Here is a 55,851-nt window from a genome sequence, read left to right as displayed (position 1 = left end):
ATCATCTCCTGTACCTCGCCGAGAGCTTCCGAGGTGACCTTGCCTGCCTCCAGCGTCACGATCTCCGCGAGATCCTCCTTGTGCTCGGTAAGTAGGCTGCCCAGCCGCCGCACCACCGCGCCGCGCGCCGGAGCGGGGACGGTGCGCCAGGTGAGGAACGCTCGATGAGCCGCCTCGACGGCGTCGTCGACCTCTCGGCCGGAGTGCTGCCGGACCGTACGCAGCTGTGTGCCGGTGATCGGCGTGTGTGCGCTCAGATCACCGGCGGGCCACTCGACACCACAGGCAGCGAGGGCTCTCTCGGCGCGATCGGCGAGGCTCGAAGGATCAGGCAGGTTCACGGGGAGTCCTCTGTGTTAGAAGGCGGAAGTGTTTGTAGGCGGGAGTGGTTGTTGGCGGGAGAAAGCAGGGCACGTGATGCCTCTTGTTGTGCGCGGTACAGCTCGAACGGATCTTCGATGGTGCGGTCGATGGCGCCCTCCAATCGATCCTGCCCGTATTCGGCGCCGGGCGCATCGGAAACGAATCCGGTCACGGAATCGAGATTGGACGCGAAGATCCCGGCCGCGGATGCCGGTAGGAAGTCCTCATAGACGATCGGGTCGCGGACGACAACAGTTCCTTCGTTTCGGTACGTGAAGTACGCCAACCCCGCGTCGTCGAGTCCGTCCTCGGTGTGCGGAAATTCGCTGCCCCAGTCGGCGTCCGCGGGCTTTGCGATCAGTCGGTCGTAGATCGCACGCCCGCTGGGGGTCAACGCGATTCCGCGTGCCTCGACCTCGCCGAATCTGACGCGGACAGGTTCTGTGGTGACCGATCCGTCCGGCCGCCGAAAACGTCTGTCTTCGGCGAGTGCGCGAAACGACGTCTGCCGCAGAAGCAGTGGCGGTCCATACCATCTCGGTGGGCCTTGGATGCGGTCGATCATGATGATGCCGCGCTCGGTCATTCGGCGGTACAACTCGTCGATGTCGAGCACTCGCGGGGTGAGGTGGTTGACATGTGTCGAGCCCTGGCCGGCGATGTCTGCGGCGACAGGTGAGATCGCGGCAAGTTCGCGATACCAACCGGCGTCGATGGGATCGGTGCCGAGCCGAAACGCCGAGGTCGCCGCTTCGACGAATTGTGTCGCCTCGGGCTCCGGTAGGCCGCACTCGCGGTTCGCTTGCCGTGCCCACTGCAGAAGTTCTGGAGAGAACAGGGTGCGGCGACGCAGGAACCCGGTGATCCGACGCTCGAGGTCGGTGTCGAAGAACCTGGAATCGGAGCCGGTCAGTACCGAAGTGAAAACACGAAACGGGTTCCGGGCGAGTTCGGCAGGTTCGGTGGGGCGAAACGCCGTCGAGACAACGGGAATGGGGGAGTCGGTGAGCCGGAGGTCGTAGTAGCCGACCGGAAACATACCGAATCCGCCGAAGACGGTGGCTACGTCACGTAGTTCGTCGAGAGTCCCCAGTCTGATGGCGCCGTGACGCTCGGCGCTGACTCTCGCCAGGCTGCCCAGGCGCTCCGCCGAATCCGGATGCTCGGCGGCAAAATCACGGTTCACCTGCATCGTTACATCTACCAAGGTGTTGTAAGCGGGGACCTCGTCCCCATACATCTTGGCGAGGGCCGCTGCGAACCGTGCACGTAGCTCCCAGGTTTCAACCATACGAATGTCCGATTGCGTTAGCCTGCGCAGGTGCGAGAAACAGAAACCAGTGACGCTGCCGGGGTTCCGGTCGACGAAACCGATCGACTTTTGATGCGTGAATTGGTCTTGGACGGCCGTGCCACTCTCGCGAGTCTTGCTGAGAAGGCCGGACTCTCGATCTCTGCAGTCCAGTCGAGAGTGCGTCGATTGGAGTCTCGCAAGGTGATCCGTGGCTACTCGGCGAAGATCGATCCGGAGGCACTCGGTCATAATCTGTCCGCATTTGTCGCCATCACTCCTCTCGATCCTTCCCAGCCCGACGATGCGCCTGCTCGCTTGCGTCATCTACCGGCCGTCGTCTCGTGTCACTCCGTGGCCGGGAGCGAAAGCTACGTCCTCCTGGTCCGGGTGGCGTCACCTCGGGCGTTGGAACGATTGCTGCAGGAGATCCGTACGGCAGCCAACGTCAACACGCGAAGCACCATCATCCTACAAACTTTTTACGACGAATGACGGGGGTTCCGTAACTTTTACGGCTTCCTATCGACACTTTCGTAAAATTGACATAATCTTCGCAGTATGAGTACTGCGATGCGAGACTTCGGTGACAGTGCGCTCTTTCCGGTCTACGAGGTGCTGAAGGCCAGCATTCTCGTCGACGGATTCGATCTGATTCTCGATGTGCAAAGGTCGCAGGGTTCGTATCTCCGCGACCTGCGAGACGGCACCGAGTTTCTGGACATGTTCGGTTTCTTCGGCTCTTCCGCCCTGGGGATGAATCACCCCGCGATCGCCGACGACGAGGAATTCCAGCAGGAATTGGCCGTTGTCGCCTCCAACAAGCCGAGTAATTCCGACATCTACACCGAGCCTATGGCGCGCTTCGTTGCGGCTTTCGCTCGGGTCCTGGGGGATTCGGCGCTCCCACACTTGTTCTTCGTGGACGGTGGGGCACTTGCGGTGGAAAATGCGCTCAAGGTTGCCTTCGACTGGAAGAGTCGGTTGAACGAAAGCCGTGGATTGTCAAGCGATCTGGGGACGAAGGTCCTGCATTTGACCGAGGCCTTCCACGGTCGTAGCGGATACACGATGTCGCTCACCAATACCGAACCGGGCAAGGTCGCGAGATTCCCCAAGTTCGACTGGCCCCGGATCGACTCGCCGTATCTCGCAGACGGTCGCGATGTCGAAGCTGCGGAGAGGCAAGCTCTCGAGCAAGCGCACCGAGCGTTTTCCGACAACCCCGACGATATAGCCTGTTTCATCGCCGAGCCGATCCAAGGCGAAGGCGGTGACCATCACCTCAGGCCGGAATTCCTGCAGGCGATGCAAGAGCTGTGTCGTGAGAATGACGCCCTCTTCATTCTCGACGAGGTGCAAACGGGATGCGGAATCACCGGAACCGCTTGGGCCTATCAGCAATTGGGATTGCATCCGGATGTGGTTGCCTTCGGTAAGAAAACGCAGGTGTGCGGCATCATGGCAGGCGGTCGAGTGGATGAAGTGCGCGACAATGTGTTTCACGTCAGTTCCCGGATCAATTCGACGTGGGGTGGCAACCTCACCGACATGGTGCGCGCCCGGCGGATACTCGAAGTCATCGAGCAGGACCGACTGATCGACCGCGCGCGATTCACGGGTGCGCATCTCCTTGCCCGGTTGACCGAAGTCTGCGGGCGCTACGCGGCGGCGACCGAGCCGCGCGGTCGTGGTCTGATGTGCGCGATTACCTTGGCGGACAGTGACCTTCGTGATCGCGTCGTCCAGCGACTGCGAGAAGACGAGCATGTGATGATACTGCCAACCGGGAAGAGAGGAATCAGATTCCGTCCCGCGCTGACGGTGACCACCGGTGAGTTGGACGACGCGGTCGACGCAGTCGAGCGAGTGCTCGAGCGCGAAGTCTAGGCTCTGGCCTGGAGTTCGCTCCACACTCGATCCGGTGTCATCGGTGTGGAGTGCATACGCACTCCACACGCGTTGGCTATCGCGTTTGCCAACGCCGGTGCTACCGGATTGAAGGGGGCCTCACTCATCGATTTTGCGCCGAAAGGCCCGAGTTTGTCGTACGTGTCGGCAAACAGTACTTCGGTGATCGGCAAATCTCCGATCTGTGGAACGTGGTAATTGCGTAGCTGAGGATTGATCACTCGGCCTTCTTCGATGACGATTTCCTCCGACAGTGCAGCGCCGAGGGCCTGTCCCACACCGCCTTCCACCTGCCCTCGCAGTTGTGCCGGGTTCATGACGGTGCCGGCATCGGCGGCCTGAACCGACTGCAGGATCTTCACCCGGCCGGTATCCGTGTCGACGGCAACGCGAAAACCGTGAACGTTGAACGAGACCGAGCGCGGTGTTCCGTCGTGGCGACCGTCAGCGGCGAGCGGGCCACCTTCGAGTAACGTCGCGAAATCGAGGCAACCGTGGGACGTTTCGACCCCGTCCGGCGAAAGATCGTCGATCTGCGCGCCGCGGCCACTCAATCGCACCGCACGGGTCAGTATTCGCTCGCGAAGGCGCTCGCAGGCGATCAGGAGCGCCTTGCCGGCGACCACCGTTCCCGTCGACCCGAATGCTCCGGTGTCGTATCCGCCGGCATCGGTGTCGGATTGAACAATCGTGATGCGATCGACTGTCGTCCGCAATTCGGTGGCCGCGATCTGTTGGTGAATCGTGGTGGTTCCGTTGCCGAACTCAGCGGTGCCGATGTTCACGACGTACCGACCGTCGGCCTCGAGTGCGACAGTGGTGTCGGAGAAGTGACCACGCGGCGGGATCGTCGCGATCATGGCAATTGCCATGCCCCGACCGATCTGCCAACGCGACCCTGCCGGTGCAGCCTCGCCGCGTCCGCTCGACAGTGCACTGTCGACGAGGTCGATGCACTGGTCCAGTCCGTAGCTGCCGAATTCGAGATCACCGTCCTCGACGTGCCAGTCGACAAAATCGTCTCCGGGTACGACGACGTTTCGCCGCCGAAACTCGAAGGGGTCCATGCCGAGACGATCAGCGAGCTGATCCATGGCCGACTCGACGGCGAAGATGATCTGGCCGAGCCCGTAACCACGGAAGGCGCCGGACGGAACGTTGTTCGTGTAGACCGCTTCGGCGTCGACGCGTTTGGTTGCAGCGCGATAGACCGCCATGGATTCGGCGCAACCGTGGAACATGACTCCGATCGAATGGTTCCCGTACGCCCCGGCGTCGGAAAGGACGTCGATGGCCAGTGCAGTGAGAGTTCCGTCGGCATCGGCGCCGGCGCGAACCGAAACTCGCATCGGGTGCCGTGACGGTGCGATGGTGAACTGATCGCTGCGGCTGAACTCGTAAGCAACGGGCCTACCCGTTCGCAGGACGGCGAGTGCGACCAGATCTTCGGTGAGTAGTTCCTGCTTCCCGCCGAAGCCTCCACCGACCCGCTTGGCGAACACCCGGATTCGGCTGCGATCGAGATCGAAGATGTGCGCCAATTCGTCCCGAACCAGAAACGGCACCTGTGTGCTGCTTCTGATGACGAGACGGCCGTCCTCGTCGAGCCACCCCACTGCGCCGTGAGTTTCCAAGGCCACGTGCTGGACTCGCGCAGTTTTCCACGTACCTTCGACGACTGCAGTGGCATCCGCGAGCGCACGGTCCAGATCGCCGACACCATCGTGAAGCGCGGCAACCACGTTGCGAGGGACTTCTGCGATCCGCGAGCTCTCGTCTTTGTCGCCGTGCAGAAGCGGAGCGCCGGGGGAACGCGCCAGATCTGGTTCGAATACCGCGTCGAGTACCTCGTAGTCGACTTCGATCAGCGAGAGTGCACGTTCCGCCTGCGTCGGGGTTTCGGCGATGACCGCGGCGACGCGCTGGCCGCGGAAACGGACGGTCCTGTCGAACACCCGCGTATCGTCCGGATCGTCGTTGCGGTCCTCGTGCCGGGCGGTCGAGAACAGCACGTCCGGACTGTCCTGAAAGGTGAGGACCGCGGCGACGCCCGGCGCCGCTTCCGCCGCTGCCGTGTCTATCCGGGTTATGTGTGCGTGTGCGTGCGGACTGCCGAGTACTGCGACGTGAAGCAGGCCGATCGGCTTCTCACCCGGGGAGAAGTCCATGGTGTACTGCTCGGTCCCCGTGACGATGCGTGCGGACGCCGGGGCTGCGATGGAACGCCCTTGTGCCCCGCCTGTTTTGGCGGTCTCGGTATTGGATGTACCCGCGAGGGCGTCACGAATGGACCGATAACCGGTGCAACGGCACAGGTTACCTTTCATCGAGCACGCGAGATCGGATTTTTGTTCGACCGACAGCGCTGATGCGGTGACTACCATTCCCGCTGTACAGAAACCACATTGGAATCCACCGGCGTCCACGAATGCCTGTTGAATGGGGTGAAGTTTCTCCGGTGTTCCGAGGCCGGCGGCGGTGACGACGTCGCGGCCGCCGAGGCGGTGGGCGGGAAATATGCACGAATGGGTGGGGTGTCCGTCGACCAGAACCGAGCAGGCGCCGCAGTCTCCGGCATCGCACCCCTTCTTGACGGAGTTCGCTCCGTGCTCGCGGAGGAAGGTTCGCAGGCACTGTCCGGGGCGGGGCTGGTCGTCGCGGGGAACTCCGTCCACCGAGTACTTCATTCCAGTTCACCTCGGATTTCTTCGGCGAGAAGGTCAGTCATCGCCTTCCGCCACGGCGCAGTTCCATGGACATCGGTGAAGTAAGCGTCTTCCGGAATCCTGCTGTGCAACGCATCCGCAAGTGCAGCGGCGTCGGGGAGTTCGTCGAATTTCAGAGCGTACGGACGGCGGGTCGCGGCGGTGATCGCCAGTGTGAAACCGTCGGCACCGCAGCGTCCGGCAACGGCTACGGCCGATCGCCCGAGTGACGTCTGTGCCAGTTTTCGCATCGCGGTACGTGCGGTCAGTGCATGCACGGGAATCCGGATACTGCGGATGATCTCGCCGGGGCCGAGCACGTTGCGAGAATCGTCGATGACGAAATCGACTACGGGGACTGAGTATTCGGTACCGTCCGGACGCCAGATCGTCAGTTCGGCATCGAGAGCGGTGCACAGAGTCGTCATCGCTCCGGCCGGGAAGGAGAGCGCGATGTTGCCGCCGACGGTCGCGTATCGCAACACCTTCCACGATGCGAGCAGTGCGTCAGCGCAGTGTTGGAACAGCGCTGCGGCGGACCATGAGGTGGGAAGACCGGCGCGGCACAGTTCCTCGATGGTGCAGGTGGCCGCGATTTCGAGACCGAGATCGCCGACCACGACAGCTTTCCAGTCGAAGCCCGCAAGGTCGACAAGAGTGGTCAGGTGCGGCTGCGGTTCCGAGTACAGCCAGGTGCCGCCGCCGATGAACCCGATACCGGGTGAGGCACAGGGGAGCTCGGAGCGGGTCCGCGGCACCAGAACTTCGTCGACGCTGTGCAGATCCATCGCTGCCTCAAGCCTTTCCGAGTAGGTCGCGGTGTGCGCGTGCGACATCCGAGGCCACGACGTCCTCGTCGACGGTGGTGACTCGTCCGTCGGCAACTACGATTCGCCCGTTGACGAGTAGTAACTTCAGCGGGGGCGTCGAGCCGAGTACGAGCGCCGCCACCGGATCGGTGATGCCGGCATGCGCGACGGTGTCGAGTTTCCACACCGCCAGGTCGGCAAGTTTTCCGACCTCGATCGATCCGATTTCGCCCTCGCGGCCCAGAACTCGTGCGCCGCCGATCGTTCCCAATTCCAAGGCTTTTCGCACCGTCATCGTCTGCGGTCCGCCCTTGGCGCGAGCAAACAGAAGCGCATGACGAGACTCCTCGATCAGACTGCATGCTTCGTTGCTCGCCGCGCCGTCCACACCGAGCCCCACGGTGACCCCGCCCTTCACCAGATCGGCGGCACGGGCGATACCGGCCCCCAGTCGCGCATTGGAGGTCGGACAGTGTGCCGCGGCAGTTCCGGTTCGCGCCATCGTCTCGATACCGGCGTCGTCGAGATGGACTGCGTGTGCGTACCAGACGTCCGGGCCCACCCAGCCGACGCGTTCCATGTATTCGACCGGCGTGCAACCGAAAAGCTCTCGGCAGAAGCTTTCCTCGTCCAGGGTCTCGGCGAGATGCGTGTGCATTCGCACGCCGTTTTCGCGGGCCAGCGTCGCGGACTCTCGGAGCAGTGACTCCGTCACCGAGAAGGGTGAGCAGGGAGCTACCGCGATCTGCAGCATCGACCCCGCATTCGGATCGTGCCAGCGGTCGATCACCGACTGCGTGCCGGTCAGGATGTCGTCGAGTTTTTCCACGACGTGATCCGGTGGCAGGCCGCCGGAACTCTGACCGAGGTCCATCGACCCACGACACGGGTGGAATCGAAGGCCAACCTGCGCAGCGGCGGTGATCTCGGCTTCGAAAACGTCGCCGGCGTCGCGGGGAACGACGTAGTGGTGGTCGGTGGTGGTCGTACATCCGGTTTTTGCCAACCAGGTGAGGCCGCCGGTGGCCGCCACGTGGACGGCGTCGGCGTCGATACCCGCCCAGACGGGGTACAGCGTGGTCAGCCACTCGAAGAGCGTCGAGTCTGCTGCCAGGCCACGGGTGATCCATTGGTAGAGATGATGATGTGTGTTCACCAGACCGGGCGTGATCAGGCAACCGTTGCCGTCGATCACGTGCGCATTGGGGTACACGGGAGCCTTTCCGGCCCCCACGTCGACAATCTTGTTGCCCGAGATCACGACGTAGCCGTCGGGGTGCTCGGAACGCTCGCTGTCCATCGTGACCACATGGGCATTGGCGACGACGAGAGTGGTCCCGAGGGCCGGGTCGGTCACGACAACCAACCTGAATAGGGTGTCCACGACGGCCCCGCGTCTGGTGCGTCGGATCGGCTGACCGCAGCTTGGATCAGCCCGTACGGACGATCGGCGGCGTGGAACACCTCGTTGTCGTTCTCGACTCCGAAGCGGCCGAGTGCATATTCGAAATGATGCTTGTTGGGTGCCGACAGTCGAACCTCGGCAATGATCGGAAACTCTTCGAGAATTGCCTTGCCGATGTGGAAGAGCGTCTGCTGCAAGGCAAGTGAATGCACCTGCGCGAACTGTTTGACGATTTGTGCCTTGATACCCACGTAGACCGATTCCCAGTCGACGTCGGTGGTGACGAATCGCCACTGGGCGACCAACGTCGTCGCCATGACGCGGTCGTCTGTCGGCTCGAGGATCGTGTACGGATCTTCGAGGAAACCCGAGAACTCACTACCGGTCGATTTGAGGATCACCAGGTCCTTCAAACCGCCGATCACCCACGTCCCGGCATCGGCTGTCCCAGTATCGGAGATTGTGATCGACGCCGTCCGAACTTCCTGACCCTTCCGAATCCAGGTGTAGTCGTGCTCGCTGCCGTCGACAATCGCACGCTCCCAAGCGTATTCCTCGATCTCGATCCGCGCGCCACTGACCGGTTCGATGTCGTCGACGAAATGACGGGCGAGTTCGAGTCCGTACGTCTCGATCGAGATCAGACCCTTTTCCTTGGCGTAGGAATAGGCCGTTTGTTTCTGCGTGTCGGTCGGCAGAACCTTCGACTGATCGCCGGTGAGGTACGCGTCGGCGAAATCTCCACGCAGGCAGGTGGAGACGTTGATGTCGTGGATCTCGTGACGAGGAGTGTCGCGGTAGATTCGGACTACCCTGTTCTCAGCTTTGCCGTACTGGTGACCGGTAAGTTCGATGGATCCGCTCAACCGGTCGGTGCTTGTAACACCGGTCGTGATGTTGCCGGTTGTGATGTTTTCGGTAGTCACGTGTTCAGCTCCCGCGATAGGTGGAATAAGCAAAGGGCGACAGCAACAGTGGGACGTGATAGCCCCGCGCCGTGTCGTCCACCCGGAAGGTCACTGTCACTTCCGGGTAGAAGTTCTCTTGTCCGTTGGTCTCGAAATACGTTCCCGTGTCGAAAGTCAGGGTGTAGTGACCGGTGACCAGACCACCAGGAGCAAGTTCGGGGATGCGGCCGTCGGAGTCGGTCTCGGCACTGGTGATCGTGACGCCGTCTCGATCACGAAGTTCGACGCGAATCCCCGCCGCGGGAATGCCCGTCGTCGCGTCGAGAACGTGCGTGCTCAGGGTCTTGCTCATGCTGCGCCTCCGGCGAGTGAATCGATCAGACGGGCAAGCCTGATTCGATTGATGGCGGCCAATTCGGTTCGAAGCACGGAACGCTCGGTCGCCGGGTCGTTTCGGAGACGGCCTCGAAGGATGTCGAGGAGCTCCGTTCCAGATTTCCCCGACGCGCAGACCAGGTAAACATGGCCGAATGTCTCTTCGTACTCGGCGTTCTTCTGTCGAAGTTCCGCGAGGACGTCTTCTGACGCGGACGAGACTTCCGACTGTTCACGGGTCGAGGCCGCGCTTTCGCTTCGCTCACCGATTCGTGGGTGGCCGGACAGAGCGTCGTCGATCTCGGACTCGGGAAGCTCGGCCAGCACCGCATCTGCTTTGTCGAACAGAGCTTCCAGATCGGTGAACGGGCGAGACGAGGCGATTTCCTGTGCCCACACGGCGGAATGGCAACACTCGAGCAGCGCCGCGACTGCCTGGTGGTCACCGAGCGCATCGAAGGCTCCGAGACCACTGGAATTCGTTGTAGGCATGTCCACAGGATTACTTGAGCATGTTACGGATCTGTAGCGCAGCAATTACGGGAGATGATGTGTCTCGATCTTATTTCTCCGGCCGCCCTTTTCCGGTGACAGATACATTCTTAGGTATGACCGATACTCCGAAGCTGTCTTCCGTCGTACCGTCCCTGGCGAACCTCCGAGACATCGGTGGCCCCGAATCGAGCTTCGGTGGCACCGTCCGCACCGGGAGTGTGTTTCGTTCCACCGATCTGGCATCGCTCAGTGCGGAGGGCGCACAGACCCTCGCCGATCTGGGCATCGTCACGATCTACGACCTGCGCACCGAGTCCGAACGCGAGGCGGCGCCGGATCTGACGCCGGACGGAATCCGAGAACTCGGCCTGGACGTATTGGCGGACAAGCAGTATCGCGCCATTCCGGCTCAAATGCAGCAGATGATCGCCGACCCGGCGTTTGCTGCCGAAGCGTTGGGTAGCGGCCAGGCGCTCGAGTACTTTCAGGGAAGTTACCGCGATTTCGTGACCTTGCCGAGTGCGGTCGCGTCGTACCGGCAACTGTTCGTCGACTTGGCGCAGCCGCCCAGCTCGCCGGCACTCATTCACTGCACCACGGGCAAGGACCGCACGGGCTGGGCCGCAGCCGCGCTACTGCTGTTCCTGGGTGCCTCCGAGGACGCGGTCTTCGCGGACTACCTCGAAACCAACAAGGTTCTGTTGCCGATGTTCGCGCCGCTCCTCGAGCGATTCGAGGCCAAGGGTATCGATCCGACCCTGCTCGAAGGTGTCCTCGGTGTCAGGCGCGAGTACCTGCAGGCGTCGATGGCAGAGCTCGCGCAGGTCCACGGATCGATCGAGGCCTACTTCACCGACGGCCTGAAGATCGACGCGTCGACCCAGGAACAATTGCGGAGCAACCTGCTCAGCTGATCAGGACCTGCTCGGCTCGTCGTCGCGGGCCGTTCGACGCCGCATCACGAGGCTGACGATACCGATCCCGATGGCGATGCCGAGCAGGTCGGCGGTGCCGTCCCAGATCGAACCGGAACGCGAAATGGGCAGCGCTGCTTGAAGAACCTCGGACGTCGCAGCAAAAATCACGAGCCAGACCGCGGTGATCCACGCCGGGATCCGGGCGTGCAACGAGGTGATCGCCAGCACCGCGAACATCAACGTGTGAGTGATCTTGTCGGTGTTCTCCGGGCTCGACGGGACGGTGGAGCCCGGGGAGAAGAGCATGATCAGGGCAATGACCACGGCGATCGCCAGCGGCCAGTATCGGTTGTTCTTCAATTCGTCTGCCCCTCGACGACGACGAGTCCGAGTGCACCTTCGGCGAATCTGGTGACAGCGTCGGCGGCTGTCGTGAGCGCCTCGGTGTGCCCGTCGCGGGCCCAGCCGGTCAGCAGGGCGGTGGAGTCGAGAGGCGTCAGAACGACCTCGGCGAGAAGCTCACCGGTGTTGGGCTGGCACACGGCCCAGGAGTAGACGCTGTTTTCGTGCCACTGAGCGCTCCGCTGACTCACATAATCGGGGTCGGTGATACCGCCGTCGGCAAGGGCAGGGCGGTCGTCCACACGCTCGTCTGCGCGCAGTGCTCGCAGATACCATCCGCCTGCGTTGATCTCGATCGGCTCCATCAGTCGGAGTCCCGCTCGCGGCGACGCTTGGCTTTGCGTTCCCTGTCGGTACCGAACAGCAGTGCACCGGCGAGGGGAATCGCGAGGAACCACAACCAGGTACCGGTAACGAAGAACAGGATCACCGCGAGAATCGGGATGACGGCCATGACGCGACCGGACCAGTCGGGGTTGAATCGTCGCTCCGCCGGTGCGGCGGGAGGCGTCACCATCGACAGGGGAGCGGTGCCTGGAGCTTGATAGTTGCCCGGTAGATCGGCGAACACCGGAACGAGTTCACTGCGAGTTGTTGCGGCACTGACGATTCCGCTTCTCTCGTCGAACTCCGTGACGGTGAGGCGGCCTGCGGCGAAGTGCTCGCTCAGGAGATCGAGTGCCTGCTCGCGTTCTGCAGTGCCGATGCGAATGTCGGGGACGTCAGCCATCGTTACAGCCTACTCAAACGACTGTGCGCCTTTCCGGTAGTGGGGACTACCGGAAAGGCGCACGGGGCCGGAGGCCTTACTTCAGTTCTGCGAGAACCGTTCCCTGCGTGATTGCTGCACCCGGCTCGACGGACAGTCCGGTGACGACACCGGCCTTGTGCGCGTTGACGGGGTTTTCCATCTTCATGGCTTCGAGAACCGCGATCAGGTCGCCTTCGGCGACTTCCTGGCCTTCGGTCACTGCGACCTTGACGACGGTGCCCTGCATCGGAGCGGTGACGGCGTCACCGGATGCTGCGCCGCCGCCGGCGCCGCCGCGCTTGCGTGCCTTCGGCTTCTTGCGGATGGCACCGGATGCTGCGCCGCCGCCGTTGCCGAGCGAGAACTGGCCCGGGAGGGAAACCTCGACGCGACGTCCACCGACCTCGACGACGACGTTCTGACGCGGCAGAGCCTCGTCCTCGTCGTCGACCGGTGCACCGGAACCGGCGTACGGCTCGATGGTGTTTTCCCAGTCGGTTTCGATCCACTTGGTGTAGATGTCGAACTTCTCGCCGTCACCGACGAACGCCGGGTTCTCGACGATGTGGCGGTGGAACGGGAGGACGGTCGCGAGGCCGTCGATCTCGAACTCGGCCAGAGCGCGCGATGCCCGCTGGAGGGCTTCTTCGCGGGTGGCGCCGGTGACGATGAGCTTGGCGAGCATGGAGTCGAACTGTCCGCCGATGACGTCGCCGGCGACGACACCGGAATCGACGCGGACGCCGGGGCCCGTGGGCTCACGGTAGACGGAGACCGGGCCGGGGGCGGGCATGAAGCCGCGGCCGGCGTCTTCACCGTTGATGCGGAACTCGAAGGAGTGTCCACGCGGGGTGGGATCTTCCTTGATGGAGAGTTCTTCGCCGTTGGCGATGAGGAACTGCTGACGCACCAGGTCGATGCCCGCGGTCTCTTCCGTGACGGGGTGCTCGACCTGCAGGCGGGTGTTGACCTCGAGGAAGGAGATGGTGTCGCCCTGAACCAGGTACTCGACCGTTCCGGCGCCGTAGTAGCCGGCTTCCTTGCAGATGGCCTTGGCGGACGCGTGGATGCGTGCGCGCTGGTCGTCCGTCAGGAACGGAGCCGGAGCCTCTTCGACGAGCTTCTGGAAGCGACGCTGCAGTGAGCAGTCGCGGGTACCGGCGACGACGACGTTGCCGTGCTGGTCGGCGATGACCTGAGCCTCGACGTGGCGGGCCTTGTCCAGGTACTGCTCGACGAAGCACTCGCCGCGACCGAAGGCTGCGATGGCCTCACGGGTGGCCGACTCGAACAGCTCGGGGATTTCCTCGATGGTCTGGGCGACCTTCATGCCGCGTCCACCGCCGCCGAAGGCAGCCTTGATCGCAACCGGTACGCCGTATTCCTTGGCGAATGCGACGACCTCGTCTGCGCCCTTGACGGGGTCCTTGGTGCCGGCAGCCATCGGAGCCTTCGCGCGTTCTGCGATGTGGCGTGCCGTGACCTTGTCGCCGAGGTCGCGGATGGACTGCGGTGACGGACCGATCCAGATGAGGTTCGCGTCGATGACGGCCTGGGCGAAGTCGGCGTTCTCGGAGAGGAAGCCGTAGCCGGGGTGGATGGCGTCGGCGCCGGACTTCTTGGCGGCATCGAGGATCTTGTCGAACACGAGGTAGGACTCGGCGGACGTCTGTCCGCCGAGGGCAAATGCCTCGTCTGCGAGCTTCACGAACTGCGCTTCTGCGTCGGGCTCGGCGTAAACGGCAACGCTGCCGTAGCCGGCATCCTTGGCCGCCCGGATGACCCGTACCGCGATTTCACCGCGGTTCGCGACAAGCACCTTCGTAATGTGCGCGCTGGCATGACTGGGCACTGAGCCTCCTGTGGTTCGCATAGTCTGTCTCCGCGGTGTATTCCTCTGGGATTTCACCATCGGGGGATTGGCATCACTTCGGAGTGTATGCATCGCTTCGGCGCTGGCTGTAACCGGATCGCTAAAGCCCACTCCGGCTTAGGAAACGGTTTCGAAAACTACCGATGAGTAGCTGCCGGAGGTGCCGGTGTCCGGTTCGGCGACGATTTCTTCGACGGTCCGGCGCAGTGCGGCCACGTAGGCGTGAACCGCGGCGTTCGCCGTCTCGTTGCCTGGATACCTGACTGCGAGATTGAGGCCTTGGGGTGTGCGGTTGATCCAGATGTAGACGTCGTGCGTGTATGCCTTGCTTCGAAGTGCTCTGGCGTTCCATTCGGGCCACTGTGCGGCCTCGGGTACAAAGCGAACGTCCATGTAGGACACCACGAATCGCGGTCGAATCGGGGTTTCGAGGTGCTCACCGATCCGATCGAACGGGACAGCGGCGGCAGGCTTGACCGAAGCGATCGATTCGGCGGCGCGTGTCGCGAGGTCGCCGAACGAACAGTCCGATCCAACGGCGAACTCGACCGGGCACAGTCCGACGAACCAGCCGAGCGCACCCGCCCACTCCTGAGCGCTGCGGGTGTGAACCGGCGTCACGACCTCGAATTGATCGGATCCCGCGACTTCGCGACCCACGGCCGCAAGTCCGCCGAGTAGTCCGGCGAAATAACCCACGCCGGCGGCTGCACACGTCGAACTGAAGGCCTTGGACTGCTCGGCGTCGAGCAGCCAGGTCGACAGGCCGTTCTGAGAATCGGTTCCGCGTTCACCGATCGGTAGCGGGAACTGGGGTAACCCGTCCGTTCCGAGAGCCTTACGCCAGATCTCCACCGCAGCCTTCTCGGCTTCCATGTCGGCCATCTGCTCGCGTTCGACGGCACCGAAATCGACGTAGCTGCCGACCGGAAACAGATTTGCAGCGCTGCCGGTCGAGGCCTCGCGGTACAGCGCTGCGATCTCGTGAGCGACCAGCACGATCGAGAAACCGTCGATGATCGAGTGGTCCGCCGCGAAGAACACGGTGAACGGACCGTCGCCACCGCGGGGCGTCAACGTCGCGAAGACGTACGACGGCCAACTGTGAGGGGACGCGTAATCGTCGAACAGGCGGTGAAGGTGGTCGAAGTTGTCCTGGCTGGACGCGTCGTAGCCGTGGCTGACGACCCCGATGTCGATTCCGCCGATCGGGACGGTGTGCCGGGTGATCTCGCCACTCGAGGGCTCGAGGACGGTATGCGAGCGCAGAACTTCATGACGGTCGATCCAGCGGCCGAGGGCGACTCGGAACGCATCGACGTCGAGCGGGCCGGAAATCTCGAAAGCTGTTCCCAGCCAAGACTTGTCGCCCGCGCCTGCAGCGGAACGGTTGAGATGTGCCTCGTGAATGTAGGAGACGGGCCGCGGATCCGGAACCCAAGGCCCGGTTGCGCACGGCAACCATTCGACGAGTGCGCCGGCCGGAATCGCATAGTCGGCCAGTTCGGTGAACTCCATGTTTTCAGCCCCGCAAGTGCCGCTTGATGCGCGCGAGCATGGCCGACATTCCGCGCAGACGGAGCGGGCTCACAGCTTCTGCGAGACCGAGCGCCGAATAGAAGTCGTCGGGTACACCGAGGATCTCGTCCGCGCTGTGACCGTCGAGCCCCTGCGCGAGGATCGATGCGAAACCACGCGTCGTGGGAGCCTCGGGGGGCGCGCTGAAGTACAGACGGACGTTGTCGCGATCCGAATCGTCGACCGAGAGGAACAGCGGCGACTGACACTCGGGGACCGGCTCCATCGCGCTCTGCTCGAGCTCCGCCGGCAACGGCGGTAGCTCTCGGCTGAACTCGAGAAGAAGGGTGAGCTTGTCCGAGGCGCCGACGGCTGCGAAGTCGTCGACGATCTCGGCCAGAGCCGAAGGAAGAGCGCTCATGACGCCGATACGGAGGAAGGAACTGCGCCGGGCTCTTCGCCCTGGACGATCGGGACGCGCACTGCATTGCCCCACTCGGTCCAGGAACCGTCGTAGTTACGAACGTTCGGGTAGCCGAGAAGATGGGTCAACACGAACCAGGTGTGGCTGGAACGCTCACCGATGCGGCAGTACGCGACGATGTTGTCGTCGGCCGACAGACCGCCGTAGATCTCGCCGAGTTCGGTGCGGGTGCGGAAGCGGCTGTCCGGTGCCGCCGCCTTCGCCCACGGGATGCTGAGAGCGCTGGGAATGTGTCCACCGCGCAACGCACCCTCTTCGGGGTAGTCGGGCATGTGGGTGCGCTCGCCGGTGTACTCCTGCGGAGATCGCACGTCGATGAGCGGCCCGTCGCCCAAGTGCGCGAGTACGTCGTCCTTGAATGCGCGGATGGGAGCGTCGTTGCGCTTGACGACCGGGTAATCCGTTGACGTGATGTCGGGAACGTCGAATGCGGTGTCACGGTTCTCGGCGATCCACGCATCGCGGCCACCGTCGAGAAGACGGACGTCCTCGTGGCCGAACAGAGTGAAGACCCAGAGTGCGTAGGCGGCCCACCAGTTGCTCTTGTCGCCGTAGATGACGACGGTGTCGTCGCGGCTGATGCCCTTGCGGTTCATCAACTCTGCGAACTTCGCACCGTCGATGTAATCGCGGGTGACCGGATCGTTGAGGTCGAGATGCCAGTCGATCTTCACTGCGCCGGGAATGTGGCCGACGTCGTACAACAACACGTCTTCATCGGATTCGACGACCTTGAGGCCCGGCGTACCGAGATTCGCCGAGAGCCATTCCGTCGAGACCAACCGGTCGGGATGCGCGAACTCGGCAAACGCGGTTGAGGGATCGGGGGCAACGGGCACGGGCGTACTCCTGAAGACGAATCGTTCGGTTCGAACACGGACTTGATCGATTCTATGCGCTGCGCGCAAGGGGAGACGCCCGGAAGCGGGTTCTGCCTGCTCGTACCCGTTGCCGACACTAAATCCTCGGTGTTCCTGCCCCGACGCTCGAATCTCTCAATTGTTCGGTGACACTTCCGATCGGCGTCACGCCCCGGGCGCAGACTTCCCTCAGAATCCGGTCGAGATCGGTGAGGAAATTCACCATGGTTTCGTTTGCCGTGTCGGTGTCCGGGAAGCGCGAACGCAGCGAGAGACCACGGTTCGTTCGCGAAATCCAGAACTGGGCATCGTCGGCGACCGTCACATTGCTGATGTGATGAGCGTTGAGGAGATCATGATCGTCGGTGCCGGGTAGTTTGCGGTAATCGATGTACGACACCATGAAGACGTCGGTGCGCGTGCGTCGAATCTTGTCGCCCAAAGCATCTCGAACCTGGGCCATGGTGACGCCCTCGAGCGTCAACGCAACTCGGAACGACGCGTGCGTATGTGCAAGGGATGCACCGAAATCCGCATCGGGAGTGATCTGGACCGTGATCGGCGCGCTCGTGGTGAGCCAGCCGATGGCGTCGGCCCAGCGTGGATCTTTGCGGATGTGCAGCGGGAATTGCAGTGGAAGCGTCGCCTGTCCGGTGAACGAGTGGACGGAAAGTCCCATCGCAGTGAGGATTCCGGTGAACACGCTACCGCCGGCGGATAGGCAGATCTCGTCGAAAGTCGCGGTCAGTTCCTCGTCGAGCAGCACGCGCACATCGGCGCCCTGAGGCGCGGGCTTTCCTGCCTCGACGCCGAGATCCAAGGGGAAACTCGGCGATGTGCCACCACAAATCTCGTAGAACCTTGCCCACTCTCGGATTCGAGGGTCGTTGTCGACGGGAAGCAGAGCGTCGGCCTCCAGTTCGCAGTACCGCACGAAACTTCCCGGGTCACCCAGTCGGCTCATCACTGCGTCGACGGCCTCGTGGTCGGTCAGTTCGGGTATGGCGATCAGTCCCTCGTAGATCTGTCGCAGTTCCCCGAGAGCGATGACCAACGAGTAGCCGTCGACGAGGGTGTGATCGAAGGCGCTCAGGACCGTGTAGTGCTCTTCGCGTTCGACCGTGGCAAACGTGTAGGCGGGGAAGGTCAGTGGATCGCATACCGTCGTGAATCGCTTCTTGAGGTGCGCTCGGAGGTCTTCGGTCGAATCGAACTTCACAGGTTCCGAAGTCTCGATGTGTGTGCCGTCGGGATCGAGTCCCATTCGGGTGGTGGTGAACTCGCCCACCTCGAATCCTGTGTGCAGAGTGTCATGGCGACTGATGAACAGGCGCAGCGCGAGATCGAGTGCGGGCCGATTCAGTTCTCCGGGAAGGTCGAATGCGGCTGCCATCCACACACTCCGGCCCATGCCGTGTGTTCGCGCAGTCTCGAGATGGAAATGTTGGTTGTACGACGGTGGTACTTCCGACTCGGTGACGGCGCCGTCCGCGGGCTGGAGCGACCATTCGGTGACGATTCCGGGCTCGAGTCCGTATCGATCGATCGAGGTGACATGCATCAGGATGCTCCCTCTGGTGCCGAGAACGAGTAGTCGCCCTGAGCTGCAACAGTTTTGATGATCTTGGAGACGTGCTCGGCGAAGCGGGTGGCCGATTCGTGGGCAATGGGGGTGTCAGGGTGGGACACGGCGATCCAGGTGCCGGTGTGCATCCGGTTGATCCACATCGACGCGATCTGCGTCTCTTTGCCGCCGACGATTCCCGTTGCCTTCGTCTCGGCGTAACTGTATGGATCCGGCATGCGGCGGCCGTCGATGTACGAGACGATCGGCGGTGGGGTGAGCGTCTTCGACAATCCGCCGGGTGCGGAATCCGACTCGGCCAAGCTCGACAGAACCAGATCGATGACTTGCTGCACAGAGACATCGAGGAGTGCCTTGCCGTCGTGGTACCCCTGCTGCCCGAGCTTTGCCAACTCGGTGAAGCGTCGCTTGTCGTCGACGTCGATGCCGACCGGGATCAGGTTGATGTACCAGCCCTGTGCAAACGAGTCGGCCTCGGTTCGTGTGCTGACCGGCGAGAGGGCGATGTACTTGTCGCGTCCGGCCAGTTCGAATTCCGCAATCGCGAGGGCGGTGAATATTCCACCGATGAAGTTGGCGCCGTTGGCTTTACAGACCGCACCGAACCTTTCGCACTCATTGTCGTCGGCCAGGTCGAAGCGTGAACCGATAGCCGGTTTGGGCGCGTCTTCCGCCCCGAGCGGGAGCGGAAATCCGGGGAACGAGCCGCCGCTGCGCATGAGGTAACCGAGCCACTGGTGCACTTCGGGGGACTGCATAGTCAGTTCGGTTGTTCGCTCGCGTTCGACGCGACCGAACTGTGCGTAACTTCCCGCGGGGCCCAGTTCGGGATGTGACCCGGTCGTTTCCGCGGCGTAGAGCTGACGCAATTCCGCGTACATCAGCACCATCGAGTTCATGTCCGAATGGGCGTGGTCGACTGCATGGAACAGGGTGAAGGTCGGATCGGCTTCGAGGTCGGCATGGTGGTGCTCGACGGCGCCGAACACGAAGGCCGGCCACTGAAGGGCACTGGTTTCCGTTGCGAACTTGGTTGCGACGAGTGCGCGGATCGCCTCGGATTCGGAGACGTCGTCGCCGACGCGGTACTCGAGTTCGATGCTCTCGACCGGCACCACGTGTCGACGGACCTCGAACGCGGTGTCCGCAGCGTCGGTGGTTGCTTCGTCGAAGGAGAACCAACTGTGGAGCGTGTCGTGGCGACGGACGTAGCGCTGCAGGGCTCGCGTCATGGCGTCGCGGTCGAGTGTTCCTGCGAAATCGAAGGCGATACCGATCCACGGAGACTGCGGATCGCCCTTCTCTGCGGTGACGCGGGCGCGTCGCAGGTGGCGATCCTGCATCGTGGTCGGGGGTAGTTCTCGGTCGATCTCGGCTTCGGCGGCTCGTTGAGCGGAAGCATGCGTGACGCCCCATTCGATTACCCGTCCAGGAAGCGGGTGCCAATGGGTGATCAAGTTCAGATCCATCGAGTAGAACTCCTGCGTGTGTCGTCGAGAAGCCTGCTCTGAAAATGGGCAGACGACGAACTATCCCATCTGGGGGACTGAATTGTCCGAAATACTACAATCTAAACAAGAACAGGTTCTAGAAGCGTCCTGTTCGATTAGGATCATTCGGTGCTTCCGGACCCTTTAGGTGACGCTGTCGGCGCCGACCACAAGGGCGGACGGCGAGCTGGTTCTCTGACGCCCTGGCTCGGGTTGGCGACGAGTCTGGCGGCGGCGTTCATGCAGTTGCTCGACGCGACGATCGTCAACGTCGCGCTTCCGAGTATCGCCGTCGATCTTCAAGCAGGCGTATCGGCGCAGTTGCTCATGGTCAGCGTGTACATCCTGGCTTTTGCGTGTTCGTTGATCACCGCGGCCAGGTTGGGGGACCTGTTCGGTCGTAGGGTTGTTTTTCTGACCGCCCTGTTCGTATTCGTCGCGGCCTCGTTGCTGTGCGGGCTCGCTCAGAGCGCGACGATGTTGATCGTCTTCCGGGGTTTGCAAGGGTTGGCGGCCGGTTCGATGTCCGCCCAGACGTTTGCCATCATCTCGGGTCTGTTTCCGAAGGCCAGGCATCCGCGAGTGTTCGGGATCTACGGTGCGACCATCGGGCTCGCAACGGTCAGTGGGCCTCTGATCGGCGGGCTGCTGATCGAGTGGAATCTCTTCGACTGGGGCTGGCGCCTGATCTTCTTCGTCAACATTCCGATCGGCATCGCCGCCTTGATTCTCGGGTATTTCCATCTCGTCGATGCTCGCGCTGAGCATGTGCGCTCACTGGACCTCATCGGCGCCGCACTGTCATCGCTGGCGCTGTTCCTGCTGATCCTTCCCCTGGCCGAGGGAAGGGCGCGTGGATGGCCCACAGGTCTTGTTGTCATGCTCGCGATGTCGGTGCCGGTGGCATTGGCGTTTGTGCTCTACGAATCGCGTCTGGCGAAACGAGGCGGCGATCCGGTCCTTCGTCTGGAGCTTTTCCGCGACCGAGCCTTCGCGATCGGCGCGGTTCTTGCGTTCGTATTCTTCGGAACCCTGACTTCGTTGATCTTCACCATCAGTCTCACGCTTCAGTTCGGGTTCGGGTTCTCCGCATTGCGAGCGGGCGTGATGACGCTCCCGTGGGCCGTCGGCATGGGCGTGGCTGCGGTTCTCTCATCCGCGGTGTACCGGATGCTTGGAAACCGCGTTTTGATCTTGGGGATGGTCGTCTTTGCCGGCTCGCTGATCGCGTTGTCGGTCATCCTCGAACACGAAGGAACTGATCCACGCTGGCTCGCGCTCGCCGGTCCTCTCCTCCTCGGGGGCGCAGGGCTCGGACTGTTCGTGGCGCCACTGCAGACCGCGATCCTCGCGACGGTCGAACCCGCGCACGCGGGTTCGGTGTCGGGGCTGCTACCGACCGTTCAGCAGGTTGGCAGCTCGATCGGACTGGCCTTGATCGGAGTGGTGTTCTTCTCGCTCGTCGCGGGGCAAGCTCCGCAAGCAGTGCAGGGGGAGCGGCCCGAGTACGTTGCGAATCTTGAAGCTGCCGGCGTGAATCCCGGCCTGGTCGACATCGCCGAAAAGGCATTTGTCGATTGCGCGACAAGTCAATTGGCATCCGGAACACCGATGGAGGTGGCGCCGGAATGTCGCCGCGAAGGAACTGCCGGCGCCGGGGGCCAATCCGTTCAAGTGGCAGTTGATGCCGCGTACGCATCTACTCGCGCGGCGGCTGGCGAAGCGTTTCTCGAAGCCCAACGCCGCGTGCTCGCGATCATCGCAGCAATTGCGCTCGGCATCGGATTGGCCTCGACTGCCCTGCCGCGGGTCAATTCCCCAGTCTGAAAAAAATACCCTTGACTCGAACGGGTGTTCGAGTATTCTCCTGAGTAGGGGATCGGGGGATTCAATGAGCGTGCTGTTGTCGGATGTGGTGTCCGGTTCTGCAGTGGGGTTGCGCGGACGACTGTGGCGGTTGACGGCTTCTGAGTTGCGTGCTGCTGCGGTGTCGGCGAGTGTGGAGATTCTTCGTCTCGAGGCTGTGCGGGTGGCGGTGGTGGACGAGTTGTCGTTGCGGCCGGATGATCAGGTGATCGCCAGCCGCGGGGTGGGTTGCTGGTTGGCGGCGAACACGATGCTGCAGGTTCGGGACGGGAAGAAGATCGCCGCCCTGGGTGCGGCGCTGCGGCCGTTTCCGGCGGTGGCTGCCCGGTTCGATGTCGGGGACTGCTCGTTCGAGCATGCCGTGTTGATCGTCTCGTTCTGCGAATCACCACCGAAGGGCATGCCGGACGCCGCGTTGCCTCGCTGTATCGATTTGTTGTTGGCTGCCGCGTCCGGGGTGGAGGCGACGACCACGAAGGTCCGGAACGTGATCGCGACTTTGGAGCGAGTGTTCGAATCGGATGAGATTCCGCCCGCCGAGGATGTGGATCGGAACGAGTTGCGGATCGCGTCGACGTTGAATGGTCGGGTGGTGGTGCGCGGTGATTTCGATGCTCTCACCGGGGAAATGTTGTTGTCGGCGTTGTCGAATCTGACGATGCCGACGCCGGCACCGGAWGGAACCCCGGACTCAAGGTCGGCAGCGAAACGCACGGCGGACGGGTTCACGGAACTGATCCGCCGGTATTTGGACTGCGCGAAGACCGGTACGGATGGTGGTCAGCGGCCGCATGTGAACGTGCACATCAATGCTCGTGATTTGGCTGAGCATCGGGGTTGTGCCGCACAGTCTTCGGATTCGGGTGATGACGGCTCACTGGAGCCGGCCGATCTTGATGTCGGGCACATGTCCTGGCTCGGGCCACTCTCGGTCTCGCAGACCAGACTCCTCGGGTGTGACTGTTTCCTGTCGACTGTTCTGCTCGACGACCACGGGGCGCCGTTGGATGCGAAACCCGGAAAGCGATTAGTGTCCGCGGATCAGCGAGTGGCGTTGATCGCGAGGGACAAGGGGTGCGCGTTCCCCGGCTGCACGTGTGTACCGGCCTGGACCGACGCGCACCACATCCGGCACTGGGCCAACGGCGGCCCGACGGTGATGAACAACCTTGTCCTGCTGTGCCGTTCACATCACCGGTTGATGCACCGGAAATCCGGGTTCGTCGGGAAATGGGTGATCCGGAACGGGGTCGACAACAAACCCTGGTTCATCCCACCACCCTCGATCGACCCGCAGCAGCACCCGCGACCGGCGAACACCACCTTCAAAACCTGAGGGGCAAACCTCTTCGGCGACAACAAAAACGACCAGCTTCGCATCGGCATGAACCCGATGCGAGGCTGGTCAGTGGTGCTTGGAGAAAACGTGCGTGGAGAAAACGTGCTTGGAGAAATCGTGTCAGAAGATGCTCTGCGTGCGCCAGAGATCCGAGACGGAAACCCCGACACGCTCGAGAAGTGTTCGTACCAAAGGTAATCCGATACCGATGACACTCGAGGGATCACCCTCGATCCTCTCCACGAACCAGCCGCCGAGACTGTCGAGCGTGAATGCTCCGGCGACTTGGAGCGGTTCGCCCGTTGCCAGGTATGCCTCGAGATCTTCGGTGGACGGTTGCGCGAAATGAACCACTGTTGCGCTGTGATCCGAGGCCATGCGAACGATGCGGCCGTCGGCGACGCGTAGGACACAGTGCCCGGTCAAGAGAGTGGCGCTGCGTCCGGCCATTGCGGCCCATCGCTTTCGGGCGATGTCTACGCTGCCCGGCTTGCCTTGAAGTTGCCCGTCGATCAGGAGCATCGAATCGCACCCGACAACGACTACGTCGGTGAGATTGTCGGCGGCGAGGCCGGGAACGATCTCGGCGGCCTTGGCCTCCGCCAGCACCGTCACGACTTTTTCGGGAGCGGCGTCGGGGCCGAGGTTGTCGGCAATCTTGTCCTCGTCGACGCCGGAGACACGCACAAGCGGCGAAACCCCGGCCGCCCGCAGAACTGCGAGGCGAGCCGGGGACGCTGAAGCTAGAACCAGTTGAGTCACGTCAGCAAGTGATCGTCAGCTGCGACGGATCGCGGGGTTCAGGTACGCGTACGGCGAGAACGGCGCACGCGTGCGGTGGAACTGAGTCGGATCGCCCCAGGTCTCCGCGGGAACATTCGACTCGGGAGCCTGACCGCTGCCGGCAGCCGCGGCAAGCACGCTTACCAGTGCCGCGATCTCGACGTCGGTGGGCGAACCCTTGACGATCTTGATGACCGACGCGTCGGAGGTCGACGTCTCGGTCAGCTCCGTGAGCGAAGCGTCCGTCGCGCTTCCCTCGACGACCGCACCGTTGGTCGGTGCAGTCTCCGCCAGTGCGACATCTTCGCTGAGAATGTCCTCGGTGGTTGCGGTCATAGGGGAATGTTCCCATGCTTCTTGGGCGGAAGGGAAACGGCCTTGCGCTCGAGCAGTCGCAACGCGGAAACGATTTGTCCGCGGGTGTGCGACGGAGGAATGACAGCGTCGACGTATCCGCGCTCAGCGGCGACGTACGGGTTGACGAGGGTGTCCTCGTACTCGTTCTGCAGCTTGAGGCGCAATGCATCGACGTCTTCGCCGTTCTTCGCGGCTTCGAGAAGCTGCTTGCGGTAGACGAATCCGACAGCTCCGGATGCACCCATGACGGCGATCTGAGCGGTCGGCCATGCCAGGTTCACGTCGGCGCCCATGTGCTTGGAGCCCATGACGTCGTACGCTCCGCCGTAAGCCTTGCGGGTGATGACCGTGATCTTGCCGACCGTTGCTTCGCCGTACGCGTAGAGGAGCTTCGCGCCGCGACGGATGATGCCGTTGTATTCCTGCTCGGTTCCGGGGAGGAAACCGGGAACGTCGACGAGGGTGATGATCGGGACGTTGAACGCGTCGCAGGTACGCACGAAGCGTGCGGCCTTCTCCGAGGCGTCGATGTCGAGGCAGCCCGCGAACTGGGTGGGCTGGTTGGCGACGATGCCGACCGAGCGGCCGTCGACGCGACCGAAACCGACGATGATGTTCATCGCGCGCTCGGCCTGGACCTCGAGGAACTCGTCGTCGTCGAGGATGCGACGGATGACCTCGTGCATGTCGTACGGCTGGTTGGCCGAATCCGGGATGAGGGTGTCGAGTTCGATGTCCTCAGCGGTCAGGCTGTCTTCGATCGAACCGATGATCGGGTCGGTGATCTCGCCGCGGGGAGCTGCTGCCTGGTTGTTGGACGGCAGGTAGCTGAGCAGGTCCTTGACGTAGTCGAGGGCATCCTGCTCGCCGGAAGCGACGTAGTGGGCGACTCCGGACTTGACCATGTGGGTGCGAGCACCACCGAGGTCTTCCATCGTGACGTCTTCGCCGGTGACTGTCTTGATGACGTCGGGGCCGGTGACGAACATCTGGGAAGTCTCGTCGACCATCACGACGAAGTCGGTCAGTGCGGGGGAGTAGACGTGGCCGCCGGCGGCGGGTCCCATGATCAGTGAGATCTGGGGGATGACACCCGAGGCCTGGACGTTGCGGTGGAAGATCTCGCCGTAGAGGCCGAGCGAGACGACGCCTTCCTGAATGCGCGCGCCTGCACCTTCGTTGATGCCGACGAGGGGGCGACCGGTGCGGATCGCGAGGTCCATGACCTTGACGATCTTCTCACCGTAGATTTCGCCGAGCGATCCGCCGAAAACGGTGGCGTCCTGTGAGAAGACACAGACGTCGCGGCCGTCGATGGTGCCGTAACCGGTGACGACGCCGTCGCCGACCGGGCGGTTGTCAGCGAGACCGAAGTTCACACTTCGGTGCCGTGCCAGTGCGTCGAGTTCGACGAAGGAGCCCTCGTCGAGGAGGGCGGTGATGCGCTCGCGGGCGGTCAGCTTGCCTTTGGCGTGCACCTTGTCGATGGCGGCTTCGCCGCTCGGTGCCTGCGCCTGGGCTTGGCGATTCCGCAGGTCCGCGAGCTTTCCCGCGGTCGTGTGGATATCGGGTGCGGCCGCCGCCTCCGGCGCGTTCGGCTCTTGGACAGTGGTCATGGACGTGAGCTTAACGAGAGTGCGTGGGGGGCTTCGAAGGCAGGTCCGATTGTCGCTGTCTTGCAGGCTCAAGCTACTGACCAGTACATTCTCGCTGTCGTCATAGGCTGGGGCTATGTGGACCGACTTGAACCGACCGCCCCTCGACGGCAATGCCCTACGACGCGCACTCGTGCGCAGTGACAACGACGACGCGCGCGTTTTCTGGAACCGCCTCGACGTTGTCGAGGAGACCGGTTCGACGAACGCGGATCTCCTTGCGCGAGCGGCAGATCCGGATGCCGACCGTCACGTTCTGATCGCCGAGTATCAGGCGAGTGCCCGCGGCCGTCATTCGCGCACTTGGGTGAGTCCGCCGCAAGCGCAGATCTCGATGTCGGTTCTGCTGTCGATGCCCGGAATGAATCTCACGGACATGGGTTGGCTCCCGCTACTGTCGGGAATCGCGGTCGTCGACGCGCTGCGGAACGTGGCCGAAGTGCCCGCAGAACTCAAGTGGCCGAACGACGTTCTCATCGGTGACAAGAAGGTCGCCGGAATTCTGGCCGAGGTGGCAAGGACAGCGCCCGATCCCGCGGTGGTGGTGGGCATCGGGTTGAACGTGAGCCTGGGTGTCGAGGAGCTGCCCGTCCCGACCGCTACATCACTCCTCATCGAAGAAGCATCGACTGTCGACCGCGACACCCTCGTTCGAGCAATCGCCCGTGAGTTGGCGACGCAATTCCGTGCTTGGGAATCATCGAAATGGGATACATCTGTGTTGGCTGCCGAATACCGGCAGCGTTGCGGGACGCTGGGCAAACGAGTCCGCGCGGTCTTGCCGGGCGACAAGGAGGTGTTCGGTATCGCGACCGACGTCGACACTTCCGGCCGCGTTGTCATCGAAATCGAAGGAACAGATGGGGAGACCTTTGCGGTCGCTGCGGGTGATATCACGCACCTTCGGGCCGCCCCGGTAGCCGAATCGTGAGCCTTGCCGGATTTTCTGGCACCAAAGTGCTAATTTTTGGCCCTGGCCGGTTTTCGAACCAACCGTCCGTCCTTCATTTCATTTAACTGCGGGATTTACTGAGCTGCCTAGGGGCGTCATGACCACACCGATCGTTGTTCCGACCGAAGCCGAGACGGCCGAGAGCGCTCGCCGCGTACTCACCGGTGTGACGGTGCTGCTCGGTGTCCTCACATTGGGCCTGGGTATCGCGGTACTCGCATGGCCGGATGCCACCCTTTTCGTGGTCGCGGTGGTCATTGCGATTCAGTTGTTCGGATTCGGAATCGTCCAGATCATCCGTTCGTTCGCGGACGTGGCGGCTTCGGGTGGAACTCGGACGCTTGTCGCGATCTCCGGCGCGTTGGCAGTGCTCCTCGGATTCCTGGTTCTCCGTAGCCCTTTGCAGACGGTGGTTCTGATCGCATTGGTGATCGGTGCCTGGTGGGTATTCCGTGGCGTTCTCGATCTGGTCGACGCGGCGTCCGGGCACACCGTCGATCGCGGTCTGTCGATCGTGCTCGGAGTCATAAGCATCGTCGCGGGTGCAATCGTCCTTCTGCAGCCCGAACTCTCGCTCGACGTCTTCCGCATCGTGGTCGGCGTGTGGATGGTGCTGTACGGCATCATCATCGTCGTGACCCCGTTGGTGCTGCGAAAGATCGCGCAGCCCTGAGCGTTGCCCTGAACGTGGGTGTGCCTGAAAGTCGGTGTGCCTGAAAGTCGGTGCGGGATGGCAGACTTCCCGTCATGGGATATCCCGAAGACGCCCTCGCTCAGGACGAGGAACTGATACTGCATCGCCATCCTCATTGGAAGATGTTGGTGCTTCCGGCGCTGACGTTCGTGCTTGCGACGGCCGTCGCCGGGTTCTTGTTGGGCCTCGCACAGACGAGATTGGACGGCACGGCTCGCACCGTGTCGTCCATCGCCATCGGAATCATCTGGCTCGGTGTCGTGGCCTGGCGATCGGTTGCGCCGTTCACGGTCTGGAAGTTCACGCATTTCATCGTCACCGATCGGCGAGTGCTCATCCGCCACGGAGTGCTCACGCATACCGGTATCGACATCCCCATGGGGCGGATCAGCAATGTTCAGTTCCGCCACGGCTTGATCGATCGAATGCTCAAGACCGGAACTCTGGTCATCGCCTCTGCCAGTGACGATCCGCTCGAGTTCGACGACATTCCTGACGTCGAGCACGTTCACGCCCTGCTGTATCACCAGGTTTTCGATTCCATGCAGCAGCCACCATCGCAGCCACCGCAGCGGCCGGCGGGTGAAAACGACGACCCGAACGATCGAAATGGCTGGTAATCAACGTGCAAAGGCGTGTTGTCCGTAGTCTGTTCGTGTGACTGCCGTATTGCTAGCCGAAGACGACGAGGCCATTGCCGCACCCCTCTCCCGCGCACTGGGGCGTGAAGGGTATTCGGTGACGGTCGAACCGACCGGACCCGCTGCGTTGCAGCAGGCGCTCGAAGGTGATTTCGATCTGTTGATTCTCGATCTCGGCCTTCCGGGCATGGACGGCCTCGAGGTCTGTCGACAGATTCGTGCGCATCGCACCTCGCTCGCCGTGCTGATGTTGACCGCCAGGACCGACGAAGTCGACTTCGTGGTCGGGTTGGACGCCGGCGCCGACGACTACGTCAGCAAGCCGTTTCGTCTCGCCGAGTTGATGGCACGTGTGCGAGCACTCCTGCGTCGCCACGGTGGCCGCGAGGACACGATCGTCGAGGTCGGTGGCATCASGCTCGAGCCCGCGGCACGACGCGTACTCGTCAACGGCTCCGAAATCGCCTTGGCCAACAAGGAATACGAACTTCTGCGGGTCCTCCTCGAGCATGCCGGGGAAGTAGTATCGCGCGATACGATCCTTCGTGAGGTGTGGGGCGACGTCGAGCTTCGTGGATCGAAGACGCTCGACATGCACATGTCGTGGCTGCGCCGCAAGATCGGTGACGAGGGCCCTGCCGTGGAACGCAGAATTGCCACCGTCCGCGGTGTCGGTTTCCGAATCAACACCGACTAACTTCTCGAGAATCAGGAACTGCCGGCATGCGGCGTCGCATATTGCAGTCGATTCTCGCTGTCGTGATCATGACGGCGTTGCTGCTGGGGGTTCCGCTGATCTACACGGCGTGGCTCTGGGTGGAGGACGTGACGCGAAGTGATCTCCGGGTGCGCCTCGACCGGATGGCCGCTGAGGTCATCGCGCAAGAGGGGACGAACGGGCTCGTCGAAGGTGCGTTGAACACCGATTCGCTCAAGGTTCTCACCCCGAACGACGGGCGCCTCGTCGTCGTGTATCCGACCGTCGTCGACGGCGCTGCACGCGTCGACGTCGGTGAGGCGACGGTCAAGAACGCACTCGTCGAATCGCTCGCGATGGGAACGTCCGGCTCGTTGCGTCTCGAGGTGCCGTCGGAGAACTTGCGCACCCAGCAGAAGCAAGCGGTGATGGCCGTCGGTGTGCTCGTGCTTCTGTCCATCACGGCAGGCACCGTGGTAGCTGTGGTCACTGCACGTCGGCTTGCCGATCCGCTGCAGGATGTGGCCGACCGGGCGGCACGCCTCGCCGAAGGTGACTTCCGGCCAGATCCTCGTCGGCACGACATCCCCGAACTGGACCGCGTGTCCGACGTCCTCGACGCGGCAACTGTGGAGATTTCGGTGCGGCTGCAACGAGAGCGCGCGCTGGTTGCGGACGTCTCGCATCAACTGCGCAGTCGACTGACTGCAGTGCGGCTGCGCCTGGACGAGTTGTCCGTTCACGAAGATCCTGACGTCGTGAACGAGGCCGAGGAAGCCATGGCGCAAGTGGACAGGCTCACCGACGGAATCGACGACCTGATTCGCTCGTCGCGCACCAGTGGGTCATCGGCGAGTCTGGTGTCGGTAGTCGGCGAGCTGGAACAGGTGACCCGCGACTGGCAGGCTCAGTTCGACGGAGAGGGACGCAGGCTCCGCCTACGCGGCGATCGCGCGGTGATGGCCGCGACCACAGGTTCGCGTCTGCGTGAAGCTGTTTCCGTGCTGGTCGACAATTCGTTCGAACACGGTGAAGGTACGTGCACGGTGTCTGTCCGATTGATCGACGGTACCGGTCGCAGTTCGTCTCGTCGTGACTCAATGGTGTGCGTCGAGGTCACCGACGAAGGCTCCGGCGTGGAGAACGATCTTGCACCGCACATCTTCGACAGAGGATTTTCGGGGGCCGGGTCCACCGGCGTCGGGTTGGCGCTCGCACGTGCACTGATCGAGGCCGACGGGGGCCGACTGGAACTGCAGAGGCGTAAGCCTGCCTTGTTCGCGGTCTTCCTGCCGGTGGCCAACACTGCGCCGACCGCGGACGTCGTTCCGCACCGCGAACCGCGCTGACCGAAAGGCTCGCGCAGACGGAAAACTCAGGAGTGCCCGAGCTCCTCTTCGGCATCAGGAATGACCGGGTCAGGCGCTGTGGTTTCGGATAACGCTGTGGTTTCGGATAACGCTGTGGTTTCGGACAATCCTGTGGTGTCGGACAGTTCGAGCGGTTCCGGATTCTCGTCGGGAAACACGAACTTGCGGAAGGCCCAGAATCGGAACGCCATCTGCAGCAGGTTGCCGATGACGTACGCACTGATGAAGTCGGCAATGTTCTCCGTCGCCAAGCTGACTTCGGGTACGCGCAGGTTGAAGACGTAACTGGAGATGTAGAGCGGGATGAAGCTGATGACGACGCCGATGGCGCTGATGATGAAGAACAGCGCAGCTTCGTGCGCTGGCTCACGGCCACCACGGTTCTTGAACGACCACTCGCGGTTGAGAATGTACGACGCGATCACCGCGACGACGCCGGCGATGATCTTGGCCGTGATCGGCTTGGATTCGAGGATCGACAGCTTGAGTGTGTAGAAGATGCCCGAGTCGATCAGGAAGGTCGTTCCGCCGACGATCGCGAATTTGATCAGCTCGCTGTGACGCAGAGCGATGTCACGAAACGGTTGGGGTATGCGGGCAATGACCCCGTCGACAAATGGCACAACAGATGAGTTTACGAAACGAAACCGCGTTACCACCAATTTGCCGCGGATTCATCAGCAGAATCACAGATTGGGAACGCTGAATGAACGGGCGAACGCGGCACATGACAACATAGAGAGCCGTGACCGGCAACAACGATCCCGCGCAGATCCCCGCCCGCCCGACCACCCCTCGACCGGCAAAAGCATCCATGCCCGTCGTCACCATGATCGGTGGCGGACAGTTGGCCAGGATGACTCACCAGGCGGCGGTGGCCCTGGGCCAGACGCTCCGAGTGCTCTCCGGGACTGCGGACGAGCCGGCAGCTCAGGTCAGCCCCGATGTCGTGCTCGGTAGCCACACCGACCTCGACGCTCTTCGCCGCGCAGCGGTCGGTTCCAACGCGTTGACGTTCGACCACGAGCACGTGCCGACCGAACATCTCGAGGTTCTTGTTGCCGAAGGCGTGAACGTTCAGCCTCCGCCGCAGGCTCTGATCTTCGCTCAGGACAAATTGCTGATGCGTCGCAAACTTGCCGAACTGGGCGCACCTGTACCCGCGTACGCCGAAGTGACGTGGGCGGAAGACGTCGTGCGTTTCGGTGCCGAACACGGTTGGCCGCTTGTCATCAAGGCAACCCGCGGAGGCTACGACGGCCGGGGCGTCTGGATCACCGATGATCAGGACGAAGCAGAAGCCATTGTCACCGAGCAGCTGGACAAGGGTGTTCCGCTGATCGTCGAGGAAATGGTCTCGATGCGTCGGGAACTGTCTGCCATGGTTGCGCGGTCGCCGTTCGGACAGGGCGCTACGTGGCCGGTCGTAGAGACCGTTCAGCGCAACGGCCAGTGCGCCGTCGTGATCGCACCTGCCCCCGTCCTTTCGAGTGCCGTTGCCGAGGAAGCCGAACAATTGGCGCTACGCATCGCTTCCGAGTTGGGTGTCGTCGGCTCGATGGCCGTCGAACTCTTCGAGACGACTGACGGCACTCTCGTGGTCAACGAGCTGGCAATGCGCCCGCACAACTCCGGTCACTGGACGATGGACGGCGCACGCACCTCTCAGTTCGAACAGCATCTGCGTGCCGTTCTCGACTACCCGCTCGGCGACACCGCGCCGATCGCGCCGGTCACGGTCATGGCAAACGTTCTGGGTGCACCGGAAGCGCCCGAGATGACGATGGACGAGCGTGTCCATCACCTCTTCGCGCGGATGCCCGATGCGAAGATCCACCTGTACGGCAAGGGTGAGCGCAAGGATCGCAAGATCGGCCACGTCAACATCGTCGGCGGCGCCGGATCCATCGACGATCCGAATTACGTTGCCGCAGTTCGGGAACGCGCCGAGCGCGCAGCACATTGGCTTTCGTATGCAGTTTGGACCGACGGATGGGATGTACACGGTGAGTGAGAGCGCGCAGGTCGGCCTGATCATGGGCAGCGATTCGGATTGGCCGACCATGGAAGCTGCAGCCGAAGCTCTGGCCGAGTTCGGTGTCCGCTTCGAGGTCGGTGTCGTCTCGGCGCACCGCACGCCTCAGCGGATGCTCGACTACGCCAAGGACGCCGCCGGCCGCGGAATCAAGGTCATCATCGCCGGTGCCGGTGGCGCCGCGCATCTCCCGGGCATGGTTGCCTCGGCTACGCCGTTGCCGGTCATCGGTGTTCCGGTGCCGCTCAAGTACCTCGACGGTATGGATTCACTCCTCTCGATCGTGCAGATGCCGGCCGGCGTCCCGGTGGCGACGGTCTCGATCGGCGGCGCTCGCAACGCCGGTCTGTTGGCTGCTCGGATCCTCGGCGCTTCGGATCCCGCACTGCAGCAGCGGATGGTGGCTTTCCAGGAGAGCCTGGAGGCGATGGTGCTCGACAAGGACAAGGCGCTCCGCGAGAAACTGCTGGGCTGATCTTCTCGTGTGTGCACGGCGTGGGCTGCCGCTGATCCGAGCGAGTCGGGGCAGCGCGCAGTCCGCATTCGTCACTCGCGTCGCGCTGTTCTACGCCGGGATTCTCGGCGCGGACATCCGCTTCGACAACGAGTCCGGGATCTTTGTCGCTTCCGGGCTGCGCGGCGGGTTCGCCAGAGGCGGAACAACTCTCGGTGGTGTGTACCTCACCCGGCGAAACACGACTCGATCCGTCCTTCGCCACGAGGCAGTTCACGCGGACCAATGGGCCAGGTACGGAATCGTATTCGGGCTGCTGTACCTGCGTGAGGAGTTGCGTCATCGCGGTCCGCGGAACCGATTCGAAATCGAGGCCGGTCTCGAAGACGGCGGTTACCGCACCTGAGTGAAAGCTCGTGAGTAAAAGCTACTCTTGGCGGCATGGCTCGTTTTCCGACTAGTGAACGCTTCGTCCGCTGGAGCGCGGAACATGCTCGCGGTGTGGACATCTGCATTGCGACGGTTGCCGCACTGTTCAGCGTTGTCGTTGCGGTCGAGGCGAGTCCGCTGGCGGTGTTCGTCTCGCTGGGTATGACCGTTCCGTTGGCATGGCGACGCTCACGCCCCGAACTCTCCGGCATGGTGATCGCTGGGTTCGCAGTTCTACACGTGATCTTCATCGGCAACACACTGCTCGCATCGGCCGTTGTCGTGCCCATCTCCCTGTACGCGCTGGCCGCCTATGGCGCTCGGTGGAGTTCGCTCACCGGCCTGGTGCTCGCGTTGCTCGGCTCGATTGCCGGAACTGTTCGATACTTCGGCTACGACGGAATCCCGGTGTCTTCGCAGGTCATGCAGTCCGTGGCCGTCATGATCTTCATGCTCGCGGTCTGGGCGTTCGGTGATTTGCGTCGAGTTCGCACCAAACAATTGGAAGGTCTGACCGAGCGCGCACGGTTGCTCGAACTCGAGCGTGCGCAGGAAGCGGAAATCGCCACGATCAGCGAACGCTCGAGGATTGCGCGCGAGATGCACGACATCGTCGCGCATTCGTTGACCGTTGTCATCGCTCAGGCCGACGGCGGACGTTACAGCGCGGCCAAGGATCCTCAGGCTGCAATTCAGGCGCTCGAAACCATTGCCTCCACCGGTCGCCAAGCGTTGACCGACATGCGATCGCTTCTGTCCGTCCTGCGTGAGGACACGCCCCGGGATTTCTCGGTGATCCCGGGCGCCGGCGATATCGACAGTCTCTTCCACGAGTTACGCAGCAGCGGACTCGACATCGCCGTCAGTGTGACCGGTGAACCACGCGAACTCTCTGCGGGTGCGGGCTTGACGGCGTATCGCATCGTCCAGGAATCGCTGACGAACGTTCTCAAACATGCGGGGCCAGGAGCACAGGCGAGCGTCGAGATGACTTGGGCTGAAACCGAACTCGTTCTCGGCATCACCGACGACGGACGAGGCGGCAGCGCCGCGCTGGTCGAATCGTCACCAGGCGGACAGGGACTGATCGGAATGGCCGAGCGCGCCAAGCTGCACGGAGGCAAAGTAACCGCCGGGCCGAAATCAGGCGGCGGATACAGTGTCCGGGCCGTCCTGCCGTATGAACGAACGTCTGGGTAGGTCTTGAAACGTCTGAAGGTCTTAAGGTGAGTGGCATGGACGAACACGTGGCTCCGATCGCAGTGGCACTGATCGACGATCAGCAGCTGGTCCGCGCAGGTTTTCGAATGGTCATCGACTCGCAGCCGGATCTGTCCGTGGTGGTCGAGGCTTCGGACGGTCAGCAGGCATTGACCGAGTTGGCGGCCCGTCATGTCGACGTCGTCCTGATGGATGTCCAGATGCCGAAGATGGACGGCATCGAGGCGACCCGTCGGCTCCTGGCCGACCCCGATGCGCCGAAGGTCGTGGTGCTCACCACCTTCGACAACGACGAGTACGTGATGTCGGCAATCAGGGCGGGCGCCAGCGGCTTCCTGCTCAAGGACGTGCCACCGGAACAGTTGCTCGACGCCATCCGCACCGTGCATCGCGGGGACGCGGTGATCGAAGCTCGGGCCACTCGGCGACTGCTTCAGCACGTCGGACCTCTCCTGGAAGGTTCGGCGCCCGAATCGCAGTTGCCCGAAGAGCTGACACCGCGCGAGGTCGAGGTGCTCGAGGCCATGGCGTACGGGCTGTCGAATTCGGAGATCGCCGCAAAATTCCACGTCTCCGAAACGACAGTGAAAACCCATGTCGGACGGGTTCTTTCGAAGACTCATTCACGTGATCGTGTGCAGGCCGTCGTCTTTGCCTTCCAGATCGGACTTGTCCGGCGCGCAGATCTCCTCGGCACCGAGGGCTGACGCGCAGCCCTGTTCAGTCCTACCCCGGGATGACACCGGGCTCTCCAAGATCGCCCCGCGCTCCGACGCGGAGACCACTTGCGCTGCAATAACGTCGATTCCGTCATAGCGAGAAGCTTTACGGAGGGCAAAAAATGCATGCGCACACCACGACGGAACCAGCCGCAGTGCCGGCGATCACTGCCCGCGGTGTCACCAAGGTGTACGGCACCGGTGAGACCACGGTTCACGCGCTCGGCGGGGTCGACGTGGACTTCGGTCGTGAGCGGTTCACCGCGATCATGGGCCCGTCCGGCTCCGGAAAGTCGACGCTCATGCACTGTCTGGCCGGGCTCGACACGGTTTCGGGCGGACAGGTTTTCCTGGGCGAYACCGAAGTCACGAAACTCGGCGACACGGAACTCACCGAACTTCGACGCGAGCGAATCGGATTCGTCTTCCAAGCGTTCAACCTGCTGCCGGTGCTCACTGCTCGGGAGAACATGCTGCTGCCGATGAAGCTGGCGGGTAGTGAACCCTCGCCCGAGTGGATGGACGAGGTGATCGGGAAACTGGGCCTGTCGAAGCGCCTCGACCACCTGCCGCACGAGTTGTCCGGTGGTCAGCAGCAGCGTGTAGCTGTCGCCCGCGCACTACTGCCGCAGCCCGACGTGATTTTTGCCGACGAGCCCACGGGAAATTTGGATTCCCGTTCCGGGACCGAGGTTCTGGGCCTCTTGCGCACCAGTGTTCGGGAGACCGGTCAGACGGTTGTCATGGTGACACACGATCCGGTGGCGGCGTCGTATGCGGACCGAGTCGTGKTGATCGCGGACGGGCGTATTGCCGGAGAGATCGACCATCCCACCGTCGACTCGGTGATCGGTGCCATGCGAGCACTCGGTGCCGACGACCTGGCTGATGTTCCTGCAGTTTCGGGTGCACTGCGATGAGGGGTCTGGCTTTTGCCCAGGCGCGGGCACATGCCGGGCGTTATGTGGCTTCGATACTCGCCGTGGTGATCGCAGTCGGATACATCGTCGCGACTTTGACATTGAGCTCGACGGTCGATGCGAGTGTGAGTAAATCACTTGCGACGCAATACGAAACCACGGATGTCGTCGCCTCCGGTCCAGGCGTGACGGAAGCACTGCTGAGTGCGGTGCCGGGCGTCTCGGCAGTCGCCGACGACGTGTCGACGTATGTTCGTGTCGACTCCGAGGCAAAGGGCGCGTCCTACGGGGATGCTCTCTCGATCGCCGACAATCCCGAATTGCGTTGGGAGAACTTGTCGGAGGGTTCGCTTCCGGCCGGTCTGGGGCAGGTGTTGGTGAGCGCGGACTCCGGGATACCGACGGGTGCCCGAATCACTGTCACGGCAAGGGATTCGACGGTCGGTGCCGCTGCGCCCACCGCGCAGGTGGTCGGACTGGTCGATCTCTCCGGTTCGGCGCAACGACTGGGCGGGATCAAGATATTCACCACCGCCGAGCAGGTGAGCGCGTGGGCCGGGGACAGCGCCAAACGTGAGTTCCGTGTCGCCGGTGACGGTTCGCGCTCTCAGCAACAACTCGTGGATTCGATCGCGAGCGCGTTGCCCGCGGACTCCACCGTGTTGACAGGAGAAGAAGCCACCGACAACGCGGCAGCGGAATACATGGGTGGCACCAAGATCCTCAGCACGGTGTTGCTCGCCTTCGGTGCCATTGCCGTTGTTGTTGCCGCGCTGGTGATCGCCAATACGTTTGCCGTTCTGCTCGCCGCGCGCACTCAGGAACTCGCGTTGCTGCGATGCGTCGGCGCCACAGCCAAACAGGTTCGCCGGAGCATTCGCAGCGAAGCCGCTGCGGTCGGCGTGATCGCCTCGGTGATCGGCGTCGGACTCGGTGTCGGACTTGCCTGGGCGATCGGTCGCGTAACAACGGCCGCAGATGTGCCGGTGCCTCTTTCGTCACTGAGCGTCACCCCGGTGACCGTGCTGGTCGGTCTTGCCGTCGGCATCGTGATGACGATGCTCGCTGCATCTGCGCCCGGGCGGGCGGCAACGAGGCTCTCCCCGCTGGCGGCACTGCAGCCGATGGAGTCCAAGCCCGAGAGCGTTCAGGTGTCGGTCGTGCGCCGGGTTCTGGGCGTCGTGATACTGCTCGCGGGCATCGCGATGACCGTCCTGGGAGTGACGAATCAGCAGGTGCCGGCGGCGACTGCCGGTGGACTCTTTTCGTTCCTGGGGATCGCAGCACTGTCCGGGCGAATCGTGCCCGCGCTGATCAATGCCGCCGGCGGAGTGCTGGCGAGACTGATCGGTCCGGTGGGAAGCCTGGCAGCAGGCAACGCCGGTCGGAACCCACGCCGGACCTCGGCGACAGCCACGGCCCTGTTGATCGGTGTGGCCTTGACGAGCACGCTCGTCGTGGGAATCGCGACGGTCAAGGAAGCCGCACCCGCGGCGATGGACAGTCAATTCCCCGTCGACGTCATGGTGAGCAGTTCCGGTTCGGCACCGCTTCCCGCAGGGTTGGGCACAGACATCGCCGCGGTCAACGGCGTCGGCGCGGTGAGCGGTCTGGACAAGGCCGAACTGACGATCGACGGGCGCGGTTCGTTGGCCGGATTCGGCGTCGACGCTGCTCGGGTGAAAGATGTTCTGCGTACCGAGATCTCGGTACCCGCGGCCGGTCAGTTGGTGCTCTCGCCCGCTGACCTGACCGAATACAAACTCTCGGCGGGCGAGACGGCAACGGTGCGCGGAGATCGTGGAGCTGTCAACGTCAGCGTGATCGAAGGTGTGAAAGGTCAACCAGCGCTGTTGGATCGAGGCGATCTGGGTGCAGCGGCCACCACGCCGACCACCGATTCCTACTGGGTCAGGTTGGGGACGGACACCGACGAAGAGGCGCTCGCTGCCACCGACCGCATCACCGAACTGGCACGCCAGGAAGCTCCGGGCAGCGATGTTCAAGGAATGACCGAAATGCGCTCGGCTCTCGATTCGATCCTCGACACCATGCTCATGGTGGTTGCCGGGTTGCTGTCGGTAGCGGTGTTGATCGCTCTGATCGGGGTGGGAAACACCATGGCACTGTCGGTTCTCGAACGGCGCCGCGAATCCGGACTGCTTCGCGCACTCGGACTGACCAAGAAGGGAATTCGAGCCATGTTGATCTGGGAAGCACTGCTGGTGGCAGGAGTCGCATCGGTGATCGGAGTGCTGTTCGGGATGGTGTTCGGTGTAGCCGGTACCGCATCGGTGTTCGGGATCGAGGACGTCGCCCTCAGCGCAGTGCCGTGGGCGCAATTGGTAGCCATCGTGTTGATCGGCGGAATCTGCGGTGTGATCGCGTCACTGCTCCCCGCTAGGCGGGCGGGGCTGGTGTCACCGGTGACAGCTCTCGCGAGCTAGCGTTCAGAACTGCTTCGTGACCTTCTCGGTGCCCACTCGGCGCGCGGTAGCTTCCGCGTCCGGGTGGGCTACCTGCACGAGTGAGGCGCCCGCGGCGAGAACGGCCAGAAGCCCGTCGATCAATTCGTCTGCCGTGTCCCACGTGCGGCTGGAGAGGACACGATCCGTCGACGCCAATTCGACGTTCTTCGACGATGCCCGTGCGGCGTCGATCGTGTCCACTACGGACCGGCCTTCCAGCGCCGAACCGGCTCCGGCGCTACGGAACTGGTCGCCGTGGACACGAATGGAGGTTGCGTAGTCGGCGACGCCGAGCGGAAGATCGCTCAAACCTTTGCCGAACGCGTCGAGTGAGAGTGCGGCTACTTCCGGTACGTCCGCAACATCGTCCAGGCGGTCGGCAGTGACAAAAGCCAGTTCGGCGTCGGCGTCGGGGGAGAGGACGACCTCACCGCCTGCCCACCACACACCCAGCAAGACGGCGACGCTCTGCCAGTGTGCGGGAAGCAGCACGGCAACTTTGCCACCGGGCTCGAGGGCGAACTCGTCCCGAACCATGTTCGCTGTCTTTGCCGCCCAGTTGGCCAGAGTGCTCGCAGACAATTCGATGCGCTCGCCGGTGGCGTCGTCGTAGTAGGTCACGCGAGGGCCGGCCGGGTCGGCAGCCAGGATCGGTCCGAGGAGGGCGTCGGTCAGGTTGTCTACAGGCGAAGGCACGTAATCAGCTTACGCAGCCGTTCAGTTAACACAGCGGGGACCGTTGGAGGCTGCATCGATCGGGGGACCGGGCGGTGCCGGGGTTGGGCTGGTCTCGGTGGTGCTCGCCGATTCAGTCGTGGTCGCTGCGCCTTCGGACGGGGATACCGCGTCCGCGGATTGCGGTCCGCTGTAGTCCTCGGCAATGACAACCCGAACCTTGCCCGAGGACAATGACGAATCCGCCTTGACCGTCAGACCGCCGAGTGCCTCGGCCACCGCGAGTGCAGCGTCGTCGTCCGCGGACTTTGCGAACACCGTCGATTCGGAGACGTCGGAGCCGGTGTTGTTGCCGACCTGACCCTGCTTGTACCCGAGGGCACTCAACGCCTCGGAAACCCCGCTGGCCAACCCCGCGATGTCGCTGGCGTTAGCGACGTCGACCGTGATCGAGGACGCATTCACGGTGGTCGGTGCCTCGGAGGTCTCCTCCGAGTCCTCGCTGTCGGCGCCGACCAATCCGGCGATGTACTTCTTGACGGCCTTGGGATCGACCTTGACGATGGACTCGCCGTAATCGGTCATGCCGTTGATGTCGAGAACGGGAATGGTCTCGAATTGCACCTTTCCGCCGGCCAGATTCTGCAACTGCTTGGCGAATTCGATGATGTCCCAGTCGTCGTCGATGACGACGGAACGCTGAACGGCCGAGGTCAACTGACTGAGCTTGCCCGGGTCACTGAGGGTTTTTGCGCTGAGTACCTTACTGACGAGGGACGCCATGAACACCTGCTGGCGCACGATCCGGTCCAGGTCGCCGCGAGGAAGGTCGTGTCGTTGTCGCACGAAGCTCAGCGCGTCGGCGCCGTCGAGTGTCTGTTTCCCGGCTGCGAAGTTGGCTCCGGACATCGGTTCGTCGACTGGCGCGTTGAGGCAGACGTCGACTCCGCCCACTGCGTTGGTCAGCAGGACGAATCCGAGTAGACCGACTTCGGCGTAGTGATCGACGGTGATGCCGGTCAGATTTCCTACCGCTCCGATGAGCGCGGTCCGGCCGGCTTCCGTCGACTTCTTGTCTGCGTCGCTGTCGGACGACCCGTTGTTGACCAACTTCAGTCGCTCGGTTTCCTTGGTGGCACCGAACGCGGCGTTGATCTTCGACATACCGATACCGGGGACGTTGACGTACGCGTCTCGGGGAATCGAGATCGCGGTTGCCGAACTGCCGTCGTTGGGGACGCGGATCAAGATGATGGTGTCGGTGTTGGACGCAACTTCCTCACCAGCGCGCAACGAGTCGAGCTCGCTTTGTGAAAGCGGGTTGCCGTGTGCGTCGGTGCGACTGTCGGTTCCCACCATCAGAATATCGATGGCTCCGTCCTTGCCCCCACCGAGGCCGAGTCCGCTTGCAGTGGCAAGGCTGTTTCTCAACGAGTCCACACCTCGCCATGCGAACCCGGTGACCAGCAGTACGAGCACGGAGAGCACCGCGACCGCTATGCGAGCCGGGCTCGTCTTGGTCCGAATCGGCGCAGGTCGTGGACGCGCGCGGCGCTGCGGTTGCTGGTGGGACACCCCTTCAGGTTACTGGTCCGATGCTCGGCCGCGGGTACCTCGACGCGGCGTGCCAGACTCAACCATGTGACGAATATCCTGCTCACCGGCGCCCGAGGGCAGCTCGGAACACGTATCGATGCTCTCGCAACGTCGGCGGGTCACACTGTGACGGCCGTCGGTTCCCGCGAGCTCGACATCACAGACAGCCGCGCGGTCGACGACTTCGTCTCGCCCGATTCGGTGCTGATCAACTGCGCTGCGTACACGGCGGTCGACGCCGCCGAGACCGACCAGGAGGCAGCGAGGGCGGTCAACGAGATCGGACCGCTGAATCTCGCGCGAGCGTGTGCGCGGGCCGGTTCGCGGTTGATCCACGTTTCGACGGACTACGTCTTTCCGGGTGACGCGAGCACTCCATACGACGTCGATGCACCGACCGGTCCCGCGACGGTCTACGGCCGAACCAAGCTGGACGGCGAGATCGCAGTACGAGAGTCGGGCGCCGACGTGGCCGTTGTCCGTACCGCGTGGGTGTATTCGGGTGTCGGTACGGATTTTGTCGCCACGATGCGCAGGCTCGAAGCCGAACGAGAATTCGTGAACGTCGTGGACGACCAGATCGGGTCACCCACGTACAGCGTCGATCTGGCCGGCGGCATCGTCGAACTTGCGCTGCGGGACTTCACGAGTGCGTCGACGTTCCACCTGACCAACGGCGGGCAAGCCAGTTGGTACGAGTTGGCGCGAGCGGTGTTCGAGGAGATCGGAGCAGACCCGGCGCGGGTGCGCCCGTGCAGCAGCGCGGACTTCGTGCGCCCTGCGCCCCGCCCGGCATATTCGGTTTTGTCCGAGCGCGCGTGGGTTACCGCGGGAATGACGCCGCTGCGTCCGTGGCGAGAGGCTTTGCACGCCGCTCTGGCGTGAGCATTGTTCGGGGCAGTGCCCGTGGGCGGCTAGGCTGACCGGCGTGAGTCCCAAGCTGGCCGTGGTAACGGTGACGTACTCCCCAGGCGAGCATCTCGAGAATTTCTTGAGCACGCTCGCCGCGGCGACGACAGAAAAACCCCAGGTCATCATGGCCGACAACGGGTCGACCGATGGTGCGCCGGAGGCGGCGGATGCCAAGTACGAGCATGTTCGTCTGCTTCGTACAGGGGGAAACATCGGCTACGGCGGAGCGATAAATCGGGCTGTGGCGGAGATCGATTCGTCGATCGAATTTGTCGTGATTTCCAATCCTGACGTCCAATGGGCACCCGGTTCACTCGACGAATTGGTCGCTGCGGCAAATCGGTGGCCAAGGGCCGGTGCACTGGGGCCGAAGGTCCTCGAACCGGACGGCAGCGTCTATCCGTCGGCACGAACGGTGCCCGACATCACCTCGGGCGTCGGGCACGCATTGCTCGGCACCGTGTGGCCGAAGAACCCGTGGACTGCCCGTTACCGTCAGGAGAACGAGGCCGTCACCGAGCGCTCCGTCGGTTGGCTTTCCGGGTCGTGCCTGTTGGTCCGACGTGATGCCTTCGACGCCATCTCCGGGTTCGACTCGCGATACTTCATGTACATGGAGGACGTCGATTTCGGTGATCGCCTCGGAAAAGCCGGGTGGCTCAATGTCTTTGTTCCCTCCGCTGTCGTGACCCATGCCAAAGGCCATGCGGCAGGCCGGCATCCGGAACTGATGCTGCCCGCTCATCATCGCAGCGCATACCAGTTCCAGGCTGATCGTCATCCGCACTGGTGGCAGGCTCCGCTGCGACTTGCCTTGCGCGGTGGCCTGGCCGTGCGGTCCAAGATCGCCGTAGCTTCTGCTGTTCGCGAGCGCGCTCGCACCGACGACTCGACCGACAACCCATCAGTTTCGAACCACGGGGGAAAATGATGTCCGATCCGAATCCGACCGACGCCGTAATCCTGGTAGGCGGCAAGGGCACTCGGCTGCGTCCGTTGACGCTGTCGGCGCCCAAGCCGATGCTTCCGACCGCCGGCCTTCCGTTCCTGACGCATCTGCTTGCCAGGATCGAGGCTGCCGGTATCAAGCACGTGGTGCTCGGAACATCTTTCAAGGCAGAGGTATTCGAGGACTACTTCGGCGACGGCTCCAAGATGGGGCTCGAGATCGACTACGTCTTCGAGACCGAGCCGCTGGGCACCGGTGGCGGAATCCGCAACGTACTCCCGAAGTTGCGCGGCGACAACGTCATGGTGTTCAACGGTGACGTGCTCGGTGGCACCGACCTGAACGCCATTCTCGAGACCCACGAGAAGACGGACGCCGACGTGACCCTTCACCTGGTTCGTGTGGGAGACCCGCGTGCATTCGGTTGTGTTCCGACCGACGAGGACGGACGAGTCTCGGCATTCCTGGAGAAGACCCAGGATCCGCCGACGGATCAGATCAACGCCGGCTGCTACGTCTTCAAGCGCGAGATCATCGAACAGATCCCGGAGGGACGACCGGTATCGGTCGAGCGCGAGGTGTTCCCGAATCTCCTGGCCGAGGGCAAGCGGGTGTTCGGCCACGTCGACTCGTCGTACTGGCGCGACATGGGAACCCCCGAGGACTTCGTTCGCGGTTCCGCCGACCTGGTGCGGGGCATCGCGCCTTCGCCCGCTCTCGAAGGTCCGCGCGGCGAGTCGCTCGTTCACCCCGGGGCGGGAATTGCACCTGGCGCCGTCCTGATCGGCGGCACGGTTGTCGGCCGTGGCGCAGAAGTCGGCGCAGGTGCGCGCCTTGACGGTGCGATTCTATTCGACGGCGCCGTTGTGGAAGCCGGTGCGGTAGTCGAACGATCGATCCTCGGATTCGGCGTCCGTATCGGACCACGAGCGCTGGTCCGCGACGCCGTCATCGGAGACGGCGCGGACATCGGTGCGCGGTGCGAATTGTTGCGCGGCGCACGTGTGTGGCCGGGGGTGACGCTGCCGGACGGTGGCGTGCGCTTCAGCACAGATGTGTGATCGTTAGCTGACCTACTGGAATACTGGCGGGTATGACTTCTCTTCCGAGCCGTTACGTTGCCCTCGGTGACTCGTTCACCGAGGGCGTCGGCGACGCCGACGAACGATTCCCCAACGGTCTGCGCGGGTGGGCAGACCGAGTGGCCGAGCAGCTGGCGGTGAACAACCCCGAGTTCCGCTATGCCAACCTGGCGATTCGTGGTCGCTTACTCGGGCCGATCATCGACGAGCAGTTGGAACCCGCTCTGGCGTTGAAGCCCGATCTGGTGACCGTCTACGCCGGCGGAAACGACATGATGCGTCCGAAGCTCGACATCGACGCGATGGTCGCCCGCTACGATTCGGCAATCGGCCAGCTCACTGCTTCCGGTGCGCGGGTTCTCATGTTCACCGCGTACGACACCGGATGGTCCGCCTTCTTCGGCAAGCTCCGCGGACGCCTGGCGATTTACAACGAGCTCGTTCGCGAGGTAGCGGACCGCCACGGCGCGACCCTCGTCGACTTCTGGCGATTCTCCGAATATCAGGACCTACGGATGTGGGACTGGGATCGCCTCCACATGTCGCCCGCCGGGCACGAGAACATGGCGACGCGGGTGCTCGACGTACTGGGCGTCGACCACGGATTGATCGCGCCCGACCTCGGGCCTGCGCCGGTTCTCACGAAAGCGGAAACTCGTCGCGAGGATCGTCAATGGGCGCGAGAGTTCTTGGTGCCGTGGGTAGCTCGGCGCGTGAAGGGAACATCTTCGGGCGACGGCGTGAGCGCCAAGCAACCCGAGCTGTCTCCGATTCAGTCCTGATTCTTGCGCTGATGGGCGAGCGCTACCAGGTGGTCGATGGTCTCGCGTTCGGCAGTCGGCGGTAGCGCGTCCACCGGCCACCACCGGAGGTCGGTGGACTCCGCGCTGCGGACGATATGTGAATTGTCCGGCGCCACAACAAGAAACCGTAGATCGAGATGTCTGGTCGGGACCCCGAGTGAGCACGTGATCGGATGTGTGTGGGCGGAGAGTAGGTCCGCGTCTATCCGAACGTCGTGAATTCCGGACTCCTCACGAGCCTCCCGCAATGCCGCATCGAGTACCGTCTCGTCGTCGGGCTCGCAGTGACCTCCGAGCTGAATCCACCTGCCCACCTTGGGATGCAGGGTCAGTAAGACGTGGCAGCCACTCTCGTCGAGAACCAGAGACGACGCGGTGATGTGTCCTGGGGCATGGCGACGAAGGCAGCCGTCCGGAGCCGAATCGAGGAACGCGAGCATCGTGTGCCGCAGTGACTCGTCCGCTTCGGAGGACGTCGACCAGCCCCCCAGGACGCCCTTGGCGGAGGCGTGCAGCGATTCGGCTGACATGACCTACAGCTCCACCAACGCGTCCCCGGGGGCGGAGACCGTGCGCGGAGTCAGTGGTTCGAGGGGGTACCCGATTGCGACTGCGCCGAGTGGCTGCCAATCGGCCGGGAGATCGAGTTGTTCGCGTACGAGGTCGGCGGCGAAGATCGTCGATCCGATCCAGCAGCTTCCCACGCCGCGTGTGGCCAGCGAGACCAGCAGTCCCTGCACTGCCGCGCCGGCAGCGACGGTGAACATCGTGGACTCCGCCGCGGTACGTCGGGCATCCGGATAACTGTGTGCGCCGTCGGGCACGCAGAAGGGAATGACGACCTCGGGGGCATCGAACAGGATGTTTCCGCGGGCAACCCGCGCGTCGACGGATTCGTCGCTACGACCGTCCGCACGCAGATCGGCGGCCCACTTCTCACGCATCTGCTCGAGGAGCGACGTGCGGACCGACGCGGTCCGCAGCCACACGAATCGAACAGGCCTCGTGTGGTGGGGTGCTGGAGCGGTGAGTGCCTCGGCGATCGAGCTGCGAATGATCTCCGCGTCGACGGGATCACCTGCGAACTGCCGAACCGACCGACGCAACAGCAGCGCCTGGCCGCGGCCCATCGCCGTAGCCTCCTCGGTTCCCAGCCAGAACAGATCGTCCGGGCCGCGACGGATCAGATCCTGGCCACTCGAACCGTCGTCCTCGAATCGGAGTCCTCGCACGACGGCGACGGGAACGCCGCCGAGCTTGCCCTTGACCAGATCGCCCGCAGCGGCGATCTCGTCCGCGATCGCGATCTCGGTGACGATCAGATCGTTGCCCTGGCTGTCCTGTGCCCCGAGGTAGCCGTGCAGGACCGGAATGCCGGAGGAACCGATCGCGGCATCGGTCTGCCCGTTGCGCCACGCACGACCCATCGTGTCGGTCACGACGACGGCGACGGACTTGCCCGTGCTCTCGAGAATTCGGGCACGCAGCCCCGCTGCGCTCGCGTCGGGATCCACGGGGAGCAGGGCCAGTTCGGCACCGTCGACGTTGGAGCCGTCGATGCCCGATGCGGCCTGCACGATGCCGAGTTTGTTCTCGGTGATCAGAGTGCGGCCCTTGCGGGCCACGACGCGGACGGCTTCCTGATCCACCAGGAGGCGTCGTGCTGCGTCGCGCTCTTCCGGATCGGTCGGCGAGGAAACGATGCGACCCTCGACTTTTGAGAACACCTTGCTCGTGACGACAACGACGTCGCCGTTCTCGAGCCACGGTGTCGCGTCGACGACAGCGGCGGCCAAGTCGTCTCCGGGTCGGAACTCGGGAAGGCCGAGCACGGGAATGACTTCGATTGCGGCGCCGGGGGAGTGATCGCCGGGGGAGTGATTTCTGTCGCGGCTTGCTTCGGTTCCGGGCTCGGTCACAGTTCGACTCCGGCGATCTCGAAAGCCGTTCGAACCATTTTTGCGGTCTCTTCGGGGGACGTCATCAAAAGTGGGATGCTTCGCACGTCCACCCCGTCGATGTCGGCCGTGTCACCTTCGTCGACGAGCCAGCCGTCGAGAATGCCGTTGATCGAGCGAGCTCCGTRGTGACGACCGATCGCCTCGGAAGTCGTCTCGACCCCGATCACTTCGAGGCACTCGTCAGCCATGCCGCGCAACGGTTTTCCACCGATGACGGGGGAGAGGCCGACAACCTTGGCTGCGGTGGTCCGCAGGGCTCCGCGAATGCCGGGCACCGCGAGGATCGCGCCGACGCTCACGACGGGATTGGACGGTGCGATCAGCACGATGTCGGCACCGTCGATCGCCTCGACCACCCCCGGCGCGGGCTTGGCCTGCTCGGCGCCGACGTGAGCGAAGCTGTGAGTTTCCACCTGTGCTCGATGGCGTACCCACCACTCCTGGAAATGAATCGCCTTCTGCTCACCGTCTTCCGGATCGGTGATCACAACGTGTGTTTCGCTGCGATCGTCGCTCACGGGAAGCAGTGCGACACCCGGATTCCAGCGATTGCACAACGCTTCGGTGATCGCGGACAACGGATATCCTGTGCGGAGCATCTGGCTGCGAATCAAATGCGTTGCGATATCGCGATCTCCGAGGCCGAACCAGTCCGGCTTCGCTCCGTATGCCGCGAGTTCTTCTTTCGCATTCCAGGTTTCGCCGGCGTGCCCCCACCCGCGTTCGGTGTCGATACCGCCGCCGAGTGTGTACATACAAGTGTCCAGATCGGGGCAGATCCGCAGACCGTGCATCCAGACGTCGTCTCCGACGTTGACGACGGCCGTGATGCGATGTGGGCCTTCGTATTTCTCGAGGGATTCACCACCGGCGATTCCGAGCGCATTTTGCACACCTTGAAGGAAACGAGCCCCGCCGACGCCGCCAACCAATACAGTCACGTTCACGACAACAGAGCCTAGGCGGTCGGCGCGTCGTCGTGTCTGGCGGGCAGAAGGTCCCGCCAATTGGGGGCCGGAATACTAATGGATTCATCTCGTTTAGCTTGACCGCGACACGCTGGACGTGTGTAATCTCAAATGTGTCATTCCAACCGCTACTTGTGAGTTCACTTGCAGCGGGGCCGGTTTCGAACACAGTTTCGAACGGTCGACGGGGTGGGGTTGAAGATGGAGTGAAAATTCTGCGCTATTACAGGTGAGGAGGCGGAACGATGCCCAATGAAAATGTCGAGATCAGTTCTCTCGCAATGACAGTAAGCGACGAACCGCAGACCGATTCCCGAGCAGGCGCAGCAGAAGGTGCCTGCAGCAGTGAGTTCGACGGTATGAGTACTCGGCCAGTGCTGAGTCTCGTCACCGGCTTCGAAGAATTGTTCGACACCATCGAGGATCAGTGGCAGGAGCGTGCTCTCTGCGCGCAGACCGATCCCGAAGCGTTCTTCCCTGAAAAGGGTGGATCGACGAGGGAAGCAAAACGGATCTGCCTCGGTTGTGAAGTTCGTGACGAGTGCCTCGAGTACGCGCTCGCGAACGACGAACGGTTCGGAATCTGGGGAGGGTTGTCCGAGCGCGAGCGTCGGCGACTCAAGCGGGGGATCATCTGATCTGCTGCTGAATCGGTTCTGTCAGCGTCGGGGCTGACGGGCGGTCTTCGAAAGTCTGACCTGCAACGGGGAATTGCAGGTCAAGCAACGACTGTTTTGTTCTTCGTGTGGATTTACTTCTTCGTGTGACATCAGTTTTTTCGTCTGACGGTGCGTCAGTCCTCGTCGGGCAGTGTGGGGTCGATGACCTGTGGGTCGACGCCCAGATACGTGCCGACTTGATGGACCAACACGTCGTGCACCAGATCCGTGAGTTCTTCCGGATCCTTCGCGCGCTGCTCCAATGGGCGGCGAAACAGCACAATTCTTGCGCGAGTCGTATTTCCGTGACGGTCGATTCCGGCGGGTATCAGTCGTGACAGTGGAACCGGGCCGTCTGCGATGACCTCCGGCGGCCATGTGACGGACTCCGGATCGTGCGCGTGAATCTTCGGAACTTCGTCCACCGCGATGTCGAGTTTCGTCAACCGGTCGTGCCACGCGAGGTCGACGGGCGAGAAGGCGTCGAGCACCAGGAGATCGAACTTCTCGGCCCGGGTACGCCTGGCGGGCACCTCCGGGGGAAGTAGTGGTCCGCGCAGGCCACGGCCGTGTCGCTCGATGGAACGAGTGGTGACTGAGCGTCGGCGGCGGGCTTGTGGCATGGCGCCCAGATTACGACAGAAGAAACTGCTCGGTGTGTCCGAGTAGGTTCCGGACGTGGGGAGGGCTAGGCTCCGTACCTGTGAGATCTCTGCGTCGCTGCTGCCGCCCCGGGTGCAAGAACCCCGCCGTCGCGACGCTTACGTATGTCTACTCGGACTCCACTGCGGTTGTCGGGCCGCTGGCAACCGTCGCCGAGCCCCATTCATGGGATTTGTGTGACACTCACGGCTCTCGAATCACCGCCCCCAAGGGCTGGGAACTCGTCCGCCACGAAGGCGGATTCGCGTCGAGCACTCCCGACGAAGACGATCTGACCGCTTTGGCCGAAGCTGTACGCGAAGCCGGTCTCGGAGATCGCAACAAGTCCAACGTCGACGCAGATGAGGACATACGTCCCGCGGCTCCGAGTACTGCCCGTACAGGGCGTCGTGGACACCTCCGCGTACTGCCCGACCCATCCAACTGACGCGAGATTCGTCGCCGCAGACGCTAGGCTCGACCGAGTACTTCCACACCCGAGTACTGCGAATCTCCGGACGCCATGCGCCCGGACGTTCCCGTCTGTGAGGGTGCATGCACAAGGAGAGTTTTCAGTGGGGCGAACAGCCGAGTCGGTTGCTGCAATCATCAAGGCGTACGACGTGCGCGGCGTGGTCGGTGAGCAGATCGACGAAGATTTTGTCCGCGACGTGGGAGCGTCGTTCGCCCGTCTGGTCCGTGACGAGGCCGGCGCAGCCACGACGGTTGTGATCGGCTACGACATGCGTGCATCGTCGCCCACACTGTCTTCTGCTTTCGGTGACGGCGTGCTCGCTCAAGGACTAGACGTCGTCTACATCGGATTGGCGTCGACCGACGAGCTCTACTTTGCATCCGGTTTGCTGAACTGCCCGGGCGCGATGTTCACGGCGAGCCACAATCCGGCCAAGTACAACGGCATCAAGATGTGCCGTGCCGGCGCCAAGCCCGTCGGTCAGGACACCGGCCTGGCAGTGATCTCCGCCGAGGTCGTCTCGGGTGTTCCCGCGTACGACGGACCGGCAGGCACCGCCAGCACGAAGGACGTCCTCGAGGAATACGCGAGCTACCTCCGCGGATTGGTCGACCTGGCTGCGTTGCGCCCGATGAAGGTCGCAGTCGATGCAGGAAACGGCATGGGCGGCCACACCGCGCCGGCCGTATTCGGGCCGATGCCTCTCGAAGTCCTCCCGCTCTACTTCGAGCTCGACGGCACGTTCCCCAACCACGAAGCCAATCCGCTCGATCCGGCCAACCTCGTCGACCTGCAGGCCTACGTGCGTGAGACCGGAGCAGACATCGGCTTGGCTTTCGACGGTGACGCGGACCGTTGCTTCGTCGTCGACGAGAAGGGCGACCCCGTCTCTCCGTCCGCGGTGACGGCACTTGTCGCCAAGCGCGAACTCGCGAAGGAACCGGGCGCGTCGATCATCCACAATCTGATCACGTCGCGGGCAGTGCCCGAACTGGTCGAAGAACTCGGCGGCGTCGCGATCCGTACCCGAGTCGGCCACTCGTTCATCAAGCAGGAGATGGCCGAGACCGGTGCCGTCTTCGGCGGCGAGCACTCAGCTCACTACTACTTCCGCGATTTCTGGGGCGCCGACTCCGGCATGCTCGCGGCGTTGCACGTACTCGCCGCACTGGGCGAGCAGGACCGTCCGCTCTCCGAGTTGATGGCGGAGTACACCCGCTACGCGGCCTCGGGTGAGATCAACTCCACGGTGGCTGACGCGGCCGATCGCACTGCCGCTGTGCTGGCAGCATTCGCGGACCGCACCGAGTCGGTGGACCGCCTCGACGGTGTCACAGTCAGTCTCGAGGGAAATGCCTGGTTCAACTTGCGCGCGTCCAACACCGAGCCTTTGCTGCGACTCAACGTCGAAGCACCCACGTCCGCCGATGTCGACGCATTGGTGAACGAAATTCTGGCGATCGTCCGGGCTTGAATCCGAGTCTGATCGGTTTGTCGGTGAGCCGAAGCCCTGGGATAGTTGGGGGACTATCTCGGGAACGACTGCCTCGGGAACGAGGGCTTTGCCACCACAGACCGCGTAGAGCTGGAATGCTGGACGGTGCGGGAACTGCTAACGGAGAAGGGGGTGCGGTGAGATGACAGCGCCGATGCCGCTTCTCGACCTCGACGACAGCGAGGGTTTGTCGGCTGCCGATTCGGAAGGACTACTGCGGTCTGTGGCCATGGGGGGCGCACAGATTCGGGCCACCGCATCGGCCGTCGGCGAGGGTGCGATCTCTCGGCTGGCCGGCCTGCGCCCGCGCAGCGTCGTGCTGATTGCCGGTGCCGGTGGCGCTCGGCACGGAGCCAGGATCGCGCTTGCTCTCGTCGGAGCTTCGGTCGGTTGTCCGCTCCTCGTACTCGACCGGACGCCGTCGTGGGCCGGACCGTTGGACGTGATCGTCGTTGCCGGTGACGATGCCGGTGATCCGCGCCTGGTCGAATCCGTCGACAGTGCAGTTCGCCGTGGCGCCGAAGTTGTTGTCGCCGTTCCGGACGAGGGGCCCATGCGGGCCGTGGCGGCCGGGCGCACCATGTCGTTGCCGCCGCGGCTCTACGCCTCGCCGAGGCACACGATGACGCGGTTCCTCGCCGTCTTCCTCGCCGTTGCCGCCGAAATCGAGGGCAAGGGATCGATCGAGGACCGTTCGGCGGTGCTCGGTCGGATCGCCGACGCCGTTGATGCGGAGGCGCTGCGGGACGGGCCGGCCAACGAGGTATTCCACAACCCGGCCAAGTCGTTGGCCACCAGAATGAGCGGCCGGCGAGTCGTTCTGTGTGGGAGTGGTTCCGTGACAACAGCACTCGCAGAGTTCTCGAGCGTTTCGCTGATGAGCTCGGGCCTGAATGCCGCTGCCGCCGAGATGTCGGAGGTGATTCGTTCGGCGCGGGCGCTGTTCGCGCCGGACGCAGCTTCGCGTGATTCGGTGTTCCACGACCCGTTCTTTCACGATCCGCAACTGGACGGCGCACTGCCGACCCCGCCGGCGCGGGCGTTCGTCTTCGCGACCGAATCCACGCGCGGGGAGGCGAGACGCCGGATGGACGCACTGGCCGACGCCGATCTGGTGGTGGCGGCAGACGAAGACCAGACCAACGTGGTGATATCGGAGATGGAGCAGGTATTCGTGTTGGCGTCTCGAGTAGACATGGCCGCGGCGTACGTGCAGTTGACGGGCGGTGCGAAGTAAGTGCGTGAACTCGAAGGTGCACTTCGTTCTTACGCGTGGGGCTCGCGAACGGCAATTGCCGAACTACGCGGTCTTGCGACCCCGTCGAATCATCCCGAAGCGGAGTTGTGGTTGGGCGCCCACCCGGGCGACCCGGCGCGCGTGATCACCGAATCCGGAAGCGAGTCGTTGCTCGAGGTCCTGCACCGCGAACCCGAGCGTGAACTCGGCCGTGAGAACCTCGATGCATTCGGTGAGCGACTCCCATTCCTGCTCAAGTTGCTTGCGGCGGAAGAGCCGCTGTCGCTTCAGGCGCATCCCAGCGCCGTTCAAGCCGACGAGGGTTTTCGTCGTGAGAACGCACTCGGCGTTCCCATGGAGTCGCCGATTCGCAACTACAAGGACGGCAGCCACAAGCCCGAACTCGTTGTCGCGCTGAGCAGATTCGAAGCGCTTGCCGGATTCCGTGAGCCGACGCGGACTGTCAAACTGCTGCGCGCTCTGGCCGTCGACGAGTTGGAGCCGTACATCGGTCTGCTCGAAGGCCAACCCGATTCCGACGGACTCCGGGCGTTGTTCACGACATGGATCACGCTGCCGTCCACGGTGCTCGGGACGTTGCTCCCTGCCGTGCTTGCCGGGTGCATCACCTACGTCGCGCACCACGACGCCGAATTCGTGACCGAGATCCGCACCGCGCTGGAATTGAGCGAGGCGTACCCCGGCGACGCCGGCGTTCTTGCGGCACTACTGCTCAACCGCGTCACACTCGAGCCCGGCCAAGGACTGTTTCTCGCTGCGGGAAATCTCCACGCGTATCTCCATGGACTCGCGGTCGAGATCATGGCCAACTCCGACAACGTGCTGCGCGGCGGGCTGACGCCCAAACACGTCGACGTGCCCGAACTGTTGAGGGTTCTGGACTTCGTCGGGGCCGATATCGAAGTGCTCGATCCGGCCCCGTCATCAGGATCAGGTCAGTCAGGATCAGGTCAGTCAGGGTCAGGTAGATACGAGTACGTCACGCCCGCACCTGAATTTCGTTTGACGCGTCTGGAGTTCGACTCGAATGCCACCGACCTCGTTGTCGAAGCCGGCGGCCCGCGGATCCTGATCTGCACCGACGGCGCGGTCACTGCGACGTGCGGTGCCGACACTCTCGACCTCGATCGGGGCCGAGCCGCGTGGATTGCTGCCGACGAGCCCGTAGTACACCTGACCACACAAACCCCGACTGCGCAGGTTTTCAGTGCAGTGGTCGGTCGATAGGAATCTCGGTCGATAGCGAGGAGACATTGTGTCGGCTCATGGTGGCAAGAAGGCAATTCTGGCGGCCCTCGGAGCCAATGCCGGAATTGCCGTAGCCAAGTTCGCCGGATTCTTGATCACCGGATCGTCGTCGATGCTCGCCGAATCGGTGCACTCGGTGGCCGACACGTCCAATCAGGGTTTGCTGCTCTTGGGGCAGAAGAAGGCAGAACGTGAGGCAGATCAACTGCACCCGTTCGGTTACGGGCGCAACCGGTACTTCTATTCGTTCGTCGTTGCACTGGTGCTCTTCACCCTCGGTTCGCTGTTCGCGATCTACGAAGGTATTCACAAGATTCAGCATCCGGAAGAACTCAATTCGGCTTTCGTGGCAATCGCGATCCTGTTCATCGCGATCTGCCTGGAGGGCTACAGCTTCCGGACCGCAGCGAAGGAATCACGACCGCTCAAGGGAAATGCGTCGTGGTGGAACTTCATCCGAACCTCTCGTAGCCCGGAACTCCCGGTTGTGCTGCTCGAGGACACCGGCGCATTGATCGGTCTCGTCCTTGCACTCGGCGGCGTCGGCCTCACGATGGTGACCGGAAATCCGGTCTTCGACGGCATCGGAACTCTGTGCATCGGTGTCCTGCTCGGCATCATCGCGGTCATTCTGATCATCGAAATGCAGTCGCTGCTGATCGGTGAGGGCGCAACGGCGGTGGAGACCGAACTGATCCTCAACGCACTGGTCGACGGAACTCGTATCGAACGCGTCATTCATTGCAAGACGCAGTACCTCGGTCCCGAGGAGATCCTTGTTGCTGCCAAGGTTGCGGTGCCGGTCGGATCGACGATCTCGGATGTGGCGACGGCGATCGACGAGGCCGAGTCTCGCGTGCGCGCTGCAGTGCCTGCGGCGCGGGWGATCTACCTCGAGCCGGACCTGGATCGTCTCAGCGCAGGAGATCGCCCTGAAACAGATCTGCAGGCTCCCGACAAACCCTGAACAAAGCCGCGCCTGCGGGCTTAGGCTGATGCCATCTCTCTACTTGCCCATGGTGGGACCTGCTGGTCCCCAGCAAGGAGGCGGCAATGGCTGTCAAGGACGAGCAGGCCGGATCTGGACGGTCGAAGCTGTTTCGAACCAAATCGATCGAGCAGTCCATCAAGGACACCGACGAGCCGGAGACCAAACTCCGGAAAGAGCTGAACTCGTGGGATCTCACGGTGTTCGGTGTCGCAGTGGTCATCGGTGCGGGCATCTTCACACTCACGGCTCGGACGGCGGGAAACGTCGCCGGGCCGTCGGTTTCCCTGGCTTTTGTCATCGCGGCAATCGCCTGCGGACTGGCAGCGCTGTGTTACGCCGAGTTCGCGTCGACGGTCCCGGTTGCCGGTAGCGCGTACACGTTCTCGTACGCGACATTCGGCGAATTCGTCGCCTGGATCATCGGCTGGGATCTCATCCTCGAATTCGCCTTGGCGTCTTCGGTGGTGGCAAAAGGCTGGTCGCTGTACCTCGGCGAAGTGATGGGTTCACGCAGCCCGATCGTCGAGTTGGGGCCGATCTCGTTCGACTGGGGTGCGGTGCTGGTGATCGCCGTCATCACGATCCTGCTCGCGACCGGCACAAAACTCTCTTCGAGGGTGTCACTGGTGATCACGGCGATCAAGGTCGCGGTGGTGTTGCTGGTGATCATCGTCGGTCTGTTCTACATCGACACCGACAACTACTCGCCGTACATTCCGCCGTCGGAGCCGGGCTCGACGGGAGAGGGCATCCACCAGTCGTTGTTCTCGTACGTGACCGGGGCCGGTGGCAGCACATTCGGGTGGTACGGATTGCTCGCGGCAGCCAGTCTGGTGTTCTTCGCGTTCATCGGCTTCGACGTCGTCGCCACGACTGCGGAGGAGGCGAAGGAGCCGCAGAAGGCGTTGCCACGCGGCATCCTGGGCTCGCTCTTGATCGTCACGGTTCTGTACGTGGCAGTGACACTCGTGTTGACCGGGATGGTGAAGTACACCGAACTCGAGGGCGATACTTCCAACCTGGCAACGGCATTCGCCTTCCACGACATCACGTGGGCGAAAAACGTCATCTCGTTCGGCGCGTTGGCCGGTCTCACGACCGTGGTGATGGTGCTGATGCTCGGTCAGACCAGGGTGCTCTTCGCGATGGCACGCGACGGTCTGATGCCGCGACGCCTGGCGCCGACCGGCAAGCACGGAACTCCCGTGCGGATCACGATCTTGGTCGGCGTTGTGGTCGCGGTGCTCGCCGGAGTGTTCCCGATCGGCACCCTCGAGGAAATGGTCAATATCGGCACGTTGTTCGCGTTTGTTCTCGTGTCGTTGGGGGTTCTCGTGCTTCGTCGGACGCGGCCGGACCTACCCCGCGGGTTCAGGGTGCCACTGGTCCCGCTGA

The 55,851-nt window shown here is 63.1% G+C and carries 55 protein-coding genes (1 of these 55 cut by a window edge); 28 read left to right on the top strand and 27 right to left on the bottom strand.

The window, feature by feature from the left end:
- Positions 1-341, bottom strand: a 341-nt coding sequence (locus AC1DWA_RS15720) for an aldehyde dehydrogenase family protein (protein WP_477916806.1), incomplete at its 3' end; no start/stop codon positions are given.
- Positions 338-1,654: a 2-oxoadipate dioxygenase/decarboxylase gene (hglS, locus tag AC1DWA_RS15715; protein WP_243617110.1), complete on the bottom strand. Its 1,317-nt coding sequence runs from the start codon at positions 1,652-1,654 to the stop codon at positions 338-340. The genes hglS and AC1DWA_RS15720, both read right to left, overlap by 4 nt.
- A 30-nt stretch (positions 1,655-1,684) precedes the next feature.
- Here hglS and AC1DWA_RS15710 point away from each other — a divergent pair, with 30 nt between their 5' ends.
- Positions 1,685-2,149, top strand: a complete 465-nt coding sequence (locus AC1DWA_RS15710) for an Lrp/AsnC family transcriptional regulator (protein ID WP_019747732.1) — start codon at positions 1,685-1,687, stop codon at positions 2,147-2,149.
- A gap of 66 nt (positions 2,150-2,215) precedes the next feature.
- Positions 2,216-3,544 (top strand): L-lysine 6-transaminase, encoded by a 1,329-nt coding sequence (gene lat / locus AC1DWA_RS15705; protein WP_047890259.1) that lies wholly within the window; start codon positions 2,216-2,218, stop codon positions 3,542-3,544.
- On the opposite strand, the gene AC1DWA_RS15700 is transcribed toward lat, so the two are convergent.
- The 6 genes from AC1DWA_RS15700 to uraD form a co-directional block, all read right to left on the bottom strand.
- Positions 3,541-6,252 carry a molybdopterin-dependent oxidoreductase gene (locus AC1DWA_RS15700; protein WP_060938604.1) on the bottom strand — a complete coding sequence of 904 codons (2,712 nt, stop codon included), beginning with the start codon at positions 6,250-6,252 and terminating at the stop codon, positions 3,541-3,543. The two genes, lat and AC1DWA_RS15700, sit on opposite strands and share 4 nt — an antisense overlap.
- The gene (locus AC1DWA_RS15695) at positions 6,249-7,058 is read right to left on the bottom strand and encodes an FAD binding domain-containing protein (RefSeq protein ID WP_060938629.1); all 810 of its coding nucleotides are present in this window, start codon (positions 7,056-7,058) and stop codon (positions 6,249-6,251) included. Before AC1DWA_RS15695 ends, AC1DWA_RS15700 begins: the two co-directional genes overlap by 4 nt.
- A gap of 7 nt (positions 7,059-7,065) precedes the next feature.
- Entirely contained in the window at positions 7,066-8,379 is a 1,314-nt protein-coding gene (locus AC1DWA_RS15690) for an 8-oxoguanine deaminase (protein ID WP_232816936.1), read from the bottom strand.
- A gap of 53 nt (positions 8,380-8,432) precedes the next feature.
- Positions 8,433-9,350: a factor-independent urate hydroxylase gene (pucL, locus tag AC1DWA_RS15685; protein WP_024487453.1), complete on the bottom strand. Its 918-nt coding sequence runs from the start codon at positions 9,348-9,350 to the stop codon at positions 8,433-8,435.
- 64 nt (positions 9,351-9,414) lie between these two features.
- Positions 9,415-9,744, bottom strand: a complete 330-nt coding sequence (gene uraH / locus AC1DWA_RS15680; protein WP_020907070.1) for a hydroxyisourate hydrolase — start codon at positions 9,742-9,744, stop codon at positions 9,415-9,417.
- Positions 9,741-10,259, bottom strand: coding sequence for a 2-oxo-4-hydroxy-4-carboxy-5-ureidoimidazoline decarboxylase (uraD, locus tag AC1DWA_RS15675; protein WP_060938605.1), 519 nt, complete (start codon positions 10,257-10,259; stop codon positions 9,741-9,743). Before uraD ends, uraH begins: the two co-directional genes overlap by 4 nt.
- A 116-nt stretch (positions 10,260-10,375) precedes the next feature.
- On the opposite strand from uraD, the gene AC1DWA_RS15670 reads away from it, so the two are divergent.
- Positions 10,376-11,176, top strand: coding sequence for a tyrosine-protein phosphatase (locus tag AC1DWA_RS15670; protein ID WP_060938606.1), 801 nt, complete (start codon positions 10,376-10,378; stop codon positions 11,174-11,176).
- Here AC1DWA_RS15670 and AC1DWA_RS15665 read toward each other — a convergent pair whose 3' ends face one another.
- From AC1DWA_RS15665 to AC1DWA_RS15625, 9 genes are all read right to left on the bottom strand, one after another.
- A complete protein-coding gene (locus tag AC1DWA_RS15665; protein WP_019747741.1) occupies positions 11,177-11,539 on the bottom strand; it encodes a VanZ family protein in 363 nt (120 codons plus the stop codon).
- Positions 11,536-11,886 carry a hypothetical protein gene (locus AC1DWA_RS15660; protein ID WP_003940792.1) on the bottom strand — a complete coding sequence of 117 codons (351 nt, stop codon included), beginning with the start codon at positions 11,884-11,886 and terminating at the stop codon, positions 11,536-11,538. The genes AC1DWA_RS15665 and AC1DWA_RS15660 overlap by 4 nt, the downstream gene beginning before the upstream one ends.
- Positions 11,886-12,311: a DUF1707 SHOCT-like domain-containing protein gene (locus AC1DWA_RS15655; RefSeq protein ID WP_020907074.1), complete on the bottom strand. Its 426-nt coding sequence runs from the start codon at positions 12,309-12,311 to the stop codon at positions 11,886-11,888. Before AC1DWA_RS15655 ends, AC1DWA_RS15660 begins: the two co-directional genes overlap by 1 nt.
- Positions 12,312-12,387: 76 nt before the next feature.
- Entirely contained in the window at positions 12,388-14,184 is a 1,797-nt protein-coding gene (locus AC1DWA_RS15650; protein ID WP_019747743.1) for an acetyl/propionyl/methylcrotonyl-CoA carboxylase subunit alpha, read from the bottom strand.
- Between the two features lie 138 nt (positions 14,185-14,322).
- A complete protein-coding gene (locus AC1DWA_RS15645; RefSeq protein ID WP_020969197.1) occupies positions 14,323-15,723 on the bottom strand; it encodes a condensation domain-containing protein in 1,401 nt (466 codons plus the stop codon).
- A 4-nt stretch (positions 15,724-15,727) separates the two neighbouring features.
- The gene (locus AC1DWA_RS15640) at positions 15,728-16,144 is read right to left on the bottom strand and encodes a SufE family protein (protein WP_003940804.1); all 417 of its coding nucleotides are present in this window, start codon (positions 16,142-16,144) and stop codon (positions 15,728-15,730) included.
- Positions 16,141-17,046 (bottom strand): sulfurtransferase, encoded by a 906-nt coding sequence (locus AC1DWA_RS15635; protein ID WP_019747746.1) that lies wholly within the window; start codon positions 17,044-17,046, stop codon positions 16,141-16,143. The genes AC1DWA_RS15640 and AC1DWA_RS15635 overlap by 4 nt, the downstream gene beginning before the upstream one ends.
- A gap of 118 nt (positions 17,047-17,164) precedes the next feature.
- Positions 17,165-18,628 (bottom strand): condensation domain-containing protein, encoded by a 1,464-nt coding sequence (locus tag AC1DWA_RS15630; protein ID WP_020907076.1) that lies wholly within the window; start codon positions 18,626-18,628, stop codon positions 17,165-17,167.
- On the bottom strand, positions 18,628-20,121 hold the full coding sequence (locus tag AC1DWA_RS15625; protein ID WP_477846072.1) for a condensation domain-containing protein: 1,494 nt from the start codon (positions 20,119-20,121) through the stop codon (positions 18,628-18,630). The genes AC1DWA_RS15630 and AC1DWA_RS15625 overlap by 1 nt, the downstream gene beginning before the upstream one ends.
- A gap of 150 nt (positions 20,122-20,271) precedes the next feature.
- On the opposite strand from AC1DWA_RS15625, the gene AC1DWA_RS15620 reads away from it, so the two are divergent.
- Positions 20,272-21,969, top strand: a complete 1,698-nt coding sequence (locus AC1DWA_RS15620; protein ID WP_019747749.1) for an MFS transporter — start codon at positions 20,272-20,274, stop codon at positions 21,967-21,969.
- A 64-nt stretch (positions 21,970-22,033) separates the two neighbouring features.
- Complete coding sequence (locus AC1DWA_RS15615) at positions 22,034-23,344, top strand: HNH endonuclease signature motif containing protein (RefSeq protein ID WP_477916803.1); 1,311 nt, start codon at positions 22,034-22,036, stop codon at positions 23,342-23,344.
- Positions 23,345-23,467: 123 nt separating this feature from the next.
- Here AC1DWA_RS15615 and AC1DWA_RS15610 read toward each other — a convergent pair whose 3' ends face one another.
- Genes AC1DWA_RS15610 through AC1DWA_RS15600 form a run of 3 tightly spaced genes read right to left on the bottom strand, consistent with a single transcriptional unit; the run spans position 23,468 to position 26,103 of the window.
- The gene (locus tag AC1DWA_RS15610) at positions 23,468-24,109 is read right to left on the bottom strand and encodes a Maf family protein (protein ID WP_007731146.1); all 642 of its coding nucleotides are present in this window, start codon (positions 24,107-24,109) and stop codon (positions 23,468-23,470) included.
- Positions 24,110-24,124: 15 nt separating this feature from the next.
- Positions 24,125-24,466 carry an acyl-CoA carboxylase subunit epsilon gene (locus tag AC1DWA_RS15605; RefSeq protein ID WP_019747751.1) on the bottom strand — a complete coding sequence of 114 codons (342 nt, stop codon included), beginning with the start codon at positions 24,464-24,466 and terminating at the stop codon, positions 24,125-24,127.
- Positions 24,463-26,103 carry an acyl-CoA carboxylase subunit beta gene (locus tag AC1DWA_RS15600; protein ID WP_020969200.1) on the bottom strand — a complete coding sequence of 547 codons (1,641 nt, stop codon included), beginning with the start codon at positions 26,101-26,103 and terminating at the stop codon, positions 24,463-24,465. Before AC1DWA_RS15600 ends, AC1DWA_RS15605 begins: the two co-directional genes overlap by 4 nt.
- Before the next feature lie 115 nt (positions 26,104-26,218).
- On the opposite strand from AC1DWA_RS15600, the gene AC1DWA_RS15595 reads away from it, so the two are divergent.
- The 5 genes from AC1DWA_RS15595 to AC1DWA_RS15575 all read left to right on the top strand — a co-directional run bounded on the left by AC1DWA_RS15595 (position 26,219) and on the right by AC1DWA_RS15575 (position 30,475).
- The gene (locus tag AC1DWA_RS15595) at positions 26,219-27,073 is read left to right on the top strand and encodes a biotin--[acetyl-CoA-carboxylase] ligase (protein WP_019747752.1); all 855 of its coding nucleotides are present in this window, start codon (positions 26,219-26,221) and stop codon (positions 27,071-27,073) included.
- 118 nt (positions 27,074-27,191) lie between these two features.
- The gene (locus AC1DWA_RS15590; RefSeq protein WP_046378328.1) at positions 27,192-27,767 is read left to right on the top strand and encodes an HdeD family acid-resistance protein; all 576 of its coding nucleotides are present in this window, start codon (positions 27,192-27,194) and stop codon (positions 27,765-27,767) included.
- Positions 27,768-27,841: 74 nt separating this feature from the next.
- On the top strand, positions 27,842-28,408 hold the full coding sequence (locus tag AC1DWA_RS15585) for a PH domain-containing protein (RefSeq protein ID WP_021343702.1): 567 nt from the start codon (positions 27,842-27,844) through the stop codon (positions 28,406-28,408).
- Between the two features lie 37 nt (positions 28,409-28,445).
- On the top strand, positions 28,446-29,126 hold the full coding sequence (locus AC1DWA_RS15580; protein WP_477916801.1) for a response regulator transcription factor: 681 nt from the start codon (positions 28,446-28,448) through the stop codon (positions 29,124-29,126).
- A 26-nt stretch (positions 29,127-29,152) separates the two neighbouring features.
- Entirely contained in the window at positions 29,153-30,475 is a 1,323-nt protein-coding gene (locus AC1DWA_RS15575) for a sensor histidine kinase (RefSeq protein ID WP_019747754.1), read from the top strand.
- Positions 30,476-30,501: 26 nt separating this feature from the next.
- On the opposite strand, the gene AC1DWA_RS15570 is transcribed toward AC1DWA_RS15575, so the two are convergent.
- Complete coding sequence (locus AC1DWA_RS15570) at positions 30,502-31,119, bottom strand: GtrA family protein (protein ID WP_021332550.1); 618 nt, start codon at positions 31,117-31,119, stop codon at positions 30,502-30,504.
- Positions 31,120-31,310: 191 nt separating this feature from the next.
- Here AC1DWA_RS15570 and AC1DWA_RS15565 point away from each other — a divergent pair, with 191 nt between their 5' ends.
- The 7 genes from AC1DWA_RS15565 to AC1DWA_RS15535 all read left to right on the top strand — a co-directional run bounded on the left by AC1DWA_RS15565 (position 31,311) and on the right by AC1DWA_RS15535 (position 38,721).
- A complete protein-coding gene (locus tag AC1DWA_RS15565; protein WP_477846117.1) occupies positions 31,311-32,510 on the top strand; it encodes a 5-(carboxyamino)imidazole ribonucleotide synthase in 1,200 nt (399 codons plus the stop codon).
- Positions 32,494-33,006 (top strand): 5-(carboxyamino)imidazole ribonucleotide mutase, encoded by a 513-nt coding sequence (gene purE, locus AC1DWA_RS15560; protein ID WP_477846070.1) that lies wholly within the window; start codon positions 32,494-32,496, stop codon positions 33,004-33,006. Before AC1DWA_RS15565 ends, purE begins: the two co-directional genes overlap by 17 nt.
- Positions 33,007-33,013: 7 nt before the next feature.
- Positions 33,014-33,391: a hypothetical protein gene (locus AC1DWA_RS15555; protein ID WP_019747757.1), complete on the top strand. Its 378-nt coding sequence runs from the start codon at positions 33,014-33,016 to the stop codon at positions 33,389-33,391.
- 35 nt (positions 33,392-33,426) lie between these two features.
- Positions 33,427-34,614 (top strand): sensor histidine kinase, encoded by a 1,188-nt coding sequence (locus AC1DWA_RS15550; protein WP_019747758.1) that lies wholly within the window; start codon positions 33,427-33,429, stop codon positions 34,612-34,614.
- Positions 34,615-34,649: 35 nt separating this feature from the next.
- Positions 34,650-35,342, top strand: coding sequence for a response regulator (locus AC1DWA_RS15545; RefSeq protein ID WP_019747759.1), 693 nt, complete (start codon positions 34,650-34,652; stop codon positions 35,340-35,342).
- A gap of 134 nt (positions 35,343-35,476) precedes the next feature.
- A complete protein-coding gene (locus AC1DWA_RS15540; RefSeq protein ID WP_477916799.1) occupies positions 35,477-36,274 on the top strand; it encodes an ABC transporter ATP-binding protein in 798 nt (265 codons plus the stop codon).
- Positions 36,271-38,721, top strand: coding sequence for an ABC transporter permease (locus tag AC1DWA_RS15535; RefSeq protein WP_477846069.1), 2,451 nt, complete (start codon positions 36,271-36,273; stop codon positions 38,719-38,721). Before AC1DWA_RS15540 ends, AC1DWA_RS15535 begins: the two co-directional genes overlap by 4 nt.
- 3 nt (positions 38,722-38,724) lie before the next feature.
- On the opposite strand, the gene AC1DWA_RS15530 is transcribed toward AC1DWA_RS15535, so the two are convergent.
- Complete coding sequence (locus tag AC1DWA_RS15530) at positions 38,725-39,438, bottom strand: TIGR03089 family protein (RefSeq protein WP_477846068.1); 714 nt, start codon at positions 39,436-39,438, stop codon at positions 38,725-38,727.
- A gap of 21 nt (positions 39,439-39,459) precedes the next feature.
- The gene (locus AC1DWA_RS15525; RefSeq protein WP_283384865.1) at positions 39,460-40,992 is read right to left on the bottom strand and encodes an LCP family protein; all 1,533 of its coding nucleotides are present in this window, start codon (positions 40,990-40,992) and stop codon (positions 39,460-39,462) included.
- A 66-nt stretch (positions 40,993-41,058) separates the two neighbouring features.
- Here AC1DWA_RS15525 and rfbD point away from each other — a divergent pair, with 66 nt between their 5' ends.
- The 4 genes from rfbD to AC1DWA_RS15505 are packed head-to-tail and all read left to right on the top strand — an operon-like array spanning position 41,059 to position 44,738.
- Positions 41,059-41,898: a dTDP-4-dehydrorhamnose reductase gene (gene rfbD, locus AC1DWA_RS15520; protein WP_141487458.1), complete on the top strand. Its 840-nt coding sequence runs from the start codon at positions 41,059-41,061 to the stop codon at positions 41,896-41,898.
- 43 nt (positions 41,899-41,941) lie between these two features.
- Positions 41,942-42,856 (top strand): glycosyltransferase family 2 protein, encoded by a 915-nt coding sequence (locus tag AC1DWA_RS15515; protein ID WP_019747765.1) that lies wholly within the window; start codon positions 41,942-41,944, stop codon positions 42,854-42,856.
- Positions 42,853-43,935: a mannose-1-phosphate guanylyltransferase gene (manB, locus tag AC1DWA_RS15510; protein WP_019747766.1), complete on the top strand. Its 1,083-nt coding sequence runs from the start codon at positions 42,853-42,855 to the stop codon at positions 43,933-43,935. The genes AC1DWA_RS15515 and manB overlap by 4 nt, the downstream gene beginning before the upstream one ends.
- A gap of 32 nt (positions 43,936-43,967) precedes the next feature.
- A complete protein-coding gene (locus AC1DWA_RS15505) occupies positions 43,968-44,738 on the top strand; it encodes an SGNH/GDSL hydrolase family protein (RefSeq protein ID WP_021343710.1) in 771 nt (256 codons plus the stop codon).
- Here AC1DWA_RS15505 and AC1DWA_RS15500 read toward each other — a convergent pair.
- Genes AC1DWA_RS15500 through cofD form a run of 3 tightly spaced genes read right to left on the bottom strand, consistent with a single transcriptional unit; the run spans position 44,729 to position 47,667 of the window.
- Complete coding sequence (locus AC1DWA_RS15500; protein ID WP_477846067.1) at positions 44,729-45,289, bottom strand: NUDIX hydrolase; 561 nt, start codon at positions 45,287-45,289, stop codon at positions 44,729-44,731. The two genes, AC1DWA_RS15505 and AC1DWA_RS15500, sit on opposite strands and share 10 nt — an antisense overlap.
- A 3-nt stretch (positions 45,290-45,292) precedes the next feature.
- On the bottom strand, positions 45,293-46,678 hold the full coding sequence (locus tag AC1DWA_RS15495) for a coenzyme F420-0:L-glutamate ligase (protein WP_070386883.1): 1,386 nt from the start codon (positions 46,676-46,678) through the stop codon (positions 45,293-45,295).
- A complete protein-coding gene (gene cofD, locus AC1DWA_RS15490) occupies positions 46,675-47,667 on the bottom strand; it encodes a 2-phospho-L-lactate transferase (protein ID WP_477916796.1) in 993 nt (330 codons plus the stop codon). The genes AC1DWA_RS15495 and cofD overlap by 4 nt, the downstream gene beginning before the upstream one ends.
- A gap of 380 nt (positions 47,668-48,047) precedes the next feature.
- Between cofD and AC1DWA_RS15485 the strand changes: the two genes are divergently transcribed.
- Positions 48,048-48,326, top strand: a complete 279-nt coding sequence (locus AC1DWA_RS15485) for a WhiB family transcriptional regulator (protein WP_020907098.1) — start codon at positions 48,048-48,050, stop codon at positions 48,324-48,326.
- Between the two features lie 155 nt (positions 48,327-48,481).
- On the opposite strand, the gene AC1DWA_RS15480 is transcribed toward AC1DWA_RS15485, so the two are convergent.
- Positions 48,482-48,970, bottom strand: coding sequence for a metallopeptidase family protein (locus AC1DWA_RS15480; protein WP_003940797.1), 489 nt, complete (start codon positions 48,968-48,970; stop codon positions 48,482-48,484).
- 80 nt (positions 48,971-49,050) lie between these two features.
- Here AC1DWA_RS15480 and AC1DWA_RS15475 point away from each other — a divergent pair, with 80 nt between their 5' ends.
- From AC1DWA_RS15475 to AC1DWA_RS15450, 6 genes are all read left to right on the top strand, one after another.
- Entirely contained in the window at positions 49,051-49,437 is a 387-nt protein-coding gene (locus tag AC1DWA_RS15475) for a DUF3499 domain-containing protein (RefSeq protein WP_020969213.1), read from the top strand.
- 127 nt (positions 49,438-49,564) lie between these two features.
- Positions 49,565-50,938 carry a phosphomannomutase/phosphoglucomutase gene (locus tag AC1DWA_RS15470; protein ID WP_019747772.1) on the top strand — a complete coding sequence of 458 codons (1,374 nt, stop codon included), beginning with the start codon at positions 49,565-49,567 and terminating at the stop codon, positions 50,936-50,938.
- 163 nt (positions 50,939-51,101) lie between these two features.
- Positions 51,102-52,196 carry a tobH protein gene (locus tag AC1DWA_RS15465; RefSeq protein WP_477846066.1) on the top strand — a complete coding sequence of 365 codons (1,095 nt, stop codon included), beginning with the start codon at positions 51,102-51,104 and terminating at the stop codon, positions 52,194-52,196.
- The gene (gene manA, locus AC1DWA_RS15460) at positions 52,197-53,444 is read left to right on the top strand and encodes a mannose-6-phosphate isomerase, class I (protein ID WP_477846065.1); all 1,248 of its coding nucleotides are present in this window, start codon (positions 52,197-52,199) and stop codon (positions 53,442-53,444) included.
- A gap of 28 nt (positions 53,445-53,472) precedes the next feature.
- On the top strand, positions 53,473-54,432 hold the full coding sequence (locus AC1DWA_RS15455) for a cation diffusion facilitator family transporter (RefSeq protein WP_477916794.1): 960 nt from the start codon (positions 53,473-53,475) through the stop codon (positions 54,430-54,432).
- 86 nt (positions 54,433-54,518) lie between these two features.
- On the top strand, positions 54,519-55,851 hold the 5' portion of the coding sequence (locus AC1DWA_RS15450; protein WP_019747776.1) for an amino acid permease. Its footprint extends 164 nt past the window's final position; only the first 1,333 of its 1,497 coding nucleotides appear in the window; its start codon is at positions 54,519-54,521; its stop codon lies off the right edge, out of view.

Source organism: Rhodococcus sp. P4_F3_2 (assembly GCF_056401335.1).
Note: the sequence above shows the minus strand (reverse complement) of the source record. Positions and strands in the feature narration are given on the sequence as shown.

Coding starts and splice junctions, on each gene's coding strand:
- hglS (WP_243617110.1), bottom strand. CDS start 1,654: ATGGTTGAAACCTGGGAGCTACGTGCACGGTTCGCAGCGGCCCTCGCC.
- lat (WP_047890259.1), top strand. CDS start 2,216: ATGAGTACTGCGATGCGAGACTTCGGTGACAGTGCGCTCTTTCCGGTC.
- AC1DWA_RS15700 (WP_060938604.1), bottom strand. CDS start 6,252: ATGAAGTACTCGGTGGACGGAGTTCCCCGCGACGACCAGCCCCGCCCC.
- AC1DWA_RS15695 (WP_060938629.1), bottom strand. CDS start 7,058: ATGGATCTGCACAGCGTCGACGAAGTTCTGGTGCCGCGGACCCGCTCC.
- AC1DWA_RS15690 (WP_232816936.1), bottom strand. CDS start 8,379: ATGGACAGCGAGCGTTCCGAGCACCCCGACGGCTACGTCGTGATCTCG.
- uraH (WP_020907070.1), bottom strand. CDS start 9,744: ATGAGCAAGACCCTGAGCACGCACGTTCTCGACGCGACGACGGGCATT.
- uraD (WP_060938605.1), bottom strand. CDS start 10,259: ATGCCTACAACGAATTCCAGTGGTCTCGGAGCCTTCGATGCGCTCGGT.
- AC1DWA_RS15670 (WP_060938606.1), top strand. CDS start 10,376: ATGACCGATACTCCGAAGCTGTCTTCCGTCGTACCGTCCCTGGCGAAC.
- AC1DWA_RS15660 (WP_003940792.1), bottom strand. CDS start 11,886: ATGGAGCCGATCGAGATCAACGCAGGCGGATGGTATCTGCGAGCACTG.
- AC1DWA_RS15655 (WP_020907074.1), bottom strand. CDS start 12,311: ATGGCTGACGTCCCCGACATTCGCATCGGCACTGCAGAACGCGAGCAG.
- AC1DWA_RS15645 (WP_020969197.1), bottom strand. CDS start 15,723: ATGGAGTTCACCGAACTGGCCGACTATGCGATTCCGGCCGGCGCACTC.
- AC1DWA_RS15640 (WP_003940804.1), bottom strand. CDS start 16,144: ATGAGCGCTCTTCCTTCGGCTCTGGCCGAGATCGTCGACGACTTCGCA.
- AC1DWA_RS15630 (WP_020907076.1), bottom strand. CDS start 18,628: ATGCATGTCACCTCGATCGATCGATACGGACTCGAGCCCGGAATCGTC.
- AC1DWA_RS15625 (WP_477846072.1), bottom strand. CDS start 20,121: ATGGATCTGAACTTGATCACCCATTGGCACCCGCTTCCTGGACGGGTA.
- AC1DWA_RS15605 (WP_019747751.1), bottom strand. CDS start 24,466: ATGACCGCAACCACCGAGGACATTCTCAGCGAAGATGTCGCACTGGCG.
- AC1DWA_RS15600 (WP_020969200.1), bottom strand. CDS start 26,103: ATGACCACTGTCCAAGAGCCGAACGCGCCGGAGGCGGCGGCCGCACCC.
- AC1DWA_RS15595 (WP_019747752.1), top strand. CDS start 26,219: ATGTGGACCGACTTGAACCGACCGCCCCTCGACGGCAATGCCCTACGA.
- AC1DWA_RS15590 (WP_046378328.1), top strand. CDS start 27,192: ATGACCACACCGATCGTTGTTCCGACCGAAGCCGAGACGGCCGAGAGC.
- AC1DWA_RS15585 (WP_021343702.1), top strand. CDS start 27,842: ATGGGATATCCCGAAGACGCCCTCGCTCAGGACGAGGAACTGATACTG.
- AC1DWA_RS15575 (WP_019747754.1), top strand. CDS start 29,153: ATGCGGCGTCGCATATTGCAGTCGATTCTCGCTGTCGTGATCATGACG.
- AC1DWA_RS15565 (WP_477846117.1), top strand. CDS start 31,311: ATGCCCGTCGTCACCATGATCGGTGGCGGACAGTTGGCCAGGATGACT.
- purE (WP_477846070.1), top strand. CDS start 32,494: ATGTACACGGTGAGTGAGAGCGCGCAGGTCGGCCTGATCATGGGCAGC.
- AC1DWA_RS15550 (WP_019747758.1), top strand. CDS start 33,427: ATGGCTCGTTTTCCGACTAGTGAACGCTTCGTCCGCTGGAGCGCGGAA.
- AC1DWA_RS15545 (WP_019747759.1), top strand. CDS start 34,650: ATGGACGAACACGTGGCTCCGATCGCAGTGGCACTGATCGACGATCAG.
- AC1DWA_RS15535 (WP_477846069.1), top strand. CDS start 36,271: ATGAGGGGTCTGGCTTTTGCCCAGGCGCGGGCACATGCCGGGCGTTAT.
- manB (WP_019747766.1), top strand. CDS start 42,853: ATGATGTCCGATCCGAATCCGACCGACGCCGTAATCCTGGTAGGCGGC.
- AC1DWA_RS15505 (WP_021343710.1), top strand. CDS start 43,968: ATGACTTCTCTTCCGAGCCGTTACGTTGCCCTCGGTGACTCGTTCACC.
- AC1DWA_RS15500 (WP_477846067.1), bottom strand. CDS start 45,289: ATGTCAGCCGAATCGCTGCACGCCTCCGCCAAGGGCGTCCTGGGGGGC.
- AC1DWA_RS15485 (WP_020907098.1), top strand. CDS start 48,048: ATGAGTACTCGGCCAGTGCTGAGTCTCGTCACCGGCTTCGAAGAATTG.
- AC1DWA_RS15480 (WP_003940797.1), bottom strand. CDS start 48,970: ATGCCACAAGCCCGCCGCCGACGCTCAGTCACCACTCGTTCCATCGAG.
- AC1DWA_RS15465 (WP_477846066.1), top strand. CDS start 51,102: ATGACAGCGCCGATGCCGCTTCTCGACCTCGACGACAGCGAGGGTTTG.